Genomic DNA, 57,671 nt, shown 5'->3' with positions numbered 1-57,671 from the left:
GTCGACACCGTCCTTGATGGCCTCGTGCATCTGTTCGATATGCTTTGCCATATAGTCGATGCGATAATCGTCCTCGACATAGCCGTTCGCATCAGGTGTATCAACGGCACCGAGTCCATTCTCGACAACGAACAATGGTTTTTGGTAGCGGTCGTACAATTGGTTCGCTGTGATTCGGAAACCGGTTGGGTCGATTGTCCAGCCCCATTCCGACTTCTCGAGGAACGGGTTTTCAAGCGAGCTGAAAATGTTACCTTCAGTCGATGCGTTCATCTCTGGGTCTGTGCTCGTCGTCCGGCTCGCGTAATAGCTGAAGCCGATGTAGTCGACCGTGTGCTCTTTCAACAGTTCGAGGTCACCGTCTTCCATTTGAAGAGTGATCCCGTGTTCTTCGAGATAACGTTTCGCATATCCCGGATATTCCCCGCGCGATTGAACGTCGATGAAGAAAAACGATTCACGGTCCTTATCCATCGCATCTAACACATCATTCGGGTTACACGAATACGCATACGTTTGACCGGCAGCCAGCATACAGCCGACCTGTAGATTCGGATTGATGGCATGAGCTGCCTTGACGGCTTTTGCACTTGCGACGAGCTGATGATGGGCCGCTTGGTATTTCACTTGTTGCTTATCTTCTCCAGTCTCGAATACGATTCCCGCACCGATAAATGGTAAGTGTAGCAACATATTGATTTCATTGAACGTCATCCAATATTTTACCTTACCGTTGTATCGAGTGAAGAGAGTCGTCGCGTATGTTTCGAAGAAATCGACGACACGGCGATTGCGCCAACTTCCATAGTTTTTGATGAGACTGACGGGTACATCGAAGTGAGCAATCGTCACGACAGGTTCAATCCCGTGCTTCAATAATTCATCGAAGACATCATCGTAGAACTGCAATCCTTCCTCGTTCGGTTCTGCATCATCTCCGTTCGGGAAAATCCGTGACCACGCGATGGAGAGACGAAGGGCCTTGAATCCCATCTCGGCGAATAACGCGATATCTTCTTTATAACGATGATAAAAATCAATCGCTTCGTGCGAAGGATAGAACTCACCGGGCACCGGCTCTAAAGAGGGTAGCTCTCCGAACATGACGTCAAAGCGTTTCTTGCCCGTCGGTAACAAATCGACGGTCGTCAGTCCTTTACCGCCTTCTACATAAGCACCTTCCGCTTGGTTTGCGGCAATCGCGCCGCCCCATAAAAATCCTTTTGGAAAACTCATCAAATCCATCCTTTCTATAATAGGGGAGGAAGCTTCCTCCCATTTGATTGATTAAATGATGAAAATCGGATCGCCCGTCTGGACATGTGATGCATGATTCGGTGAAAGAGCTTTTCGGTTCGTGACAATCACTGGTGTTGTCAATGCACGACCAGATTGTTCGATTGCCTCGATATCGAATTCAATCAACAATTGCCCTTTTTCGACAAATTCACCTTGTGTGACGTGTGCTTTGAAATGCTTGCCTTCTAATTGAACGGTATCCATACCGATGTGGATGAGGATTTCAGCCCCTGACTCCGTCGTGATGCCGATGGCGTGATGGGTCGGGAAGAGAGCGGACACCGTACCGGAAACCGGGGCGATGAGTTCCCCTTCCGTCGGTTCGATGGCAACCCCTTGACCGAGTGAACCAGATGAGAAGGCGACATCCGAGATATCTTTCAAACGAACGACGGTTCCTTTGAGCGGGCTAACGACTTGTTCCTGACCGACAGTTGTCGCAGATACTTCTTTGGCGACCGGTGTGACATCAGGTTGTGGTGTGGAAGCGACTGCTTTATTGACGCCGCCGAAGAGGTAAGTCAAGACAAATCCGACGACGAAGGCGACAGCTGTCCCAATCAATGACCCATAGAAACCGGTTGTGATGCCTTCCGGTGAGATGTTTGATGGGTAACCGAAGACCCCGAGACCCCCGATGATATACACTTGTGTCCCCATGATTCCCATGATTCCACCACCGACCGCACCACCGATACAGCTCATGATGAATGGTTTCTTGAGGGGGAGCGTCACCCCATAGATAGCGGGTTCCGTGACACCGAAGATACCTGAGATAAAGGCCGGGATACTGAGTGTTTTGATTTTCTGATTTTTAATTTTCAAGAAAACGGCGAGTACGGCACCGATCTGAGCGAACGATGCTGCAAAGACGAGTGCGAGTACTGGGTCAGCTCCTAGTGACGTCAAGTTGTTGATGGCAACCGGAACGAGGCCCCAATGAAGACCGAAGATGACAAACACTTGCCAAAACCCACCGAGGAATAAGCCGGCGACGAGTGGACTCAAGTTATATACGGCGACCGTTGCGCTACCGAGTAGCATTCCTGCCCAAGTCGCGATTGGTCCAATCAGGATGAATGTGAGTGGTACGACAATGAGCAATGTAAGAAGTGGGACGATGAACATTTTGACAACGTCCGGAATGACGGTTTTTAAGAAGTTTTCAAGTTTCGCTGCAAAGAAAGCGGCGATGATAATCGGAATAACGGAAGTCGAGTACGTCATCAAGATGACGGGGACGCCGAGGAACGTGATATGAATCGGCGACTCGAACATGGTTCCAGCGAAGACCGTATAGAGAGGGTCTCCAGCCGTGAGCGTCGATAAGGTCGGGTAGACGAGTGACGCTCCAATGGCCATTCCGATAAACGGACTTCCGCCGAACTTCTTAATGGCCGTATAGCCAAGGAAAATCGGGAAGAAATAAAACAGCGAATCTCCGATGGCATTTAACAATTGATACGTACCGGATGTATTATCGAGCCAACCGAGTGCGACGAACAGGGCATTGAACCCTTTGATCATCCCGGTCGCTGCTAATACACCGAGCACAGGAGTGAAGATGCTAGAGATGATATCGATGAAACGGCTGAACAACGATCCCTTTGGAGCGTTTTCGTCTTCAATCGGTGATTGTTGTTGGAATCTACCGACTTCGACGACTGCCTTATAGACTTCCGGTACATGATTGCCGATGACCACTTGATATTGGCCACCACTCTTCATGACGGTGACGACCCCGTCCATGTTTTTGATTGTTTCAGTATCTGCTTTTTGTTCATCTTTTAATTTGAAACGCAAACGGGTGATACAGTGGACGACGCTATTGACGTTCTCTTTCCCGCCAACATGTTGAATAATATCGCGTGCGAGCTGTTCATATTTCATGTCCGTTCCCTTCCTTTTCCATAATTTTGGTTTGCGTCAAATAAAAAACCTGACCCGGGTCAAATGAAGAACGTGAAATCACGTCATTCATCCGACTCGAGCCAGGTTATGCCCACTAAAGGTAACATTCCTGCGCAGGATACCGTTCAGTTGTTATTTGATACTTGAAATGTAGCATGGGTGAAATTGAAATGTCAACGCTTACATTTTTTTATTTTTAAAGAATTATCAACAAAGTTGTGACATGTGATAAAAAAGGATTACGAGACAATAAATCCATTATTATACATATTTAATAATCTGGTGGGCTATAATGACAATTGAAGTGAATAAAATTACGAGGGTGAATCTATGAATCCTACAATCATTGGAACGGTCTTATTATTGATTTGTTTACCTTTGAGTTGTCTGTTAGGAGTGCGCGCCTTTCAATTGTTTAGAATTCATACGCGATTACATGCTGGCTTGTTCTCTGCCCGTCATGCGTTGCGCAGTGCAAAACATCATCCCGGTCGTCAGTTCGATATACTAGACCCCATTTATCGCGGTGTCGTCTTTCAGCTCAATGGACGAAATTTGATGAAACGCCATCAACTTGAACAAGCCGTCAACGATGAGCTGAATCGTATACTGAAATACGGCTGGCTGTCATCGTTTGCTCTATTTGGAAGATGGGCATTGACCGTGATTTTTCTCGTGATTGCCGGTGTGGGTGGAAACATCATCACGCAAGAAGCGAAATCGTTTGATATGGCGAACTGGTTTGATCCGCAGCAAGTCAAAAGTGAGACGACGGTACTTGGGAAGACATTCAAGCTACCGTATGAAATTGATTCACCGGAGACGCTTGGTACGGCTATCGCTTATCACATGACACGATTTGATGAAACATTCTCGCTTCCCTATACAGGGGACACAGGAGATATGCAACAGATGCTGGATGCCGCATGGGACTGGATCGAGCGACATCATATTTACGTGTATCGCTTGTCGCGTGGAGGAGAAACAAAATGGGTTGAACAAAACGGTACTGTAACTCTGGAGATGACACTCAACTATGATATGACCGCTTCTGAAGCGTCGAAAGTACAAGAACGTGTCGCCAATGTGATCCGTGATATGCCACAAAATCTGGACGAGGTCGGGAAGGTTAAATACGTCAATGATTATGTTGTCTCGCATACCGCCTACAATCTAGATAGTGAGGCGAGCCCATATACGCCGTACTCCATCTTGTTCAACGGGGAGGGAGTGTGTGAAGGCTACGCACTGACGACGCTCTTATTGTTAGATGCGGCGGGTATCGAAGCGCGTTACATTTCTGGGGAAGTGCCAAGCGGTCTTCATGCATGGAACCTGGTTCGCGTGAATAACGAATGGTACCATCTCGATACGACGTGGAACGACCCGGTCCCGAATCAACCGGGGAACGGACGGGACGACTATTTTCTCGTTTCTGATGCGACGCTCCGAGCAGATCATACGTGGGAACCTGGTCATCATCCGGTGACGGCGGTCCATGATTTAAAGCGATGAAATGAATCATTCAATCAAATCAAAGTACCAGCAAAGTGAGGGTTTCGTCCCTCACTTTTTTGTTTTGTCTTCATGACTGCAATGAAAAAGAAGAATGCGGAACGGCATCATGACATGATGTTGCGAAAAAATGATAAATCCTTCTTTTCGATTGTCAAGATGAAGGGGGTAAGAAGGTACTACAGTTAACCTGCGCCTGTTCACTCTGTCTATAGGGAGGAAATCAACATGAAGGAACAAACGACGATCGTGGGCGATCTCGTGGAAGTGCTCAAAAAGAGTAGATGGTTGCTGTTCGTGAGTATGGTACTCAGCGGACTCCTCGCATACTATTTGAGCACTTCATTCATTCAGCCTAAATATGAGGCGTCCACACAAGTTCTACTCGTTACGCAACAAAATGACAACCGCGTAGACAGCTCGGAAGTATTATCGTCACTTTCACTCGTCAATACGTATCGCGTCATCATGAGAAGTCCGGCTGTTCTCGAGAAAGTCAAAGAACAGGTACCGAACGCGCCAGACCCCCTCTCGGATGCACTCACGGTAGAAAGTGAAGAAGAGTCACAAGTCATCAACGTGTTCGTTACCGCAAACGATCCGGTCGTGGCAGCGGAAACAGCGAATGTGATCAGTGAAGTGTTCGTCTCTGAAATTCCGGATTTGATGAACATCGACAACGTTCGCGTCTTATCACCTGCCGAAGTGCCAGAAGCTCCGGTTTCACCGAATGTCGTTCTCAATACTGCACTCGGTCTATTCGCTGGTTTTTTGATTGGTGGATTTATTGGCTTGTTGCGACACGTCTTCGATAAACGGATTCGAAATGAACAAGAGGCAGAGCGGTTGCTTGACTTGCCAGTCATCGGATCGATCCCGACGATTGAACGACGCGACTTAAAACATAAAAATGTGAAAGAACCGACACCCCAAGTGAAAGGAGACGTTTCGCATGTTCGGTCGAAAAAAGAACGCCAATCGTCTTGATTATAAAAAGCGTGACCTCGTCACCTTGTCGAATCCAAAATCTCCAATCTCCGAGCAGTATCGCACGATTCGAACCAATTTAGAGTTCACGTCCGTCGGGCATAAGCTCCAGATGATCACCATCACGTCTGCTTCATCTGGGGAAGGGAAGTCGACGACCGCCGCCAATTTAGGAGTCGTCTATGCACAGCTTGGTAAAAACGTCGTCCTCATTGATTGCGACATGCGTAAGCCGACTGCACATCAAACGTTCCAGTTGTCGGCGCATGCGGGTCTATCGACTGTATTGGCAGGGCGCGTCTCGCTCGATCATGCACTGCAAAAAACCGACATTCCACGACTCACGCTGTTGGCAGCTGGTCCGATTCCACCGAATCCGACGGAATTGATCGCATCGTCGCGTATGGCCGACGTCCTCAGTGACTTACGCAATCAATTTGATATTGTGATTGTCGATACACCGCCGATGATGCATGTCGCGGATGCCCGTCTTTTGGCAAATGTATCTGACGGAACGATTCTCGTCATCGGATGTGAGAACTCCGATCGTCAACTCGTCCTGAAGGCGAAAGAACAGTTGGAACGGACAGGGTCTCAACTCCTCGGTCTCGTTCTCAATAAGCGTTCTTCTCGCGACACGCATACGTACTATGCGTACGAGTAGGGTGTCGTCATGAAGATTCTTCATATCAATGCCATCAACGAAGTGAAAAGCACAGGACGAATGTGCAAAGAGATCGCATCCGTCCATGCCTCTCACGGCCATCATGTTCGAATCGCCCATTCGACCGGACCGGTGACCGAGACGAGTGTGGTGATCGGACAGGCATGGGAAACGAAATGGCATGCCCTCCATTCTCGGGTAACCGGGCGGCAAGGTTATACGTTGAAGCGGTCGACCGTCGAGCTGGTCACTTTTCTAGACAGCTTTCAACCGGACGTAGTTCATCTTCATAATCTGCACGCCAATTATCTTCATCTCCAGACCTTGTTTGATTATTTGGCGATGCACGATATCGCAACCGTTGTGACGCTACATGATTGTTGGCCATTCACCGGGAAATGTACGCATTACACCTCGGTCGGTTGCAATCGGTGGAAGGACGGATGTGGGCAATGTCCACTTCTGAAAGACGACATTCCGAGTTGGTTTGTCGATCGTACCGAAGACATGTTGGCGGACAAACGGAAATGGTTCGAAGCCATTCCGCGCTTGGCGGTGATTGGTGTATCGGATTGGATCACGATGGAAGCCCATTTTTCAATCCTTCAACACGCGACAATCATTCGCCGTATCCATAACTGGGTCGACTTAAAAACCTTCACACCTAAAGATGCGGTCCCTCTACGGGCGAAACTCGGATTGACAGGCGAAACGATTTTATTAGGTGTCGCCAGTCATTGGAGTGACGCGAAGGGACTGACGGCGTTTCTAGAGTTGGCCAAAGCGAGACCGACCGACCAAATCGTGTTGGTCGGTCATATGCCGACACAACAAAAGCTTCCGGCGAACGTGCTCCACATTCAGGAGACACATGATTCGCAGGAGTTGGCTTCCTATTATGCCGCAGCAGATGTCCTGTTGAACCTGTCGGAAGAAGAATCGTTCGGCAATGTGACGGCGGAGGCACTCGCATGCGGCACACCAGTCCTTGTACTCGATTCGACAGCGAGTCCAGAACTCGTAACCGAACGAACGGGTGTCGTCGTCGCGACGCGATCTGTTCCTGACCTAATGGATGGGCTCGAACGTCTACGTCATGCCTCGATCTCACGAATCGCCTGTGCCAACGAGGCACGTCAACGGTTTGACCTATACGAACGGGCGGAGGATTATCTCCATGTGTACGAGGAACTGCAAACGGAGAAAGTGAGGAACGTCTTATGACACCACTCGTATCCATTATCATCCCGGTCTATAACGGGAGTGATTATTTACGGACATGTATCGACAGCGCTTTGGCGCAGACCTATCCGGCGATTGAAGTCATCGTCGTCAACGACGGCTCGACCGACGATGAAAAGACCGCGACCATCGCGACAAGTTATGGAGACCAGATTCGTTACGTAGAAAAGGAAAACGGTGGTGTCTCGAGTGCGTTGAATCGCGGAATCGAAGAGATGAGAGGCGAATTCTTTTCATGGCTTAGTCACGACGACGTATACGCACCGACAAAAATCGAACGACAGCTCGACGTGATGCGTCAACAAAAGCTCCCGATGAACCAGACGATTCTCGTTACAGGCACATCATTCATTGACGAGAATGGGGATCCGATTCGGCGGGTGCAACGGAAAGTAGCGGGCTTTTATTCAAGTCAAGACATGTTTCGTCATCTGCTTTTATCCTCGACCTTGAACGGATGCGCCCTCTTGATTCCACGAAAAGCGTTCGACCATCGCCGATTTTCGTTAGAGGACCGGTTCATTCAAGACTGGATCTGTTGGGTCGAACTGGCACTCGACGGATACGACTTTTATGTGATGCGTGAGCCACTCGTCTATTCTCGGATTCACGGTGAACAGCAGACGAAAAAAATTGCGCATCGGGCCACGACGGAATCAAATCGTTATTTGGAACGCTTGCTGCAGGACGTCGAAGTCCGCGAGAACGGAGAGGAACTGACATCCATCATTTTGAAGCATACGTTCAAAGAAAACGCGACGGACGTTCGAGAACGCTACTTAGCGACCCGTGATGTGACTCGTTACTTTGGACCGATAGAATATCATTGGCTCCGATGGAATGGAATCTTGTTTTCAAACTTGCTGTCACTTTATCGAGGGATGACGAACTTGATTTATCGTTAGGGAGGAGGGATGGAGATGACAATCTATTTAATCAATATCGCGATGTTGATCGGTTGGGCACTGCTCTTGATGCGTCATGACATTCCAAGTCGACGCGGTTGGTTCGTCTCATTTGCCACGATTCAATGGATTGTCTTGTCCGGTCTTCGAGATATCTCAGTCGGAGATGATACAGCCCAATATAAGGCGCTCTTCCTTCAATCGCAAGCCCTACCGCTTCATGCGTTCACGGATCGTTTCTTTCAAATTCTATTCACGGAGAGTGAAGATCCAGGTTATTACTTGTTCCAGCGTCTTTTGCAATACATGATCACGGACTATCAAGTGTATCTCGTGATCGTAGCGATGATTTTCATGATTCCGCTCGGATATTTCATTTATAAATATTCAAGCGAGGCACTCATCAGCTTCCTTCTCTTCTCGGTATTGTTTTACGAATTTTTCGCCGTCACGGGGCTACGTCAAACAATGGCGACGGCACTCGTCGTGCTCGTCGGTTATCACTTCGTCCGTGCTCGTAAACTCGGGTGGTTCCTCCTCATCGTATTTGTAGCCATGACGATTCATAAGTCGGCGCTCATCTTCCTCCCGTTCTACTTTTTGGCCAATAAGCAGCTGACCAAGGCGTATTTGATGACGATGTTTGGGGTCATCATCGGCCTGTTCCTGTTTCGGAACACCTTCTTTGACATACTGGTCCAACTATCCGGTTACGACACGTACAGTGCGTTAGACGGTGCCGGTGCCGTCAACTTCAGTATCATGCTGATCACGGTCCTCGTCGTTGCGCTATGGCGACGAGACGTCATCTTACAGCATAATCCAGCCGCCATTCACTTCTTTAATGCCTTATTACTCGCCGCCTGTCTCTTGCCGCTGACATTCATCAATCCGTCGATGATGCGGCTTGTTCAATATTTTTCGCTCTTCTTATTGCTCATGATTCCAGAGATTGTCATCACGTTCGAACAACGAGAACGACTCGTCGTCTATTATTCGGCCGTCATGATTCTCGGTCTGTTATTCATTCAAGATGCTCCGGTGTATTCGTTCTTCTGGTAAATCGAGGAGGTGAGAGAAATGTCAACACGTATGACAGTGGATGAGGCGAGCAGTAACCGGAAAATCAAAATTGGGGCGATGATGTCGTACACGCAAATCTTTTTCGGGATTTTATCCGGACTCATCTATACACCATGGATGATTCACGAAATCGGACAGGCGAGTTACGGGTTGTATATGTTGACGACTTCGTTGATTAGTATGTTCGCGATGGACTTTGGCCTTGATGCGGCCGTCTCACGATTTATGAGCAAATATATGGCCGAAGGAGATCATGAACGAGCAGGTCGCTTCTTAGGAATCGCCTACAAGCTATTCATCGCCATCTCGATTGTCCTGTTCTTCATCCTCACGATCGTATACTTCTTTCTCGACTCCATTTACGCCAGTTTGACAGCGAACGAGCTCGAACAGTTGAAAGTCCTCTACGTCGTGGCGGGGTTGTTCATCGTCGTCTCGTTCCCAACGAAACCGTTCTCCGGTATCCTCGTATCCCATGAACAATTTCTTTTCTCGAGTGCGCTGCATCTTGCTGAAAAGGTCGGGATAGTCGCCTTGATGGTCACGGCCTTGCTCCTCGGATACGGACTCTATGCACTCGTTATCGTCAATGCGCTCGTCGGCACAATCGTCCTTCTCGTCGAATATCTCTTTATCCGGCGAAAGACAGTTGTCCGCGCCAATTTCCGAAATCGGGAGAAAGGGATGTATCAGGACATCTTCAGTTTCACCTCTTGGAGTACGGTCACGCTGGTGGCACAGCGGTTCGTCCTCAATATCACGCCGAGTCTTCTTGGGATTTTAGCGGGAAGTGCTTCGATTGCGCTCTTCTCGGTCGGGATGGTGATTGAAGGGTACGTCTGGACCATCGCCTCGGCGCTCGGCTTTTTGTTCCTACCAAAGGTGAGCCGGATGCTCTCAAGGAATGACCGAGAGGCCATCGGACAGCTGTTCGTTCGCATCGGTCGGATTCAACTGTACATCGTCGGATTGATTCTTACGACATTCTTCGTCCTCGGCCGAGAATTCATGCACCTATGGGTCGGTGACGCATTTAAAGATTCCTACGTCATCGCACTGTTGCTCGTCGCCCCGAGTCTCATCACGTTGACGCAAGACATCGGCAACACGACATTGATTGCCGAAAATAAAGTGAAATATCGGGCGTTCGCCTCGTTGATTGTCGCCGTCATCAGCATGACGTTATCGCCGCTGTTGATTCCGCATTTTGGACCAATCGGCGCAGCGGTCGCCATCTGTATCGGAAACATCGTCGGACTTGTTCTATATATGAATGTCATTTATCACCGGGTCCTCGGTCTTGATATCCTCAACTTCTTTCAGATGTGTCACTTGAAACTGTTGCCCGGCCTACTCCTGTATACGCTCATCGGATGGAGCATCCAGTTCTTCTTCCCAGCATCGAACTGGTTCGGTTTCGGTGTGAAAGGAATTGTGCTAGTCGGTATATATGGGCTCCTCATGTGGGGTCTCGCGTTTGATGAGACGGAGAAATCGATATTCCGTCAGATGTTCGCTCAATTGAAACTACGCATCCTATCCACTCACCATACGTCCTAGGAGGGAACAACATGAAACGACTCAAAGTGATGACGATTGTCGGTACACGGCCGGAAATCATTCGATTGTCCGCGGTGATGGCTCGTCTCGAAGCTTCTGAAGCCATCGACCATGTCCTCGTTCACACGGGACAAAACTATGACTATGAACTGAATGAAATTTTCTTCGAGGACTTCGGGCTGCGTACCCCAGACTACATTTTAGATGCATCCGCAGACGGTCCCATGGCTACAATCGGGAACATCCTCATCGCAATCGATCCGGTTTTAACGGCAGAACGGCCCGATGCGGTGTTATTGCTCGGGGATACGAACAGTTGTCTCGCCGCCATCGCCGCGAAGCGTCACCGAATCCCAATCTTTCACATGGAGGCGGGGAATCGTTGCTTTGATGAGCGCGTCCCTGAAGAGACAAATCGACGCATCGTCGACCATATTGCGGACATCAATCTCACCTACAGCGACATCGCCCGCGAGTATTTACTACGGGAAGGATTGCCGGCTGACCGGATCATCAAGACGGGGAGCCCGATGTATGAAGTCCTGCATCGGCAACGGGACAAAATCGGGCGGTCTGACGTACTCGACCGACTAGACCTTGAACCGGGTAACTACTTCGTCGTCTCAGCCCATCGAGATGAAAACATCAGCGATGACGAGAACTTCTTCGACTTGGTCGACACACTCAATGCGGTCGCAGCCACGTATCAACTGCCTCTCATCGTCAGCACCCATCCACGGACGGCCAAACGTATCCGTGAGAGTGGCGTGACGCTCCATCCGAATATCCGGACCCTTAAACCACTCGGATTCAGTGACTACGTGCACTTACAACTACATGCGAAGGCTGTGCTTTCGGACAGCGGGACGATCAGTGAAGAAAGTTCGATTCTCGGCATGAAAGGATTGAATATCCGACAGGCGCACGAACGACCGGAGGCGATGGAAGAAGGGACGGCGATGATGGTCGGATTAAAACGAGATCGCGTGCTACAGGCGCTCCGGATTTTAGAGGAAACGGAAGGTCCGATGCGACTCGTGAACGATTACGCGATGCCGAACGTTTCGGATAAAGTGTTGCGCATCCTGTTATCCTACACCGACTACGTCATGCGGGAAGTGTGGAAACAGAGTGGCACGCCGACCGAGAAGAAGGAGGTGTGAGTCATGAGATATCCGACGTTCAAACGAATCTTTGACGGGACACTCAGCGGATTGGCACTGCTCCTGCTCGCACCCTTCCTACTCATCATTGCCCTTCTAATCAAACTTGATTCGACCGGACCGGTGTTCTTTAAACAAGAACGGATCGGTCAAAACGAATCCCGATTTTGGATGTATAAATTCCGCACGATGCATCAGGACACACCGAACGACGTCCCGACACATTTATTCAACGACTCGACGAAGCATATCACCCGGGTCGGTGCATTTCTTCGAAAGACAAGTCTCGATGAGTTACCGCAATTGGTGAACATCTTGAAAGGAGAAATGTCGATTGTCGGTCCGAGACCCGCGCTTTGGAATCAAGAGGATTTGATCGCGGCGCGACGGCAGGAAGGGGCGACGGCGGCTATACCTGGATTGACGGGGTGGGCACAAGTGAAAGGACGCGATGAGCTCCCAATCGATGTGAAGGCGAGACTCGACGGAGAGTATGTGCAACATATGGGATTTTGGTTCGATCTGCGCTGTATCGGATTGACGATTCGAAACGTCATCCTCCGTGAAGGCATCGTCGAGGGGGCCCACCCACCGACTCCGACGCCTGAAGAAAAAAAGATGATGCATGTTGCGAAAAAATGATAACCGTTTCCATTAACTTACCAATTCAAGTGATGCGTTACGGGTAAATGATGACATACCACACTCCATACACCTAGGAATTGACAGCATAGAAAGGAGCCTTCTTATGTTTTCGAACAAAACGTTGCTCATCACAGGTGGTACCGGATCGTTCGGGAATGCCGTGATGGAGCGCTTCCTCGATACGGATATCAAAGAGATCCGCATCTTCTCACGCGATGAGAAAAAACAAGAGGACGTCCGCAATCGCTATCATCATGACAAGTTAAAATTTTATATCGGAGATGTGCGAGACCCAAATAGTGTCAAGAACGCCATGTATGGTGTGGACTATGTCTTTCACGCGGCGGCCTTGAAACAAGTTCCGTCCTGCGAATTCTTTCCCATCGAGGCGGTGAAGACAAATATTTTAGGAACAGAGAACGTCCTGAATGCCGCGGTCGAAGCGGGTGTCGAAAAGGTCATCTGTCTATCGACGGATAAAGCGGCCTATCCGATCAATGCGATGGGGATCTCTAAAGCGATGATGGAAAAAGTATTCGTCGCCAAAGCCCGTGCGGTCGGACCGGACCGGACGCTCATCTGTGGGACACGTTACGGGAACGTGATGGCATCCCGTGGGTCGGTCATTCCCTTATTCGTCGAACAGATTAAAAAAGGGGAGCCGCTCACGGTGACCGATCTACTCATGACCCGCTTCCTGATGAGTCTGGCTGATGCGGTCGAACTCGTTGTCTTTGCGTTTCATCACGCGCACGCAGGAGATATCATGGTTCAAAAATCACCAGCATCGACCATCGGCGTACTCGCTGAGGCGTTGAAGCAGTTGTTCGGGGTCGACCTTCCCATCAAGGTCATCGGGACCCGGCACGGCGAAAAGGCGTTTGAAACGTTGATGACGCGAGAAGAGAAAGTCGTTTCTGAAGATATGGGCGGTTTTTTCCGTGTTCCGGCCGATAACCGTGACTTGAATTATGAGAAGTACTTCAGCGAAGGGAGTCAGGAACTGACCGCGCAAGGGGAGTACAATTCGAACAACACACGACAGCTCGGCGTGGAAGAAGTGAAAGAGTTGTTGTTGACGTTACCGTACATTCAAGAAGAACTCTCACACTGGACCGTTCCTACTTCGGTCAAACGGATCGGGTGAATATCATGAACAAGCCAAAGTTAGTATTCATCTCAAACATCGCCTCTCCTTACCAAGTAAAGTTTTGTGACGCTCTCCAAGAACATTTTCATGCTGAATTTTGGTTCTATGAAGCCGTTTCGAGCATGCGACCGGATTGGTGGCGTATTCCACTCGGTGAGCATAGTCGCATTCTTCGAGGGACGTTCTTTTCAAAACGTACGAATTACGTATCGATGGATGCTCTCTTCCAACTCGCCCGGTTTCGCCCCGACGTATTACTACTCGGAGGCTTTACGCCATACCATGCCGTCATCCTTCAAGTCGCTAAACGATTTGGTGTGAAGGTGGTTGTATTGAGCGAACCGATTCGTAACGTTTCAGGTGAGTCATCTGCGGATGACCGACTGCTTCAAAAACAGGATGGCCCTCAAAAAACAGCTCGATTTCATCGTTTGTTCAAACGAGCCGATTTGTTGTTCGGAATGGGAGAGGTCGCGGCCCAGCAGTTTGTAGAAGAATTTGACTTCCCACCAGAGCGTGTCGTCGATGCACCATACCCTATGGACATCGAGGCACACTTTTCCCATCCTTTACGACAAAAACAATCAGGAGATCCGATTCGACTTTTGTTTGCCAACCGTCTCGTTGCGCGATATGGTCCGCTCGTTGCGCTAGGAGCATTCAAGCGATTGAAGCGTGACTATCCGAATTTATCGATGCGGTTGAATCGAGATGGCGAGATGGCGGAGGCATGCCAATCCTATATTGCGCAGGAAGGTTTGACGGATGTCTCATTCTTAGATGAGATCCAGTCATGGGACGAACTGCATCATGTCTATGCAGAATCCGATATTCTCGTCTTGCCCGCAACCTATTCGAATGGGAATTTAACGATTGTGGAAGCTTGTGCATCCGGTATGGGGGTTGTCGTCAGTCACCCGGTCAACAATGTTGATGCCCATCTTCATGATGAAGTGAATTGTTTCAAGTGTGATCCGACAATCGATTCACTAGAAGCGATGATTCGTCGCTATCTAGAAGAACCGGCACTGCTCGAAGTGCACGGGGCTCGTTCGAAACAATATGCCAAACAGTATCGAAATGTGTATACAGCGACTGTGTATGAACGCTTATTGCGTGAATCCAATCTCGTCGCGACTACATCATAAAGGAGACGTCTCGCATGTTAAAACTCATGTTGCTCGGAGGTGCAAAGCACCAAGTACCTGTCATTGAGAAAGCGAAAGAAAAAGGAATTTTTACGATTCTCTGTGACTACTTACCGGATAATCCTGGGCGCCTTGTGGCGGATTGCTATTATGCCATCAGCTCGCTTGATCAACAGGCAGTACTCGATGTGGCTCGACATGAACAAATCGATGGAATCTTGGCCTACGCTTCCGATCCTGCCTCACGAACAGCCGCCTTTGTTAGCGAGGCACTCGGACTTAAGACAAACTCCTATCAAACCGTCGAGACATTGACGAACAAAGGGAAGTTTCGTCAATTTTTGTCCGAGAACGGATTCGCCGTACCAAAAGCATTCACATTCCATGAAATGAGTGAGGCAGAAGAAACGTTATCCACCCTAAATGGGATATATGTTGTAAAGCCAGCGGATGCATCCGGAAGTAAAGGAATTAGTCGCGTCACCCGTACGGAAGATGCAGAGCATGTTCGTCGAAAGTTTAAAGCGGCATTTGATGTCTCATTCACCCACGAAATCGTGTTGGAGGAATGGGTGACACGAGATGGATATCAAGTGGCGGGGGACGGATTTGTGATCGGAGGGGAACTCATTTTCCGTTGTTTTGGCAACAGTCACTTCAATGTCAACGGAGTCAATCCGTTCGCGCCGATTGGGGCAAGCTTCCCGAGTGTACATTCGGATGAGACGCTCGAACGTGTCCATGCGACACTCCAACGAATGATCACACGGGTTGGTATGAATCAAGGACCGCTGAACTTCGATATTTTTGTCAAAGGTGACGATGTTTATTTGATGGACATCGGTCCCCGGAACGGAGGAAACTATATTCCTCAAATCATTGAGCAGGCGACAGGTGTCGACCTCGTCGAAGCGACGATCAATCTGGCGCTTGGTAAAGAGGTATTACTTGAACAACGCCCTGTCACGGTCCCCTCATCGTATTTTATTCTAGGGAGCCAACAGAACGGCAAATTTGAAGGGATTACATTTGCTCCAGGTGATTATACGGTCGTAGCGACACACTTCAATGTTGACATTGGTGCCGACGTCTATCGGTTTGAGGGTGCGAATCGGGCCCTCGGCAGTCTCATTGTCAGTTTTCCGAATGTAGGGGCCATGATTGAGTTGCTTGATCATCCTGAGAACTGGATAAGCATCCATGTCACACCAGATAGAACAGAGGAGGGATCCATATGGACATCGTCGTCACAGGCGCCAACGGTTTTTTAGGGAAACATCTCGTTCTTGCTTTACAACGGCTTGGTCACACAGTGCTTCCCATTACAAGACAGACTAGTCCGGCTCAACGAAGTCGAGCACTTCGGCGAGCAGACTTCGTATACCATCTTGCAGGCGTCAATCGACCGAATAATCCAGATGCCTTCACTTCCGAAAATGTTGGATTCACTGAAGCCATTGCGATGGAATTACTCTCTTACAATCCCGTTCCGGTTGTGTTTGCATCGTCAACACAAGCACAAATGAATAATCCATATGGAGTGAGTAAAAGGGAAGCGGAAGAGACATTACTCATATACGCGGAACGAGCTGAAACGAATGTGTACCTGTATCGGTTACCAAATGTATTTGGGAAGTGGGCACGTCCGTTTTACAATAGCGCCGTCGCAACGTTTTGTCATCAAGTAGCTCATGGACAAACACTCGAAATTTTAAATCCGGAGCGCCTCATGACGTTGGCACACATTGATGATGTCGTGGCATCGTTCGTATCAGTATTAAATGAACCTGCCGAACTATACCCAGTGGTAATCTCACATGACATGACATTATTTGATGTCGCAAGAACGATTGAATCATTTGAGACAGTTCGAAAGGCACGAGGTATTCCTGATTTGTCTAATCGTTTCATCAAGCAACTATATAGTACGTATGTGAGTTACTTACCGATGGAACGAATGACGACATCACTCAAGATGCACCAAGACGCACGAGGATCGTTCACAGAGTTATTTAAAACACCCGACCGTGGGCAAGTATCGGTCAACATTGCTCGACCAGGTGTGACAAAAGGGGAGCATTGGCATGATACGAAGCATGAACAATTTATCGTCGTTAGCGGGGAGGGAATCATTCGGTTGCGCGCCATTGATCATGAGAAAGTGATGGTCTTTCATGTCAGTGGTGAGCAGCTTGAAGTCATTGATATCCCGCCAGGATATGTGCACAACATTGAAAACACAGGAACGGTTGATTTAATCACGGTCATGTGGGTCAATGAACCGTTTGATGTTCTGTCACCAGACACTTATGCGCAAAAAGTTGAGGAGTACGAATCCGAAGTGTCCTGAGAGGAGGGAAGCTCATGTTGATGGTCAGCATCAACTGCATCACTTACAATCATGCAGCATATATCGGTCAAGCAATTGAAAGTTTTTTGAATCAACGAACAGATTTTGATTTTGAAATTTTGATTCACGATGATGCTTCAACGGACGGGACGGCAGAGATTATTCGTTCTTATGAGGCAAAACACCCGGATAAAATCAAAGCGATATATCAAACGGAGAATCAATATTCTAAAGGCGTATTCATGAATCGTTTCAATGAAGAACGGGCACAGGGGAAATACGTTGCCATCTGTGACGGGGATGATTATTGGATTGATCCGTTGAAACTACAAAAACAAGTGGATTATATGGAGGCCCATCCAGCGTGTACACTTTGCTTCCACGATGCGTATGTTGAAACAAATGGTGTATTTCATCATAATTGGCGAGTGATTCCATGGATGCCAGAAAACAGAAAGCTTGCTTCAAAAACGGCTCGAACTTACGATGCAGGGGAATTACAGCTTCTCGGATTTATTCCATCCATGTCGATGCTTTATCCGAACGGACTTGTCGCCTCGGCACCTGAATGGTTAAAGGATACTCCAGCGAGTGATGGATCAACGAGGCTCTATGTGGCAAGCAAAGGCTATGCTTATTATATGCCGGATGTGATGGGGGTTTATCGATATGGTGTCGAAGGATCTGCCACAACGATTTGGAATGAAGGGAATCGACAACGAGACATTCAGCGGCATGAACAATTCATTCATTTCATCGATGTGTTCGATGAGTATACGCAAGGGAAATATCATAAGGACCTAGAACTATCTCGTATTTCCTTTGAAGTAGGTCTTCATCGGTTGAAAGGAGAGTATGATGTTCTTCGCTCATCACGCTATTCCCGCTATCTTGATCGATTTGTTGGCATTGAACGCATTCGACCATACTTGATGTTACATCAGCCACACGTGGTTGAATGGCTTATTCGGTTACGCGATCGAAGATTGGCCTAGGTGGTGAAAAGGATGAAAATCGCCATCATGCAACCATACTTCTTTCCGTATCTCGGATACTTTCAGCTCATGGCCATCGTCGATTTTTTTCTCATATTCGATGACGTCCACTTTATTAAAAAAGGTTGGATTCATCGTAATCAAATCTTATTGAACGGGAGGGCGCATCCCTTCACGTTACCAATTCAAAAAATGAGTCAAAATCGACTCATCTTAGATCATTTGCGAGCGAATCCGGATCAAACGATTGAACGCCAGTTAACGTTATTACACCATGCATATCATAAAGCACCTTATTATTCGGAGTTAATGCCACATCTTGAAAAAATATTGCGACATGACGAAATGAACGTTGCGCGTTATCTTGGATTTCAACTTGAAACCATTAAGGATTATCTCGAACTGGATACGAAGATTTATTACACTTCCTCTTTTGAAAATGAGATGAATTTAAAAAAAGAAGCTCGGCTTCTCGATTTATGTCACCGCTTTGATGCAACGCACTACATTAATCCAATCGGTGGGAAAGTGATTTATGAACGGGAGACGTTTGAAAACGAAGGGGTTTATCTTGAATTTCTCGAAATGCAACCGATCGTGTACCGACAATTTGGAGGAGAATTTGTTCCGAATTTATCCATCATTGACGTACTTATGTTCAACTCAAAGACACGTGTTCGTGAACTACTTGGCACATTTTCATTCAATTAGATGTAGATGAAAGTGAGGGGATTTGGATGAATTCATCAAAACAAGAGATTTCAAACGTTCCTGTGACGCGCCCGAGCATGCCTGAGTTCGATGCATACGTCGACATGATTCGCCCGCTTTGGGAATCCCGTCACTTGAGCAATCGCGGCGAGCATGTGCGTGCGCTTGAAGAAGAGCTGCAACAGCGTCTCCACGTCCCGCACGTCTCTCTTTTGACGAACGGACATTTAGCGCTCGAGACGGCGATTGACGTGCTCGGGTTGACAGGTGAGGTCATCACGACCCCGTTCACATTCGCCTCGACGACACATGCGCTAATTCGAAAACAGATTACGCCGGTCTTTTGTGACATCAATCCGGTCGACTATACGATTGATGTCAACAAGATTGAGGCGTTAATCACGGAACGGACAACGGCAATCCTGCCCGTTCATGTTTACGGAAATGTATGTGACGTGGATGCGATTGAGCAACTTGCCAAACGATATGGACTTCGGGTGTTATATGACGGAGCGCACGCATTCGGTGTACGTCACAAAGGACGTGACGTCGCGACGTTCGGAGACCTCACGATGTTCAGCTTTCATGCGACGAAGGTCTTTCATACGATTGAAGGAGGGGCATTGACGTTTCGAGAGGAACGTTACGTCGAGGCCATCCATCAAGCGGTCAACTTTGGAATCACAGGTCCAGAAACGGTTGAATCGGTCGGGGGAAACGCCAAAATGAATGAGTTTCAAGCAGCGATGGGACGGTGCAACCTTCCGCGAATCGATTCAGATATTGATAAACGGAAACGCTTAGTTGAACGGTATGATGAACGATTGGGGGAGGCGTCGTTTTTACGATTGAACCTTCGGAACGAGCAAACCGACTCCAATTATGCGTATTATCCGATTCTCGTCACGCCGGGTAAAGAGGCACGTGATGGATTGATGGCATACTTAGCCCAACATGGCATCCTCGCACGAAAGTATTTTTATCCACTCGTCACCGACTTTGGCTGTTACGAATTTGATGTATCCGTACCAAACGCAACATATGTCTCGGATCGAGTAATCACGTTACCGCTTTATCCGGACATGACACGAGAGATGGTCGACCGCATTTGTGACGTAATCCTTGAAGGAGGGAACGAACGATGAAAGGAATCATTCTAGCGGGTGGGAACGGCACACGTCTCTACCCGATGACGAAGGCAGTCTCGAAACAACTGTTACCGATTTACGACAAGCCCCTCATCTATTATCCGATGTCAGTCTTGATGCTTGCCGGGATCAAAGAAGTTCTGCTCATCTCGACCCCGAAAGATATCGGGGGCTACGAGCGACTGTTCGGTGACGGACACCAGCTCGGCATCTCCATCACGTATCAGGTACAACAGCGGCCGGTCGGTCTCGCCGACGCCTTCATTCTCGGAGAATCGTTCATCGGGGATGACTCGGTTTGCCTCATTCTCGGCGACAACGTCTTCTACGGACCAAACTTGACGCAATTCTTGCAAGACGCGAAAGAGCGGAAGTCGGGGGCGACGGTATTTGGATATCCGGTCAAAGATCCTCGCGCCTTCGGGGTCGTCGAGTTTGATGCCGACCACCGTGTCTTATCGATTGAAGAAAAACCGGCAGTCCCGAAATCAAACTATGCGGTACCGGGACTTTATTTCTACGACAACCAAGTCGTCAAGTTCGCCAAACAAGTCAAACCATCTCCGCGTGGAGAACTTGAAATCACATCCATCAACCAAATGTACTTGGAACGGGGCGAGTTGAACGTCGTCCTCTTCGGTCGGGGAATGGCTTGGCTCGATACAGGAACGCCGGAAGGAATGATTAAGGCCTCGATTTTCGTTCAAACCGTTCAAGAGCGTCAAGGTTATTACATCGCCTGTCTAGAAGAAATCGCTTGGCGTCGTGGATTCATCACACGTGAACAGTTGGCCGATATCGGTCAGACGCTTAAGATGACAGACTATGGCCAATATTTGATTTCACTGCTAGAGGAAGGAGAACAGACCAATGCATACAATCCTAGTGACTGGCGGAGCCGGGTTCATCGGATCAAATTTCATAAAACACTTGCGGGAAAAACATCCGACGTCGCGAATTCTTAATGTCGATGCTTTGACCTATGCTGGTAATCTAGAGAACGTCAAAGCGTTCGAGACCGATCCGCTCTATGTGTTTCGTAAAGTGGATATCCGAGACCGTCCGGCGATCGATGAACTGTTCTCGCTCTTTGAGATTGACGAAGTCGTGCATTTCGCTGCGGAATCGCATGTCGACCGAAGCATTCTCGAACCTGAGTTGTTCTTATCGACAAATATTCTTGGGACACAAGTCTTGCTTGATGTGGCCCTACGTCATTGGAAACGATACCCGGACGACAAGTATAGTCGGGAATACCGAGCTGATGTTTGTTTCGTCCATGTGTCGACGGATGAAGTGTACGGATCGCTCGGAGAGACGGGCTACTTCACGGAAGACACCCCACTCGCACCGAACAGTCCGTACTCGGCCTCAAAAGCAGGGGCAGACCTACTCGTCCGCTCCTATCATGAGACGTACGGGTTACCGATTAAAATGACCCGCTGCAGCAACAACTATGGCCCATATCAATTTCCTGAAAAATTGATTCCGCTCATGGTTCATCACTGCATGACCGGCAAGCCGCTTCCGGTATATGGAGACGGGGGACACATCCGGGATTGGTTACACGTTCAAGATCATTGTGAGGCCATCGATCTCGTTCGCCAAAACGGGCGAGTCGGAGAAGTGTACAATATTGGTGGGCACAACGAGAAGACGAACCTCGAGCTCGTTCGAACGATTTTACAGGCGTTTGACTTACCCGAAGACCGGATTCAATTTGTAGCCGATCGGCCAGGACACGACCGGCGCTATGCGATTGATGCGACAAAAATGAAAGAAGAGCTAGGATGGACACCGCGATATCGTTTCGAACAAGGCATCGAAGAAACGATTGAATGGTATCGCAATCATCCGGAGTGGGTCGAGGACATCGTGTCGGGAGCATATCGTTCCTATTATGAGAAGATGTATTCATCCATTTGAATGAGTGAAACGGAAATGAGAAGCGCATCATGGCGCTTCTTTTTTCATTAGGCAGGAGCTTTACACCTTGTGTAGAATAGTACAAAAAGAAAAAGCGCCTGACCGAGGTCAAACACTTTTCTTTAGCTCTCGTTTGCGGTCGCGCTGTACTTTCCAAATCACAGCAACAATGACGAGTAGAATGGGTGCGAACACCCACGGTCTCGCTTCAAGAATCGAGACCAATTCGAAGATGGAGAGCCATCCGCTCACCATGATCAAAACGAGTAGAAATGTTTTCAGTCCCCCCCGGACTGGAAGCCAAAAATAAACGAACAATGTAACCAAGAAAAAAGCGATTAAGCCCATGCGGTTTGTCCTTTCACCCATCATTTTGACTCATTATAGCAAAGAATATCGAGAGAGTGTTAGAAGCTTCACTTCTTAGGCGTGTTTCGGTACGCTTATATAAGATGATTGAAGGAGGAACTGATGTGAAATTTGGAATAGTTGGTTTAGGATACGTTGGATTGGCTACACTTTGTGGTTTGGCAAAAGCCGGTCATCACGTGGTCGGGGTTGAAGCGGACGAAGAGAAGTTACGCCTTCTCATGAGTGGGCACCCGCCATTCCATGAACCAGGCATGGCAGAGGTGTTACAAGAACACGCCGATCAAATCCAATTGACGAGCCGAATCGAGGATACGCAACAGGTCGATTATTTGATTCTTGCAGTCGGGACACCAAGCAAGCCGGATGGAAGCTGTGACTTATCCTATATCGAAGCGGTCCTCTCGGAGCTAAACACGAAACATAAAATCGTCATTCGCAGCTCGGTCCCACCTGGCACGACGGATTTACTAAATTTGATGTACCCTTCTCATACGTTTGCGATTGTACCTGAATTCCTACAAGAAGGACGTGCCCTCGCAGATGTCATGAAACCACACCGTGTCGTCATCGGATGTGAAAATTTAGAGGTCGCAGAAGAGTTGGCAGGTATCTACGGACGCCTCGGTGTTCCGCTCATCTGTACGACGCCGATTAACGCAGAACTGATTAAATACGCCTCAAACGCCTTTTTGGCCACGAAAATCAGCTTCATGAACGATTTGTCGCGTTTAGCTGATCAAGCAGGCGCGGACATTTCAACAATTGCGGACGGAATGGGACTTGACCCACGTATCGGACGTTCATTCTTGAACGCAGGGATCGGTTACGGGGGTTCTTGTTTCCCGAAAGACATGAATGCACTCCTTCACGTCGCGAGTGAGAACGAGATTGACCTGCGTGTCATCCGGGCTGCGGCAAAAGTGAATGAGTCGCAAATCGAGTATGTGCTCTCAAAATTGAACGTTGAACCGAACATGCGCGTGGCCATCCTTGGTTTGGCATTCAAACCGGGAACGGACGATATGCGGGATGCCCCATCGATCTTACTTGCCCACCATATGGTGGCCCGTGACGTGGACGTGATCGGGTATGACCCGGTTGCCACATGGGACTATCCACAAGCGACGACGGTCGAAGAGGCCTTGGAGGGAGCCGATTATGCCATTCTCGTCACAGAATGGGATGAGATCGTGAATTTGGCACCAGATGCCTTCAATGGCATGCGCCAGCGCCGATTGATCGATGCACGGAACGCATGGAAGTTCGCCCGTGACCCAGGCGATGTGTCGTACGAAGGAATCGGACGGATGCAACGTCCGTCGAACACACCGACTTCAAACTAAACCTGTTCAGGACCGCGCATATAGGCGGTCCTGTTTTTGCGAGATGTGAATCTTTTGTGAGTATCGAGACGTAAAGAAAGGAGAGGAGGCGAGGCATATGTGGATTCTTATATTAGTTGCAGGAATCGTGATTACGCTCGGATTCGCGGTGGACCGATTCGGTTGGTACCATCTGATTTCCGGCTACAATACGATGTCGAAAGAGAGACAGGAGCGGGTCGACATCAAAAAAGTGGCGCGACTGATTGCCTGGATGTGCTACGGCATTGGTGCGATGTTTCTCATCATTGCGCTCATCGATTTGGCTGGCTGGAACGTCCCGCTCGAACCGTTCTTTCTCGTCCTGATGGTATTCATTGTCGGGATGCTTTGGCGGATGCAGCGCTATGATGGCAACATTTATGATGAAGCGGGACGCTTGAGACCGGACGGCAAAAAGCGACTCATTCCCATCATCATCGTGTCCGTCGTCTTGCTCGTCGGTGTGCCGGCCCTCTTGTTTTGGTTCAGTCAACCGACGGAGGTGACCGTGACGGATGAGGCAATCGTGATCGAAGGCAGTTATGGTCGTGAGGTCCCATTTGATGATGTGGACAATGTGACATGGGCGACGTTGCCGGAGATCGCGCGTCGGACGAACGGAGCAGACACGGGAACCCGTCTGACGGGTCATTTTCGGACGGAGGCAGGGGAGGATGTCCTTCTCTTTATCGATCGTGATGTCGAACCGGTCATTCGACTCGACTGGTCAGAGGAACCGATTTATCTCAATCAGTCTTCGGTCGAAGAGACGAGGCAATTATATGAAGCCATTCGTTCACGCTGAAAAAGGGACACTCAATGCGAGTGTCCCTTTTTGTTGACCCATGATTCGAATGCAGCCGCGTCTAAAGCGGGGGAGAAGTAGTAACCTTGCCCGAGCTCGACACCTTCACGAAGCATTCGCGACAAGTCGTTCTCGGTCTCGATCCCTTCAGCGAGAGCAGTCAGCTGTTGCTCGTTCGCAAAGCGCGAGACGGCACGTAAGAAGGACGTACTTTCTTTCGCCTTCCCACTCACGTACATCCGGTCAATCTTCACTTCTTGAATCGGAAGGTGCCAAATCGCTTCGAATGAAGCGTATCCCGTCCCGAAGTCGTCAATCGAGAGGCAGTAGCCGAGGTCGGCGATATCTTCTAACCGCTCGAGTTCGCTCGCATACGACATGATATCCGACGATTCGGTCAATTCAATCTTCAACCGATCCGGGAGCCATGGATAGACTTCAATCGAATCCCGAAGCTTCGTCACGATGGATGGGTCGACCGAGTGGGCCGACAAGTTGAACGACAAGGAGATGTCTTCAAACGCAGTTCCTTGCCACGCGACGAGCTGTGCAATCGTCTGGTCGAGAATATTATGGGAGAGCCATAGAATTTGATCGGACCGTTCCGCGACGCGAATGAACTCGTTCGGAGGAATGACGCCGATGTCCGGATGGGTCCAACGGGCGAGCACCTCGGCTCCGACGATGCGACCTGTTTTCAATTCAACTTGTGGTTGATAGGCGACCGTCAGTTCACCTTTTCGAATAGCATCCGGGAGCGCTTGTTCAATCAGTGCGGCGAGTTGCATCTGGGCCAAAATCTCGGAGTCATACCAGACCGAGGGGGTGCGTGTCTCTTTGGCGTGTTGCAGTGCCTTCATCGCTTTGAACAGGCAATCATTGTACGTCGCCTCCGTCTCGGTCGCTCCGATTTGAATGTGAACGTTTTGTCGTTTATGATTCACCGTCACTTCTGTTGGGAAGAGTTCCAACAACTCATGCTCGTCTTCGTACGAGAACCCTTTGACATACAGCATGAACGTGTCGTCTCGATATCGTCCGAACAGATGTTGGGCATATTTCGAAAGACGGGACTCGACGGCACGCGCGAACTCAATCATAAGCAGGTCGGCGTACGCCGGGTCATACCAGTCGACGAGGTGATGATAATCGTGAATCCGAATGAGGACGAATACGCCGTCAATCTCTTGTTTTTCCCACTTGCGGATGAAGCCATACTCATTATAGAGATTGGTCGCTAAGTCGAACCGGACGAGGCGGTCGACTTTTCGTTCCCGTTCGACCCGGTCCGTCTCATCCTCGACGATGAGATAATACGTCATCTTTTCTTCTCGTTTGAGCGGCGTCAGTTTCACGTTCAGATAGCGGAGATGTTCTCCCTTTAAATGAATGATGAACTGGGCGCTCGTCCCTTGATCGGTCACACCTTCAAGCGCTTGCTCGAACAGGCGGCGACCCGTCTCGGTGAACAATTGGTTGATCTCATATAAGTTCCGGTCACCGAAAAACTGCCGGAACATCTCGTTTCGTTCAATCAAATTATATGAGTCGTCCATTAACGCGATAGCAAGTCCCGTCTCGGAAAAGAGGGATGACCACCGCTCATGGTAGCGCACGAGGTCGTGTGACTGATTCTCGAGTTCATGAACGGTCGAGTGTACGCTTGCGGCAATCTCACGTAATTCGTCCTCGATTCCGCGGAAGTCGTGCGTTTTCGGGAATGTCGCCTCGACGGGTGCTAGACTCGGGTCGATGGCGAGTGCCCGTGCTTTGAGATGTGCCAAATCGTGATTGTAACGATTGCGCGTATAGTAGAGCAAGAATAGGAGTCCAAGCGATAAGAGTAACGTCATCACAAATGACGCAGTGGCAAGAATTCTGTAATGTTTACTCTCTTCTTGAAGCATCGTCTCGGAAGTCGAACGAACCGAGCGAAGGGCCCCGTAAGCATCTTCGTAGACGTTCGTCGAATTGACATAACGGGCTTCTAAGGAGGCCTCGCGATTCGCCATATTGGAGAATGATTGCCCGCTTTCTGCCACATCTACAATCGCTTTCGTTTGGAGCGTCTCGTTCGATTCGAGGATGGATTGAATGAGCGAAGCTTCACCGACAACCATGTCCACGCTCGTTTCGAGTTGTGTCTCGTCGACCGGTTCGCGGAACAAGGCATCTCCATTTCGCATAAGCATTGATTGCATCCGCATGATGGCATCGGTCAATTCATAAGCCGCATTCGACTGATTCGTCTGTTCGAGCGCTTGATACAGCCAGCGTCGATTGATGGAACTGATGACATCGGTCGGGACTGCGTCGAACTGTTCTTCGTCAAGAATCCGGGTCAAATCCTGAGAAAACGTCTGGAGCGTCTCACGCTCCCGTTCATTCACACCTGCCTCGAAGTCGTTCAATAGTCGTTCGTTGTATTGCAAAGCGCGTTCTTTATACGGTGTGGATAGGAACGACGTCGTCTGATTGGATTGAGCTTCATAACGCGTCGCTGCTTCGAACAACGTCACATACGCCTCAACGCCAGCCAAATCGGCCGCCTGTTTCAAGTTCGCGATTGTCACGTCAATGGCTTCTTGTTTTTCATGCCAATAAAAGCTCATGCCAAGCCCGAACAATAGGACGCCGATGAGACAAGCGACCGCGAGCGCCATCGTGTAGGTACGATATGGAATTTTAGCAAAACGGGGTTGACCCATCCGGCACCTCCTTTTTTCCTTCATCATACTTCCGTTTTCGGGTCGCAGGATGAAAATCCTGCAAAACGAAAGAAAAACCCGACTTTCGTCGGGTTTTTTAGCGTGACCAAAGTCACGGTCGCTTATAACCGAGTAAGCGTGACTGCCAATACGGTTCTTTACTGATTTGGTTGTATCCTAATCCAGATGAACCGGCATGGATGAACGTATCGGAATTGATCATGATGCCCATGTGTGACGGTCCTGCGGTATACGTGTTCTCGAAGAAGACGAGGTCGCCTGCTTGAGGGACGTACGACTTCGGTAATTGTGATCCGAAGTAAGCGCCACTCCAATAATTGGCCACGTTCGTCCGTGGGATGCTGACACCGGATTGATTGAATACATAATAGATGAGTCCGGAACAATCAAATCCACCGTTTGTCGGGCTAGACGACGCCCATACGTACGGTGTGCCGACATATTGCTTGGCCACCTGGATGGTCGAAAGCCGTGTCGACTGGGCGCTTTGTCCTTTGATTTCGGTGACAGCTGATTTTGCGACGAATCCTGACGAGAGGCGATAGTGGGTCGCCGTCTCTCCGATCACATTCAACAGTTCCCCGCGCAGTGTCGAACCGACCGTGTTGCTCGACTCGTTCGCCTGGGACCGAATCGATGTCGGGTAGTACGTATAATACGAGTTGGCGTCATAAGATCCTTCGACCCAAGACGGACCGTCTGCCGAGCCTTTCGGGACGGTTTTCACATAAGCCGAGGCGACAAATCCAACCGTATTGCCGTAATAAATCTGTAGCCAGCCTTTCGAGGACTGGACGACGCGTAACGTCTGTCCCGCTTTGACACTCCCGATGATGGTCGCGTTCGTCGATGAACTCGAACGGACATTCAAGGATGGGGTGTTGACGATGTAATCGACAGCCACATTGCCGGCACCGGCATCTCCTTCGTTCGGAGCCGGGTCACTCGGTGTCGTGGACGTCTGTTTCAAATAGCCGGCACTCACGTATCCGGATTTCCCGTTATACGTGACATAGTACCAACTACCGGACTGTTTCGTCGCCTGAACGACCGTTCCATTCGGAATCGTTGTGACGAGAGCGTAGCCGATTCCGGCACCTTGGCGCACGTTCAAGTTCGCGGTCGTGACGAACGATTGATTGAGAGATGTATCTGTGCTCGGATTCGTCGGTGTCGCCTCTCCTGATGTCGTTAAATATGTATTGGCGACATATCCCGTTTTCGATCCATACTTTATTTTTGACCAAGACCCTTCAACTGATAGGACAGTGACCGTCTTTCCTTTTGGAATGGTGATCAACACGGTCGTCTTCGTCGATTTCGAGGAACGAAGGTTCAAGTTTGCTTTCGTTTGTGCCGTTGTCGTGCTCGGCGTGACCGTTGTCGGTTTGTCAGTGCTACTAGAGGTCGATGCCTTTTGCAAGTAATCGTTATGCACCCAACCGGTTTGTCCGCCGTGACTGACTTTCGTCCATGATCCGTTCGTTTGGATTGGAGTGAGCGTCGTACCTTTAGGAATCGTCAAAAGAACGCGATGCCACGTTCCACCGGCGACTCGCAAGTTCAATGCGTGTGTCGTCGTGACACGATTCGTGCTCGTCGTGGTTAATGAGGAACCACCTGTCCCAGCAGAGGGGCTGCCTGTGAGCTTCAGTTTTTGACCGACGCGAATGTGATCGGAAGAGAGACCGTTCAATGATTTGATGGTTGCAACGGACAAATCGTATGAGCGGCTGATGGACCAGAGCGTGTCACCCGAACGCACGGTGTGAGTGCTCGCCGCAGACACTTCATCCGCCTGAGCAACTAGGCTGATTGCTGCAAGTGCCGCGAATGAATAGGTGAGACCAGACTTTGGATTCATAGCGTCACATCCTTTCAAAAGAGTGAGAACGAAATCATTCAACAAGTGAAACAATACAAGTTCATTGTAAGGCGAGATGAAATGCACAAGCAATGGTTCAAATGGTCAATACACCTCCCTTTCTTTAAAAGCAGGTCAATAATTTATAAATGGGTAAAAATGGATATTTAATCGATTCGAAAAAGAAGGAAGTATTGACTTTCTGTTGAATTTTGGAAAACGTAAGGGGAGATGTTTCGTGCTATCATTAGGTCAAATTAAAATGGGTGAGGTAGCAGAGACATGGTCGAGAAGAACTTTTCAAACCGAACATATCGTAAACATCAAGAGAAACTGTTCGAGCTCGTACGAATGCCGATTGTGACCGAAGAAACGGTACAGGAAGCCATTCGATATATGTGTGAAATCGTCGCCGATATGCTGGCGGTTGATACGGTGTCCATCTGGCACTTCGATCCATCGTATCAATCCATTACATGTCAAGTCGCGTATTCTCACGAGTCAGGGACGCATTATCCAGAGTTGACGGTGTATCGTGAACTTGCGCCGGATTATTTTGACGCACTACAGACGGAGCGGGTTCTTGCATTCGAGGATGTTCGAAATCACCCATGGGTGAAGGAGCTCTATACAGAATATTTTGTGGAAGGCCAACGCATTCATTCGATGCTCGATGCTCCGATTTATGCGAACAATCGTGCCAAAGGTGTCGTTTGTTGCGAGACATTTTTACCGCGAGAGTGGAACTACCTTGAGGAATTAATCGTCAGTACGCTCACAGACTTTATCGCAATTTTGTATTTCCGGCTCGATCGACGGTTAGTGGATGAACGAATTCATCAGTTAGCCTATACGGACGAGCTAACAGGGTTGATGAACAAGTATGCGTTTGTCGATGAAGTCGATGCATTGCGTCAGCAGACGAGAGGATTTTTAGGGTCTATTGTTTATATTCGTGCAGACGACTTCCGATCGATTGAGGATGCGATTGGTACCGAAACGTCTGATCTCATCGTACAAGAGATGGCAAGACGGTTGCGAGAGGTCATCGATGAATCAAGAATTGCGCGCACGTCACAATCGGGATTTGTCATTTGGATTCCTTATGGCGAACGGAGAAAAGTGCGTTCGATTGCGGAACATTTATGTGAGCAAGTCACGCGAGTTCCTTATCGAATTAATGAATTGGATGTCGTCTTGACCACAAGTGCCTTCATTTCGATCGAGAAGGAGAGTCGCTCTACGTTAGATATGATTCATACGACCCGCGTCGTGGCAGGTCAAGCAGATGAGAAACGGGGTGTCATTGCGTTTTTTGAAGAAGAGATGGCACAGGAGGCATCCGAACGCTTATTGTTAGAAATGAATCTTCGGACCGGGGTGCTCGCAGGTCAATTTGAACTCTATTTCCAACCAAAAGTGAATGCGTCCTCGGGAGAACTGAGGGGATTCGAAGGATTGATGCGCTGGAATCATCCAGAACGAGGGCTTGTACCACCGCTTGACTTCATTCCACTCGCTGAATCGACAGGAATCATCATCGATTTAGAAGAATGGGCATTCGTAACGGCTTGCCGGCAGTTGAAACAGTGGCACAATCGGGGAGACCGCTACGAGCTCGCGCTGAACTTATCGGCACGACATTTTCTATCTGAAGGAGTCGTCGAAAAATTTGCCCAAATCGCTCGGGAAGAAGGGGTCTGTACGAGCTATTTGACCTTGGAGATCACGGAGAGTGTGGGGATGGAAAACCAGCAACACGTCATCGATCGTTTCATCGCATTCCGAGAAGAAGGATTTTCAATTTCGATTGACGACTTCGGGACCGGGTTCTCGGCGTTCGTCTATTTAAAGCACTATCCGATCCATGAAATTAAAATCGATCGTCAGTTCATTCAAGTGACTGAAAATGACCCGACCGGAAACGTCATCGTCGAATCAATTGTCGACTTGGCGCGTGGGTTGAATTTGAAGACGGTGTGTGAAGGGGTCGAGACAATCGAACAGTGGAACGCGTTGCGCGAACTCGGTTGTGACGAGATGCAAGGATACTACTTCTCTAGACCGTTACCGCTTGAAGAACTCGAAAGATGGATTGCTGACTATACGACACAGAAAAGGGACGCCTGAGCGTCCCTTTTTCTTATGCCGTGAATGTGATTCGAATCGTGGTACCGTATCCGAGTGTACTGTCGACCTCGACCTTCCCGCCGTGGGCTTCGATGATGTCCCGTGAAATGGCCATGCCGAGGCCGCTTCCGCGTGCGTCGTCCGTATTCGTGCCCCGGTAATAGCGTTCAAAGATATAAGGTAATTCGGATTCGGCAATCCCGTGTCCATCATCTACAACCGTCACGACATCATCGTCGACTCGAACGGTCACGTGCACGGACTCGTCATTATGAATTAACGCGTTATACAAGAAGTTGAGCAAGGCCCGCTTCATAAAGTGCCGATCGAGCAAGACGGTCGCTGCTTGAGTGGCCTCGAACTCGATGTGGTGCTCGCTGAAGCGAGAGTCGTTCAATACGTCGATGACGACTTCACGGACGAACGGCTCGAGGTTTGTCTCTTCGAGGGTAAGTGGGAAGTCACCATGCTGCAGACGCATCGTCAAATTGAAATCGTCGAGCAGTTCCTTCATATACTTAGCTTGACGCTCGATTACATGGGCATATTGTCTGCGCTCGGTGTCGTCGAGCGAATCATCGTCGAGCAGTTCGGCGTACCCTTGGATGGAGGCGAGTGGCGTCTTCAAATCATGAGACACGTTGCTCATCCATTCTTTTCGACGGTCATCGAGTTCTGCGCGCTGACGTTCATAAGTTTGAAGTGTCTGTGAGACGGCATTCAAGTCGTGGAAGACGGGGCGATAGATGCCAACACGTTTCGGTTCAGCGGTCGAGAAGTCGCGGTGTTTCAGTTGCTGAATCCGCTCGGTCAAGCGGTAGACGGGGCGCGTCAATCGTGAACTGAACAATACACCGATCAAGGCGGCGACGAGCAAATCGACGACGAGTATCCAGAGGAGCGCCTTTGTGATATACGAAAGAACCGCCTGTTCGTCTAACATGAAGAGCACCCGACGTTCACTTGCCTCTGGCACACCGATGAGATAACTGTACGATTCATATTCCGCGATGAAATAGAGTCGGAGGTCGTCATCCATATATTTATAGATTTGAATCAGTTCAATCGGAGAATAGGCGTCCGGTAGTCCACTCGGGGCGTCGATCTCGCTGACGACTCGTCCCGTCTCATCTAAAAAGCGGACGAATGCACCAGACTGGCGAAGGGCCTCGCGCCCCGCTTCTGATACGACAGGTTCACCATCTTTGAGCGAAAGATACGTACTGAAGTTTCGGGTAAATGTCTCTCCGGAGTTGCTTTCCACATCGTCAAGTCCCGTCCGGTCATTGACGAGGAGACCGAACAAGATTGAAATGTTCAAGAAGACGACGAGCGCGACAATGAGGAGGATCGACAACAAATAGCGACCGGTCAGTTTCCATTTCATCATGACCGCTCCTTACACCGTCAACCGATAGCCAAGTCCCTTGACCGTCTTGATATACGTCGGTTCGGATGGATTCGGTTCGATTTTTTCACGCAGACGTCGGATATGGACCATGACGGTGTTGTCCGATCCGAAGAATGACTCACCCCACACTTGCGTGAAGAGCGTCTCCTTGCTGAGAATCCGGTTCGGGTTGCGTAAAAAGCAGGCGAGGAGACCGACTTCCTTCGCCGTCAATTCCAGTCGTTCCCCGTTCACGTACACTTCCGTCTCGTCTTCATTCATGTGAAAGGGGCCGACGGTCGTCTTTTCCATCGGCGCTTCCATCATCGACACTCGTCGAAGCTGTGCCTTTACGCGGAATGCGACTTCTTTTGGGCTAAACGGCTTCGTGATGTAGTCATCTCCACCGATGGCGAGGCCGAGCAGTTTGTCGACTTCTTCCGATTTGGCAGATAGGAAGAGGATCGGAATAGTGGACTGCGCCCGCATCTGTTGGCAGAGCTGATAGCCTTCCCCGTCCGGCAACATGACGTCCAAAATCGCCAAGTGAGGGCGAAACGTCTCGAAGACGTCCAACCCGTCCTTCAACGTGTGGGCGGTCCGAATCTCATGAAATCCTTCCTTTTCAAGCGCGCGTTGAATCAACGTACATAAGTCTTGTTCATCATCCACGATGAGAATCCGTGGCTGTTCCATCGTCATCACCTCGTTCTAAGCATATCACGTAAGGATTTTGTAAGGTACGCGTGAGTTGGGGTTAAGACAGGGGGCGTAATGTAAGGGACAGAAAGAGGTGCTGAACATGGAAACATTATTACAAGTAAAAGCGATTCAAAAGACATATGGGAAAGGGGACGCGACGTTCCGAGCGCTCGATGACGTCTCCTTCACCATTGAGCATGGGGAGTTCGTCGGAATCATGGGACCGTCCGGGGCTGGGAAGTCGACGTTACTCAACGTCCTCGCGACAATCGATACACCGACGTCAGGTGAGATTTTAGTCGAGGGTGACGACATTGCATCGATGAACGAGGAGGCGCTCGCCGATTTCCGGCGTGATCATCTCGGGTTCATCTTTCAAGACTATAACCTGCTCGATTCATTGACGGTCCGGGAAAACATGTTGCTCCCGCTCGCCGTCTCGAAGACGCCGGTTCACGAGACACGCGCAAAGGTCGAGCGATTGGCGAAACGGTTCGGGCTCGAAGGGATTCTCGAGCAATATCCGTACCAAATTTCAGGTGGACAGAAACAACGAACGGCCGTTTGTCGGGCGCTCATCTCGGACCCGAAACTCATCTTTGCCGATGAACCGACGGGTGCGCTCGACTCGAAGTCGGCGACCGATCTCTTAGATACCCTTGCTCGATTGAATGAAGCGGAGACGACCATCATGATGGTGACGCATGACGCCTTCGCCGCAAGTTTTTGTCGCCGAGTCCTCTATATTCAGGACGGACAGTTGAAGAAAGAACTCATTCGCGGCAACGCCTCACGGGACGCATTCTACCAATCGATTCTCGAGGAGCTCGCGAAAGGCGGTGCGGTCGATGACGCTATTTGAGCTCGCGAAGAAGAACGTCGTACGGAATCTGTCGCGATATGCACTCTATGTCGGGACGACCATCTTTTCCATCGTCATCTACTTCACGTTCGCGACACTGAAGCATAGCCATGAGATCAGTGCGCTTGCGGAAACGTCGAAGAAGATCAGTGGGTTGATGAGCACGTCGACGTTCATCTTGATGTTGTTCGTCGCCCTGTTCATCGCCTACTCGAATGCCTTCTTTTTGAGAGGGCGTAAGCGTGAGGTCGGGCTCTACTCATTACTCGGGGTCCGGAAGAAACAGATTGGGCTCTTGCTCTTGTTCGAGAACATCGTCATCGGAGCGGTGTCCTTGGTCATCGGGATCATTCTCGGAATTTTCGGGGCGAACGCGCTCCTCCAACTATTGATGCGTCTGATGGACAGTGACTTGAAGATTGGATTCGCTTTCTCGGCGTCGGCATTCATTGAGACGTTCCTCGTCTTTCTTGCGATTTTTCTCTTCACATCATTCCAAGGCTACCGGGTCATCTATCGCTTCAAGTTGATTGATTTGTTCCATGCGGATAAGAGTGGGGAAGGGGTGCCGACGGCAAAAGGTTGGGTCGCGCTCACGGGCGTCCTCACGATTGGAGTGGCGTACTGGCTCGCCCTTCAGGATCTGATGACGTCCTCTCTGTGGAAAACGCTCGGACTCGCGATGCCGCTGCTCATCATCGGATTGAGTGTCATCGGGTCGGCGCTTCTCTTCCATAGTGTCTTGATTTTCGTTTTGACATGGTTGAAAGGGAAGGAGCATTGGTCGTGGAAACGGCTCAACTTGTTGACGACATCACAGCTCCTCTATCGCATTCGTGGGAACGCGAAGACGCTCACGTTGATCAGCATCATCAGCGCGACGGCGATCACGGCAGGTGGTGCCATCTTCAGCGTCTACTATTACGCGGAAGAGAATGTCGCCTCGTATACACCTTATACGTATGCCTGGAAAGGGGAGGCGGTTGAGGTGGACGGAGCGACATTCGAATCAAGCGTCGAGCAAAAGACGATTCGGACGGAAGCGCAGTACGGAGAGCGTGAACTCGGGGTCATCGATGAGTCGACATACCGTCATCTCCTGCAAGGTCTCGGTGTGGCAGAACCGGCACCGTTCAAACAGGATGAGGTCGTATGGGTCGACCCGTTCTATGACGAACGTTACTCGGAAGAACTCGAATCAGTCGAACTGTCAGGACAGACGGTTGACGTGTCGACGCGTCTTGAAGAGTCGCCGCTCAACGTGATGACGTTCGGCGGGTCGTTCCTCGTTGTGGCCGACGACATGTTCAAGACGATGACGGAACCGAGCGAGACGTATCATGTCGCTCTCACGGAGTCGTTCAAAGATCAGCGTGACCAGTCCGAGCGTCTAGCGGGACTCGGGCTCGAATCGTTCTCGAGTGCGCCGGACGTGTACGCCGAGACGATGGCGATGAACGGGGCGCTTCTCTTTGTCGGGACATTCCTTGGGCTCGTCTTCCTCGTCGCGACCGGTAGCGTCATCTACTTCAAAACGATGACGGAGGCAGAGGATGATCGGGCGAAGTATACGATATTACAGAAAATCGGCATATCCGACCGGGACGTGCGCCGGACGGTGCGCCAACAAATCCTCGTCGTGTTTCTTGCCCCGTTCGCGCTCGGGATTCTACATGCGACCGTGGCGCTCGTCGCGTTCTCAAACTTGTTGAGCATGAATTTCACGATACCAGTTTTCGTCTGGATGGGCGTCTATACGACCATCTATGCGGTCTATTATGGCATCACGGTTCGTCGCTTCATGACGGCGGTTCGGTAAGGAGAGAAAAATATGAAAAAATGGATTGGAATTGCAATAGTTTCGATTGTATTGATCGGAGGGCTAACGCAGGTGGATTGGAATCGAATTGGGAAAGACACCCTGTTCGTCAAAGTAGAAGCGGTGTCTGATGTGGAAGAGACGACACTCGAGAACGGTGACGTGATGAAGCGATACGTATACACGCAACCTGCTTTCACGTCTGATGGGAAGGCGAGGGAAATCACCTTCACGGCCGCGAACAAACTTCGGGAAGGGGCGTACTTACGCCTCTATGTGAAAGATGGAGACACGGTTACCTCATACGAGGAAGTGTCCCGTTCGGACGTGCCGCAGTCGATCACTGAAAAGTGAGTAAAAAAGCCATTCGTCATGACCTTCATGGCGGATGGCTTTTGTCTGTTCAGACGACAGGCGCCTCATAGGCGTTTAGTTCGAGTTTTAATATGTACGTTAATTCATGATGCGCCAATTCAGAGAAGTTCGTCTTTTTGACATGTGTTCGTGGGCGCAATCCGCATTCCAATGCGATGTCGACAATGGTACGAATCTGATTTTCCGTATAGAATCGCTTCCGGCCGAACGTGAATGGGGTCGGTGGCAAGACGTTATCTGTCTCCCATTTGATTAACTGCTGTTGGCTACGCGGGATGCCGGCCACACTGAAAGCGCGGCTCAATTCCTTGAGCGGATAAACAATCAAATGTTGTTCTTTATACGAAATTGGTTTTCCTTGCTCCGGTCGGTATGTGTCCCATTCGGTCGCTGAAAACGTCAGGTCGGCTTGGTCGAAGTCGTGTTGAGCGGAAGGAATAGAAATGATACTTGAGATGTCTAGGCTGTTCATATGATAAATCTCCTTCTTCAAGACTGACTGGTTGTTTCAAAAATGCCCTCCTACGTATCGTACCCCATTTACAAGAATTTAACTGACAGTTTTTTCAAAGAGGGGGAATGATTCGTGGGACTTTTGACGTATTTTTGAACGTTGTCTGCCGAACATTAAGATACCCTAATTGGTATGAAAACTCAAGAGAAGCAGTCAAAATTTGAAAAATGAATAAAAATTCAGACAATTTAGGACTATCGTCACTTATTGTTATAGAAAAATAGAATGAGCACTTTCATCGTGAAAGCGGTTAATAAGGGCGAAGGAGGTGAGACAGATGGCAGCTTATCGAGAAGCAGCGACGATGTTTTATTTGGACACCCGGCGACAAGTCGACGGAAAAGAGAAAAAACAACTCGTTCGCTACGGACCGCTCGGAAGTCAAATGGATGAGGCGCGGATGAAACAGTTCGGTGACTTGATCAAGGCACTGATTGATGTGGAATCCGCTACCTACATCGTGGCCCAGGAATTTCTAGTGTATTAACAGGGAGGACTTATGAACAACCTCACTCGTCTAACAGCCGGTCCCCGGCACGATGAGCAGGTGGTTACATGAGTTGGCCCGAGCTCATCTCAAATCTCGGGTTCCCCATCGTCGTCTCGCTCTACTTACTGCATCGGATTGAGACGAAGCTCGATCGCATGATCCAACTGCTCGAGCGAATGGATACCTCGACCGTATCAGAAACCTAATCCCCTATCGAAAGGAGCCATCCCCCTATGGCTGTCTTAACTGAAAAGAAAGCAACACTCGTCTTGACGACACACCATGACCTACAAACGGCAAAACCGACGAAAAAAGCACAACGATTCGGTCCGATTCGTGCGGATCTCACAGCAGAAACGGTCGATGCGTTCGGCCGCCTCATGATCGACCTCGTCATTCAAGAGGACGCGGACCTTGGCATCATCCGTGAATACGATTTAGTCTAACCCACACCCTAAGGAGGAGAATCATCCATGACTGACACAAAACTTGAAATCTCATTTTTAGATACATTCCATAAGGTCGTACGCTTCCGCTTGAACAACGTGAAACAACCGGTCGATGCTCAGAAAGTAGAAGCGCTCGCCGACTTCATCGTCGCCAACGACCCACTCGCGAAGAACGTGATGGAATGGACCGAAATCAAGATGATTGAAGGTACGCAGACGGTATTGAGTGAGAAATAAGGTCGAGAAGCATCGCCATCGCGATGCTTCTTTTTATTTACATAATTATCTTTCAAAAATCAAAATTAACAATTATATTTAAAGTAGCAAAAAATAAATAAATTAAGGAAGGGTTTGTAAAAAGTTGAAACGATTTTTATATGCCATCATGCTATTGATGATATTGCTTGTGGTGCCAAGGCAGGAGGCATGGGCTGCTTCTGTCATCGAGGCAGGTACGCAACTTGAAGAAACGATAAAAGTGATCCCGCAATCACCATTTTATCTAGATTATCAGGACGGGAAGACGCGACTGCATAACCCGAGAATTCAGTCCACTGTCGTTATCGACTTTCCCGGGAACTTAACGACGCATTCATCTGGTGACGAGGGGAGCTACGGAGGCGTCCGCTCGTGGATCGCCAGTCTAGACAGACAGGAATGGATTGCCGTTCCCCAATATGATCAACCCCTCATCCGTGTCCAACGAGACGGAACGACATCTCGAATCGACTCTTTGGAATCACCACATCGGGCGGAACTCGTCTCGTATGATGCCAGCCGAGACGTGATGCTCTGGCGTGATTCGTACAAAAACGAGTGGGCGTTGACAGATCTGAATGGAACGGTCAAAAAAACGTACCCACTCATTTCAGGACAACGTTTCCTATTAGGGACGAACCTTGATGAATTGATTGCATTCAATACCTCTGACAAGTCGATCACACACCTATCACTTGAGACGGGAGAGGAGCTAGGAAAAACGACATATCCGAATGAATCATTGTCTATCAATTTTGAGTCGAAGACCGATCGACTCTTCATGAAAGGCTCCAATCATTTATACGTTTACGATTTCGCAACCCGAACGATTCAAACGCTCAACTTGAACAGGCAGATCCGTTATGATCTCACATCACTGGTTTATCACGATGGACTCTACTATGGTGTAACGTTTGATGATTCGATGGTCACAATTGATTTAGCGGAAGGTCGCATCACAGAGACGAGCTTGCGCACGCGCAACACGAATAGCGAGTTCGATTTAATCGAGAATGGATACTTCGTACAAGACGACCAGTGGTTGTTGCCAATCGAACGTTTCGGGCAAAAGCCGAAAGAAATGTACACGTGGTTAAAAGCTACTGGCAACTCGGAAGAAGGACATACGTGGCTGAATCATGCCTATCAACTCATGGTGACCATCACAACCGTTGATGGGACCGAACATAAGGTGCCTGTTGCTGAATTGCCGACGGATGTGACACGAATCGAGTCGGCGCAACCGTTCGAAGAAGACTATACGATTCCATCATTTGATCAATCGTTCTCCACTAAGGTCAGCTTCGCCATGCTGGACCATTGGAACTCCTACAAACCGGTCAAACAGCTTCCGCTTCAATTGGACACTACTTTCAAATATGGGGCGGTCGGAGACATCACAGGAACAACGGCGCCGAATGCCACCGTGTATCTCTTCTGTGAAAAAGAGCTGTACAGCACATGTTCAGGCTCTGTCCAGGCGGATGAAACCGGACGCTTCACGCTCTCGAGGGGCATCATCACGGGAGGGCAGACAATAGAGTTGTTTGCTTCCGACTCGCGAGATTACCGTCAAGCAACAGAGGCATCGGTCAAACAGAAAGTCGTTCTTAAACAACCGGTTGTCACGGACCCGACGAAGGTTTTGACATCTACACGAATGGAAGGGATATCCGTACAGACGGTTCCTCACGCGAAAATGGAAGTCCGCCAAATCAACTCGAAGACAGAATATAAAGTGAAAGAAGTGCAGGCAGATGAACAGGGTGTGGCGCAATTGACGACATTTGATCAAAGCCAGCCGTTGTATTATCCGGTCTTCTTCAGAATTCTAGGAACGGAACGTCCCTACGAGATGGCCTATGTGACTGACATCTATCCAATCCCATCTTTCACGTGGACAAAACCACCGAAAACAGGTGACACGACGATTACCGTATATAATGACAAGTTAGACCCGGTTCTCGCTGTTTCTCGTAATGGTAGAGCCGAATCGGCGAAACGCTTGACGAAAGGTCTCAACGTCATCAACTTGAAAGAACCGCTACGCGAAGGCCAGACAATCAAACTCGTTGCGAGCTTCCTTCCAGAGTACACGAAGACGCTCGAGCAAAAAGTAACGAGTGACACACCGAAAGTGTTAGCGGTGAAGGATGTACTCCTTACGTCATCATCTGCGACGTTTACGCTGGCACAAGATCCAAATACCGATACCTATATCCACTACAAGACGCCGAGCGGCACTTCATTCTATTCACGTATGGTCGGGACGAACCGATATCATATTTCGGCAAAACCGGGAACGACGGTCGTCATCTATTCTGCATACGGGTCGAAGAAAAGGACGCTCACATATAAGTTACCGAGTGCGACGATTCCATCGGTGACGTTGACGGACGAACAGACGAAACGGGTCGGCAAGACGTTGCCGAATGCGACCGTGACGCTAAAGAACGGTTCGAAAGTCATTGCAACGACGAAATCGAATGCGAGTGGGTCGTATACGCTCACGTTCAGCCGTCCACGTGCCGGGACGAAGCTCTATTTCGAGGCGAAGTCGGGAATTCATCGCGATGCGAAATCAGTCATCGTCAAGTCGGGTATCCGTCCAACCATCAGCACGGGGACCATCCGTTCGACGACTAAATCGGTAGCAGTGCGTACGAACGTTCCGTATGGCACGCTGTATGTCTACAACGGCAGTAAGTTGGTCGCCAAAAAGTCCATCGGCTCGACAACGACCAACGTCTATATCGGAACGCAGCGACGTGGCACAAAACTGACATTCAAAGTCGTGACACCTGCGAATCGAACGAATCAAACAACTAAATCTGTGTATTGAATAATTTGAAGGCGACTCTTGCAGTTTGAGTCGCCTTTTTTAAGTTTGGTCAATCCCCTTCATTATTTTCTGAAAATTGTCGATAGTATAGGAAACACTGCATGATTGAGAGGGGAATACATAGATGGCATGGAAATCAACATGGTCTAAGGCACTGAGCCGGATCAAACGAAAACCGACATGGACGTGGAAACCGACACTCAAGTGGAAGCGCGGAGAGAAGCGTGAACGCACGGCATCTTTCGGAACGAATGTCGGGAAGAATTTGACGATTCGTCAAAAATTGTGGGGACTCGTCCTCATCTCACTCGTCATGGTCATTGGCGTCGGCGGTTACGCGCTATTTTCAATGAGTGACGCGAACCGTCAAGCGGACGACATCGTCAATAACTGGAACAAAGGGCTCGATTACGCCCACGAACTCAATACGCTCGCTGCGAACTATCGCACGCTCGAGCTCGATCATATCGTCTCAGAGGATGCGGCGAAGAAGGAAGAGCTCATGGCGCAGATGAAAGAGATTCGGGATGAAATCAATACCATCGCGCCGAAGTACGAAGCGCGGGCCGTAAACGCAGAAGATAAGGAACTCTTTACAAACTTCTCGCGGCAATGGGAAATGTATCAACGCGTCTCGGACAATATGTTGACGTTCAGTTCGACAGGCAACACGGGTATGGCACGCTCATACTATGATGCGCAGTCGAAATCGACGTATGATAACTTTACACAAAAATTAAGCAACCTCGTCGATTACAACTCAGAAGGGTCACAACGCGTCGGGAAAGACATGGAACGTGAATTTATGCAGTCCCTCATGGCATTGATTGCCGTGACGGTCGGGGCTGTGGCGATTCTCTTATTCCTAGGTCTCAGTTTGTTACGTTCAATCATCCGACCGATGCAAACGCTCCAGACACGCTTCGATGAACTTGCGACGCAAGGTGGGGATTTGACGATGACGATTCCCGTCACGTCGAATGACGAAATCGCGCAAGTCAGTCGTTCGTTCAACACGTTCCTCGGTACACTTCGCGAGATCATGATCGATGTCGATGAGACGGCAAAAGTCGTTCTCTCGTCTTCTAAAGATGTATCAGCCGAAGTGACACGACTCAGTCACTATATGGAAGAAACGTCGGGAACGGTCGAAGAATTGACGGCTGGTATGGAAGAAACGGCAGCTTCATCGCAAGAAATGAGTGCCTCGACGACAGAAATGGGTAGTTCGATCGATTCAATCGTCGACTTATCTAATGAAAGTGCCGAAACAGCGAACCGTGTCGAGACGCGGGCTCACCAAATGCGTGAACAAGCCGTCGTCTCGAAGACGGAAGCAGTGACAATTATCGAGAAGAAACAAGTCGAATTGGCGGAAGCAATCAAAGGAGCACAGTCAGTCGAAGAGATTCGCGTCTTGACGACGGCGATTCTAGCGATTGCCGACCAGACGAACTTGCTCGCCTTGAATGCATCGATTGAAGCGGCACGGGCAGGGGAAGCGGGTCGTGGATTCGCGGTCGTCGCATCCGAAATTCGCAAGCTGGCAGAAAACTCACGTCAGACGGTCAACGAGATTCGCGACGTGTCGAACACGGTCATTGATTCGGTCGAACGACTCAATGCGAGTTCGGAAGACATGTTGACGTTCCTCAACACGAAAGTCATGGCCGACTATGATCGACTTGAAGAATCTGCGACGCAATATGAACAGGATGCGACGGTGTTCGGTGAGACGGCGAAGACGTTCGAAGGGAATGCGCTCCAGCTTCGCCATATGACGGACAACATTCTTGGGGTCATCCAGGAAGTAGCGACGACCGTGACAGAAGGCGCGGACGGAACGCAGTCCATCTCAGAGAAAGTCCAACTTTCAGTCGAACGCTTCAACGATGTTCAGGCGAAGATGGGCGAAACGGAGAAACGGGCGACCGAACTCTCGAATCGTGTGGCACAATTCAAACTATAAGCACGTATCAGAACCGGACAGCTGTCTGGTTCTTTTTTATATGTGCCCTAAAAAAATAAAAAGATAGGTCAATACACAAATGAATTTCAAATTGTTGGTACAAATTAGGCTGTTGCGTCCGATATAAAAATGGCAGTACTTAAAATAGAAAGAAAAAGAGGTGGAAGAGGAGAGGACTCCTCGTAGTACGTGAAAAAGATGTGGAACACATGGACGTTATCAAAAAAAATCATGGCAAGTGTCGGCTTGATCCTGGTTCTGACATTGGTCGGGATGGCCTATAATCTGTGGACGCTCGATCGAATGACAAGTCAGTATGAACACATGATTTCAAACGATGTCATGAAAATGAAAGCAGCGGACGATTTGGCACTCGGGATGGTCCGCCAGGCATATGGGGTACGTGGGTATCTCCTTATACAAGACGATGAACGAAAACAACAAATTAACCGGGGTGGCGAAGAAAAGAAAGTTGCCATCGAATCGTTGATCGAACTCGCGGACAACGAGTCCGAACGAAAAGAATTTGAATCATTACTTGAATATGCGAATGGGTATGACGATATGGCCGTTCAAGCCATCACGGCAATCGACTCAAAAGACCAAGAAGCAATCGATCGTTTAGTGTTCCGTCTCATGCCGGACGTGACGAAATCGATCGCATCGACCGGTGAAGCATTGCAGGCCGAAACGGAAGAGAAGATGCTTACGATGCAAACGGAACTCCAAGAAGCGAGTCAGCGTGCCTTTTGGTACTCAGTCATCATCGCCGTTATCAGTTTCGTCCTGACGATGGGCGCCGGATATGCTATCAGCCATATGGTGACGGCACCGCTCCGTTTCTTAGCAAAAGAAGTGGACGTGGTGGCAGAAGGGGATTTGACACGTGAGGACCTTCAGGCACTCACGCAAGATGAAATCGGACAATTGATGACCGGCTTCAACCGCATGAAAGGCAATTTGCGTGAACTGATTGACCGTGTCACCCAAAACGCACAGGAGATCACGGCACAATCGGAAGAACTGTATGCGAGCACGGAAGAGATGGCGTCGCAGACGGAGGAAACGACCCGTCTCATCGACCGAATCGTGGACGAAACGATTGCGCAGGCGAAAGAAGCGACGGGGACGTCGCAAGCGGTCGCAGCAGCAGATGAAGGCATCGGTCAAATTGCCGGATCCATCGGCTCGATTGACGATGACGTGTCACAGAGTTTGAAGCTCGCCGAAGAAGGTGGTGCGACGATGGCTCAGGCGAAAGACGAGGTGCTCGCACTCGAGCGGGAGACACGTCGGACGGGAGAATCGATTTCGGCACTAAAGCAACAGTCTGACGAGATTGCCCTCATCACCGAGGTCATCCAATCCATCACCGACCAGACGAACTTATTGGCATTGAACGCGGCCATCGAAGCAGCACGTGCCGGTGAACAAGGGAAAGGGTTCGCCGTCGTCGCAGAAGAAGTACGTAAACTTGCCGAGCAGTCGAAACAGTCGGCGACACAAATCGCTGGGTTGATCGAGTCGATTCAGGCACAATCGAACGCCGTTCTCGACCAACACGTCGTCAGTGCGAAACGCGTCGAGACGAACACGTTGTTGCTTGAACGAGCGACACGCGCATTCGAACAGATTGTCAGTCAGCTCGAGACATCGGTCGACAACACGTCACATATCCGGATCGCCTCGCATGAGATTGCAGAAACGACGAAACAAGTCGCGACGTCCTCTCTTCAAATGTCACAAGACAGTGAAGGGATGGCCGACACGATGCGTACGGTCGGTGAGACAGCTGACGCCCAACTTGCGATGATTCAAGAGTTGAACGGGATCGCCGAGTCGCTCGGGAACATGACGAGTGATCTGCAGACGTTGATTGGTCGATTCACGACATAAGATGAAAGTCCTGTCTCTTCGGAGTCAGGGCTTTTCGTTCACATCGAAACGATTCATCATCTAAAAAGTAGGGAATGAACAACAAGGTAAACGACAAAAAGGAGTGGATGAATATGAAGTATACCGTCATTACAGGAGCCAGTTCAGGAATCGGTTATGAGACAGCGAAGTTGCTCGCCGAAAAGGGAAAATCGCTCGTGCTCGTCGCAAGACGAAAAGAAGAGCTCGAGTCGTTACGTGATGAGATCAAATCCATCTCGTCGGATAGTGACGTCATCATCAAATCGACCGACCTGTCATATAGCGAGAACGTGTACGGTTTATATGAATCGCTCGCGGATCTCGACATCGAGACGTGGATCAACAACGCCGGATTCGGGGATGCGGATCTCATCAAAGACGTCGACCTCGGTAAAATCGAGAATATGATTCGTCTGAATATCGAAGCGCTCACCGTCTTGTCGAGTCTATATGTCCGCGATTATCATGACGTCGAAGGGGCGCAACTATTGAACGTGTCGTCTGTCGGGGGATATCGGATCGTCCCAAACTCGGTCACGTATTGTGCGACGAAGTTCTTCGTCAGTGCGTATACGGAAGGGCTTGCGCAAGAGTTGAAGCAGGGTGGAGCCAAACTTCGGGCGAAAGTACTCGCGCCGGCCGCGACGGAGACGAGCTTCGCGGACCGGGCTCGCGATACGGAAGGGTTCGACTATAGCGAGAACGTCGCGAAGTATCATACGGCGCGCGAGATGGCAGAGTTCCTATATGACTTGCTTGAAGGGGATGAAGTCGTTGGGATTGTCGACCCGGAAGATTACTCGTTCAGCTTACGCGGACCGATTAAACCATATGCCGGATAAACAAAAACATCACGCCGTGCTGGCGTGATGTTTTTTCATGACATCGGTACAGAGTAACCACCCGTGAAGCGGTGTGTCAGGCGACGTGTCAAATATCGCAACCGTAGGCGCCACACATAGAGTTGTGACGTGTTTGGCAGGATGACGTTGTCGACGTATTCCGCGAACATATGGCGGAACATCCGTTCTTCACTACGATCATAAGTCGCACTCCACATCCCGTGATTCTCGACTTCAAGGAGCATCCAAATCATCTCGTCGGTCAGCGGGTCATCGTCCTTTAACTCGGCCGTCAGTGCAGCGAAACGATGGCTACACATGGACGCGTATAGGGAATGGGCATGCGGGTCATGCGGATTTAATGTTAAGTAACCGCTCGCCGTCTTCATCAGTTCATCGACCATATCGAGCGGAATGTCGTCAAACACTTGGAAAAATTCGAGCAACATCGGGACGGTGTCCGGGCCGAATCCGGCAAGCCGGACATAGTTCATGATATGAAGACCGGCCTCGCCATGGAACTTGCGGTCGAAGTAGTGGACGGCAAGGGCGCGATGCACGATTGGGACGTCGGGATAGCGTTCGACGCCACGGAGAAAGTGTTGTTCCGCTTCGAACGTGAATCCGGTGTCTTCACTGACGTACCCTTTCAACATATGAAGGATGTAGTGATCGCCGAGCGCGCTCGCTTTATCGAGCCAAGGTTTTGCTGACTCGGTGTCACCTTCTCGAATGTATGGATAAGCGCGCATGGCCGGGAAGAATGGGTCATCCGGGAACGCAGTCTCGCCCCGTGTCGCCATTTCATTGATGGCTTCAGCGTTATAAGCTTCTGTTAATTCTGCGAGGAGCATCATCTCAAGGAACGTGCGCTGGAACTCTGGGGTGTGTAAATCGATGGTCTGTGTCATAGGGTGTCCTCCTCACAAGTACTGGTGTGGCTCTATTATACTTGTTCTCGAAACGAGGGAGTAGCATCTTTTGCAAAAACGGGAAATGGAAAGTATGGGATGGAAAGGAGGGGGACGGCATGGCGACGTTCTCGGGATATGTAGCAGAAGTGATGGAGGAGAAAATCCGGGTCACGCCGACACGGGAGGCGGAACCGTTTGATGGCATCGTGTTTCATGTGACGAGACTTCTTTTGGACGAGACACCGCTTCTTGTCGGGCAACGAGTTCGAATCGAGCATGACGAACGTTTGACGCGTTCCTTGCCGCCACAAACAACGGCATATCGAATCGTTGTGTTATGATGAGGACGAGGTGAAGGACATGGGACAACGGAATTTTTTATGGCTCGGAGCCGTGATTGGCTTCAGTGCCCTCGTCGTCTGGTTATTGCAAGATGCGCTCCCGTTTTGGGCGTTGTCGATTCTGCTTCTTGCGCTAGGAGCGGTGCTCGGCAATCTCCAACGGCGTTTCACACGTGACGAATAACAAGCACTCCATCATTCGGATGGAGTGCTTGTGTCGTTTTCCTCTTCAACCGGTTCTTCCGGATTGTCTTCGACGATCGAGTCATCCTCTCCATTTGGTTCGAGCGTCGTCGGTTCTTCTGGTTCCGTTGGCTCTTCCGGTTCGGTCGGTTCCTCAGGCTCGGTTACCGGTGGATCGTCTTCAATCGGTTCTTCTGTTTCCGGTGGATCCGTCGGTTCCTCTGGTTCACTCGGTGGTTCTGCAGGTTCTTCCGGCGTCACTTCCGGTGTCGTCGGCTCCGTTTCTTCCACGACCTCTTCTTCGACTTCTTCCTCGACCGGTGCTTCCGGTTCAGTGACAGGTGGGATGACAGGTTGCGCCTCGGGAATAGGGGGTGCTTCCGGAACGACGACCGGTTCTTCGGTCAAATCCGGTTTGATCGGTTCGACCGGTGCGAGTTCGATAGGCGGCGGTGCCGGTGCATCTTTTGCGATGAACGTCCGGATGTCCTGTTCAAATAATGCGGTCGGCAAGGCGATCCCACGCAAATGGATGGCGACGACTCGCCCGGATGCCGAAAGGAGCGGACTGCCATACGCATGACGTGGCAATTCAAAGTTTCGGCTATAGCCGTTCTCGGCGAATGTGACTGTGCCATTGATACGTTCTTTCATGGTTAAGGTCGTCAATGTCTCGTTCTCTGCGGCAATGGCTTGTGTAAGGGTGAACGGGGTGTTCTCCGTCTCTTCGATTCGAATGACAGCGATCAGATTCGTGCGACCGACGACGGTGCCGGACACGGCCTCCCCGTCATGATGCATGATGATATTCGTCAATCCGGCCACATTTGAGGCGGCTGTGACGACATCACGTGAGCTCACCAAAAATCCCGTCCCGTAACTGACGGTGAAGAGGCTCTCTTGCAACAGCTCGAAGTCGACTGGTGTCGCTTCGTCAGCGGACACCGTTTCTTCCCCGATCGGCAAGTTGACCTGATCGGCGAGCGAGTCGGTCGAACGCAACATGTCCGTGAAATAGGCATTTCCAATGAAGGTGACAAAGGCAATAAGTGCGATAGCGAATGGGACGGCAAATAACCAAATCGTGCGACGTGAGCGGCGGCCACACGTCGGACAGATCGTTTTCGATCGTGTCTTCTTTCCGCAGTGGGGACAAGTCACGGGGGCACCTTCTTTCCATAAAGTTCGATGCTATGCTTATTCCTTCATTTGGAAAGAGGTAAACAAATATTTTGGAGGGGTCACACATTATACGTCACATGATAAAATCTTCAAAAGATATAGGGGGAAATCCAATGAAATTCATCATCTTATTTGGTCCACAAGCCGTCGGCAAAATGACGGTCGGGCAGGCGCTCGCCGACAAAACCGGACTGAAATTATTCCATAACCATATGACGATCGACCTTGTCGGACCGTTCTTCAATTACGGGACGCCGGAAGGGAAGCGACTCGTCCAACACTTTCGTCAAGAACTGTTCGAATCGGTCGCCAAGAGTGATTTACCTGGCATGATTTTCACGTTCGTCTGGGCGTTTGACATGCAGGAGGACTGGGATTACGTGAAGAAGGTGACGGATTTGTTCGAGTCACATGGGGCGGACATCTATTACGTCGAGCTCGAGGCCGAGATGGAAGAGCGGCTCGCGCGCAATACGACGGAGAACCGTCTTGCCCATAAACCGTCGAAGCGCGACATCGCCTGGTCCGAGGCGGAACTGAAGCAGACGGCGACGATGTATCGATTGAACTCACGTCCGGGGGAATTAGACGTCGAGCACTATCTCCGGATCGATAACACGAACTTAAGTCCGGAAGAGACGGCGGCCCAGATTCAACAAGCGTTCGACCTATGACAAAAGCGGGTCCCCGTGAAAGGGAACCCGCTTTTGTCATGCCCACCAGTCGGGGCGTTCATAATCGACCAACACCTGTTTTTCGAGGAGGCGTGGCTCGAGGTAAGACGTGACGCTTGGAAGACGATCATCGAGGTCGGCCGGATGGACCATCACTTCGATGGATTCACCTGGTTCGATGGCGTCGAGGGTCGCATGGGAGACGCCGTCCGCATAGAACTGATCACTGAACCGTTCGGTCACCCACAAGTCCCGGCGTGTCCCAAGAGTCGTTAAGGCCCGAAACGTCGTGTCATATTCTTTTGCGAGACGGACAATCACCTCTTGCAGTGCCCACCATCCGTGAATGTGATGGTGGCTGTCAAGATGGTCGAGCGGAAGTCCGGTCGCAAGGAACGCCTCGATCTGGGCTTTCCACTCGAGATAGACGAGCTCCGGGTCAGGTGGTGTCTCGGTCAAGAAACGGCTCGTGTAGCGGAACGTGCCGTCTTCTTTCGTGAGGGGAGCACTCGTATCGGCGAGCGGTTTGCCCCAAGACAAGACGAGATGGACCCCGACGCGGAGCGACGGATGTTGTTTCGCGAGCCGGACCGCTTCCTCGACGGCATACCCGTTCATGATCATCGTCGCCGAATTGACAATTCCATTTAGATGACTCTCCAAGGTGCCGGCGTTCACACCTGTCGTCAATCCGAAATCATCAGCGTTGACCAGGACGAACGTTTTAGGCATTGACGAGACCGAGTGCCTGGTCGAGGACCAGGTCACCTTTCATCATCCCGTACGCCATGTTGTCGATGACCGCGACGGGTACGTCGACAGACGACTTGATTTTACCTTCGAGATAGCGGACTTGAGGTCCGATCAAAATGACGTCGACGTTCGACTGTTCTTTCAAGCGCGACTCTGGAATCGCGTCAATGGATGCGTCGAGTCCACGTGAGGCAGCTTCTTTCCGCATTTTTTCCACTAAGATTGATGTCGACATTCCTGCCGAGCAGACGAGTAAGATGTTCATGTCGTTTCCTCCAATCGATTCAAACGGGTGATCATGTCAATCATTTCGACGGCGAGCTCTTTCACGGTCATCGCCGTCATGAGATGGTCTTGCGCGTGGACGAGGAGGACGCTCATGTCGCTCGTCGTCCCCCGTGCCTCTTCTTGTAACAGCTCCGTTTGTAGTTTGTGTGCGTCCAAGAAGGCCGCATCGGCTTCTTTCAACTTTGCCGCCGCTTCGTCCGCTTCACCGCGTTTCGCGGCAGCGATGGCCTCAAATGCAGATGAGCGTGCATTTCCGGCATGTAAGATAATCATAAATGAGAGTTCTTGAATGGTTTCGGTTTTCACGAAATCTTTTCTCCTTCCTCAGTCGCAGCTTTATTTTTATTGATTTCGGCTGTCATCGCCTTCGCTCCTGCCATGACGAATGGAATATACATCGCTGTCGCAATCGACAAGTTCACGATTTGAAGCAAGACACCGCGGACGCTACCGCCTGTGACCAAATAGCCACTGATGATCGGTGGGGTTGTCCAAGGGACGATGGCGACCGTCTTCGGAACCATGCCTGTCGAGAGCGCGACGTACGAGATGATCGTGAGCGTGACCGGCACTAAGATGAACGGTACGAGCATGATCGGGTTCAGTACGATCGGAAGACCGAAGATGACCGGTTCGTTGATGTTGAAGAGTCCAGCTGGTGTCGATAGTTTGGCGACTTGATGATACGGGTGATTCCGTTGTTTGCGGACGACGATGAAGATGGCGAGCAAGAGTGCGAACGTCGTACCCGATCCACCCATGAAGACGAATGCATCCAAGAATGGTTTTGTGACTGTGTACGGTACATCAAACGCTGACGTTCCGGCTTGGAAGGCAGCCAAGTTTTGCTCGATGAGCGGGAGATAGACCGGTTCGATGACCGAGCCGATGATGTTCGTCCCGTGAAGCCCGAAGAACCAAAGGATGTGGTTCAAGAAGGCGATGAGCAAGGCAGCGGGGAGTGAGTCGCCGAATCCTTGGAGCGGTTGTTGAATTGCTTTAAAGATGACTTCAAATACACTGAGTTCTACGACAAGCGTCATGAAGAGCTGGAATCCTGCGACGACCGTCAAGATGATCATCGATGGGATGAGCGCTTGGAATGAACGGGTGACCCCACCTGGTACACCTTCCGGCATCTTGATCGTCAGTTTCGTATTGATGAGGTAGCGGAACATTTCTGTGACGACAATCGATACGATGATGGCGACGAAGAGTCCTTGTGCGCCGAGCCATGCGAAGTTGAGACCCCAGTCTTCAGTGACCGGTACGAGCATGATATACGAAGCGAGCGACAAGATCCCCGCCGCGAGCCCGTCAATCCCGTATGAACGGGCCAAGTTATACCCGATTGAGAAGGCGATCAGGAGCCCGAGTATCGCGAAGGACGCGTTCCAAATACTACCACCGAGTCCTTGCCAGTTGCCTTCGCCAAACATACTGTTCATCGATCCGACGAAGTCGAGTGAGAGACCACCGATGTTGACGGCTGGGAAGTTGTTGATGAGGACCGCGAGCGACCCAACGATGATGAGTGGCATGACGGAAACGAATCCGTCACGGATGGCGACTAAGTGCCTTTGGGACCCGATGCGTCCCGCGATTTCAATAAACTTGTTCATGAATAAACCTCCTTCTTAAATTGGGGTAAGTACGCCTCGTGCGCTGTGAACAGCTCTTTAAGAAGCGGATCAATCCGTTTCTCGTCCTGGATGAGCGGGTTCATGAGGCAGGCAAGGTAGGCGTCCTCGTAAGAACCGGATACAGCCGCCTGGATAGCGAGCTGTTCAAACGTTTTTAAGTTGGTGATGAGCCCACGGATCGGTAGTGGCAACGCGCCGATGGAGACGGGGCGAGGACCTGACTTTGTGATGACGGCGTTCACTTCGATGACCGCGTCATCTGGTAAATCCCGAATCGTGCCGTTATTGAGCGTGTTGACCGTCTGGATGTCACCGCGGTCGTTGTAAATCGAGTCCATCAAATTGCAGGCAGCGTCTGAATAGTAGGCGCCTCCACGTTTTTCAAGCTCTTCCGGTTTGACGGCGAGATCGACGTCTTTGTATTTCTCGAACAACTGCGCCTCGACTTCTTGCACGACTTCGGCACGGGTGCCGTTTTGTTCGTACGCTTCGAGGTCTTTCTTCAACACATCTTTCGTCTGGAAGTAGTACTGATGATACGGGTTCGGTAACATACCGAGTGACGATAGGAACGATTCGCTCCAACCGAGCCCGACGATGTTCGCCGGCGAATAGTCGTTGCCTGCGTTGAGCGAGGCGAGGACGTCACTCGTCCGGTCCACGCCGTCGACCCATACGTGACGGCCGAAGACGAAGTGGTTCAATCCAATAAATTCAATCGCGACTCGTTCGACAGGCGTCTCGAGGATCTCAGCGACCGAGTTTCGCATGTTGAACGGGATGTTGCAGACACCGATGACCTTCTTATGAGATGAGTGCTTGAGTACGGCCTCGGTGACGATGCCCGCCGGATTGGTGAAGTTGACGAGCCAGGCGTCCGGACAAATCTCGGCGACTTCGTTTGCCAAGTCGATCAAGACGGGGATAGTACGGAACGCTTTGAATAATCCGCCTGCGCCATTCGTCTCTTGCCCGATGAAGCCATGCTTGAGCGGGATGCGTTCATCGAGCGCGCGTGCCTTGAGTCCACCGACCCGAATCTGTGTGGATACAAAATCTGCGCCGACGAGTGCGGCTCTTCGATCGAGCGTCCAACTGAGTGTGATCTCGGCGTTTGCCTTTTCAATCATCCGCTGAGCGAGACGACCGACAATCTCTAGTTTTTCCCTCCCTTCTTCGATATCGACGAGCACGATCTCCCGAACGGGGAACGTTGCCTGTCGATCAATCAATCCTTCGATGATTTCTGGGGTGTAACTGGACCCACCGCCGATGATGACGACCTTGACTGCCATAGTGCCAACTCCTCCTTTTGAAAGCGATTTCTTTTTGTCGTAACAAATATAACAAATGATACAACTTACCGCAATATAAAAAATACAAATAATACAAATAAGTTTTTGTATTTGCATTTGTATGCTTGCTGTATCACAATAAAGGAACCAACCCAACGTAAAGGAGATGGAGGTATGTCGCAATCGACGCTCCAAACCGCAATCAAGGATGAACTGTTGTCCCGCATCAAGAGTGGGCACTATAAAGAAGGGGAAAAATTTCCGACCGAGTACGCGCTTTGTGAAGAGTTCGATGTGAGCCGCACGACGGTACGGGGTGCCCTCAATCAGTTGACGACGGAAGGGTATCTGGTCCGTCAACAAGGTCGCGGGACGTTCGTCGCCGGGAAGAAAGTACAACAAACGTTGTCGTATACGCCGAACAACTATGCGGCCCAACTTGCCGTTCAAGGGAAACGTGGGCAAGTCGCCTTGATCGACATCTCGGTCATCTCGGCATCTGGTCAAATCGCTTCGGTATTTGAAGCGGAAGACAATGCGCCGATTCAAAAGATTGAGCGGATCCGTCATGCGGACGGGGAACCGACGCAGTATGAGGTCTCGTTCATCCCATGGCAGATTGCACCGGGGATCACGAAGGAACAGGCTGAGCATTCGCTCTTCCGCACACTGGCCGAGGTCCACGACGTCCATGTCGCCAAGACGACGGAAGCACTGGAGATTGCCTTAGCTGACGAGAAGGTGAGTGCACTCCTCGATTGTCCACTCGGGTCGCCGTGCTTCCATATCGAGACGGTGACAGAGGATGAGTCGGGACGAGCGATTGAATACTCACGCTCCTACTTCCGCGGGGACAAGACGAGCTTCGTCATCGAACGGGATTATAATTAACAAAAGCGCCCGACTGTTTCGTATGGAAACGGTCGAGCGCTTTGTTCGTTTAACCTGTAACAAAAAGAAATATGGTCATTTTGAGTGGAAATGACTATGTTTAAGGATAAATGAACATGTTTAAACGCGATAAACATGTTCATTTTGTTCTGAGATGACTATGTTTATCAAGGAAATGAGTAGGAAATGAACACATTAGACGGACAAGGGATTTCAAAATATAACTCGAATGTTGTAACAGATGACATGATTCGAAAGGTGACGAAATATGACCGTAACTACATTTGTTGGTGTGTTAATTTTAGGTCTCTTACTGTTAGGGTTGGGAATTCTCTCAAAAGATCGAAGAGAATAAATTCAAGTGAATGAATGACGAGTGGGGGAAGCTAGATGAATGAATGGGAAAAATGGATTCCGTTAGAGTCTATGCCGGCACGTCTGTACAAAGAGTCACTATTGGACGATGGAGATTCTTTGCGAATTATCTTAAGGGGCGAAACCGAAGGGCAGAAATATTCATTTCTGTTTGATGGTCTTGTACTTTCTTATCGAAACTCGGATGAGGGTTCACGATTGAGGATGTTAGAGCATCTGCATCAGCATTATGCACATCTTGAGTACGGGAATTGGACGTTATTCAAAATGAAAAATTCTAGTTATCTGGAATGGTTTGCCCAAGAATCTTTGGAGCGGTATGAGGGCATAGTTGAAGTGGAACACTATGTTTTTCTTACATCAAATGATGTGATTGAAGTGCTATCCGCTGATCCTCCAGCAATAACAAAGATGATCTAGCATAGATTTTATTTGCAAAGAAGGTGTAAGGAATGGCGATTGTAGAGCGTGCTGGATTGTTTTTTGAACTCTTTCCTCGAAAATATGAAGAAAAGGAAGACGATCCATTTATTTTTTCAACGTTAGCGTTATCGGTCGAATCGAGAGGGAGTTTTCATTTTTTTGGTGCTTTACTCATGAAATCGGAGTATGAATATCTGATTTCACAAATTGCGCTCATGTTAGATGGAGAACTGAACAAATTCATTCTCAATCCTGTTGAACCGATTTTTAGTATGACAATTGAACGTGAAGAGGTAATTCTTTATAGGTTCATGCTCCGTTTCCAGACAGGTAAACCACGTGAATTAATCTTTTATATGAATAATTGTGAAATAAATAGATTCAAAGAGGAATTGAAAGAAGAAATGACTCAAATCCTTCCTCCACCATTTCTGCCTTAGAAATGTACATACCGAAACAGTAAACTGCTAATGATTGATTTTCTTGGACAGCCGATTCCAGACTGCATTCTGGACCACCTTATCCTCTCTTTTTTGTACACTAGAACCAGGAGGCGAGAGAAGCATGTCAATCATTGAATTCAAAGATGTGAGTCATCAAGACATCCTGCACCATGTGTCCGGGACGTTCCGGGAAGGACGGATCACGACGTTCGTCGGACCGAGCGGCGCCGGCAAGACGACGTGTCTGAAGCATATCAACGGATTGCTGTCACCGGACACGGGCACGATTTTATTTAAAGGGGAAGACATCGCGGAGATGGACATCCTCGAGCTACGAAAGAAAATTGGGATGGCGTTCCAAAGCGCGCCGATGATTCAAGGGACGGTGTACGACAACTTGAATCTCCCGAAAGCCATCTTCGACGAGACACTTGACCGCGACCGGGCTGCCGAATTGCTCCATCGCGTCGACTTGAGTGAGGCGCTCCTCGACCAACCCATCAAATCACTGTCGGGTGGGGAACGGAGCCGGGTCGCCATCGCGCGGACACTCGTCAATAAACCGGACGTGCTCTTGCTCGATGAGATCACGGCGAGCCTTGATTACCGGACGGTGAAAGAGATCGAGCGACTCATTCGAAAACTGCAACAATCGTACGGCGTGACCGTCATTTGGATTACCCATGATCTCGACCAGGCACGGCGGGTGAGTGACGACATGTGGTTCTTGAAGAACGGGGAACTACTTGCATTTGGGGACGCATCGTTCATCGATGAGTCGGACGATCCGGTCATCCAACGATTCGTCAGGGGGGAAGATTGATGTCATATATTGAACTCGCGACGGCGCTCATCTTCGTCGTCATCCCGCTCGCCTTGACACTCGTCCTACGACTTGGACTCGAGCGTGATATTATCATTGCGACCGTCCGCTCCATCATTCAACTGTTGATCATCGGCTATATCCTGACGTTCGTCTTTGAGAGCGACAGTCCGATCTTCATGCTGTTGATGATTTTACTCATGATTGTCGCAGCGACACAAAATATCCGACGGAAAGGGGACGGGATTCCGGGCATCATGTGGATCATCGTCTTGACGCTCGTGACGATCGAAGCGCTGACGATGGGACTCATGCTCGGGCTCGGTATCATCCCATTTGAGCCGGAAAAGGTCATTCCGATTAGTGGGATGGTCATCGGGAACAGCATGGTGTTGTCGCTCCTATTCTTGAACAAGTTCAAAGACGAGGTCGAGCGGAGCGACGACGTCATCGAACTCATTCTTTCACTCGGCGGCACACCGAAAGTGGCCATCGACCGCAGCTTGAAGAATGCGATTCGCACGAGCATGATTCCGACTGTCGAGGCGCAAAAGACGATGGGGCTCGTCCAACTACCGGGAATGATGAGCGGTCTCATCATCGGGGGAGCAGACCCGATGGAAGCGGTCCTGTACCAACTCTTGATCCTGTTCTTGATTTTGACGACCGCCTCAATCTCGGCGACGCTCGTCGGTTATCTCGCATACCCACGTCTGTTCAACGAGAAGATGCAGTATATCGGACTGACCTATCGGAAATAGAAATAGGAGAGATATAGAAATGGCTGGATGAAGGTTTATTTTCTTCATCCAGCCATTTCTTGTGTATTAAAAGTTAGTAAGACAAGTGAGAACCGAATAAGACTTTCGGCAAAACAAAATATCTTGTTTGAGGGGATAAGTGGATTACATCTTGATAAGTGCCACTAGAGTCTTTCCAAGTTACTTGAACGACATATTCATCCTGTTTATCAGAAAATGTTTTGGTTGTAGACAGATACTCAATTTCTTGGTTCTTCGTTACGGTTTCATTGACATCTAAATCGTGAATGAGTTTACCATTTTTACTCAAAGCAATCGTTTGGACCTCAACTCGGTGGTCCTGTTCAGAATAGATTCTTCCGCTCCAATACCCTTTTGGAGAAGTCACTTCACTGTTGAAGTCCGCTTCCCATTTACCATCCGTTGATTGTCCGAACCATTTTGGGGGCTGATTGATTGAATATGTTATCCAAAGTACAAGAAAAGCGAAGGGGACAATAATGTATATGACTTTTTTGTTTTTCCACATGATCTTTTCCTCAGTTCTTTTAAAATATTTTATGTTAGATATTTTAATTTTATCGCAT

Annotated in this window: 57 protein-coding genes (2 of these 57 cut by a window edge); 40 read left to right on the top strand and 17 right to left on the bottom strand. The window is 49.7% G+C overall.

Features of this window, described 5'->3' with window-relative positions; genetic code table 11:
* Both KNO66_RS08400 and KNO66_RS08395 read right to left on the bottom strand, forming a co-directional pair.
* A protein-coding gene (locus KNO66_RS08400) for a 6-phospho-beta-glucosidase (RefSeq protein WP_214741993.1) crosses the window boundary here: on the bottom strand, positions 1-1,245 show its 5' portion. The gene continues 207 nt to the left of window position 1, outside the view; 1,245 of the gene's 1,452 nt are visible here — the first part of the coding sequence; it begins with the start codon at positions 1,243-1,245; its stop codon lies beyond the left edge, outside the window.
* A 42-nt stretch (positions 1,246-1,287) separates the two neighbouring features.
* Positions 1,288-3,189, bottom strand: coding sequence for a beta-glucoside-specific PTS transporter subunit IIABC (locus KNO66_RS08395; RefSeq protein WP_214741992.1), 1,902 nt, complete (start codon positions 3,187-3,189; stop codon positions 1,288-1,290).
* Positions 3,190-3,540: 351 nt separating this feature from the next.
* Here KNO66_RS08395 and KNO66_RS08390 point away from each other — a divergent pair, with 351 nt between their 5' ends.
* The 18 genes from KNO66_RS08390 to rfbB all read left to right on the top strand — a co-directional run bounded on the left by KNO66_RS08390 (position 3,541) and on the right by rfbB (position 22,402).
* Positions 3,541-4,725, top strand: a complete 1,185-nt coding sequence (locus tag KNO66_RS08390; RefSeq protein ID WP_214741991.1) for a transglutaminase domain-containing protein — start codon at positions 3,541-3,543, stop codon at positions 4,723-4,725.
* Between the two features lie 228 nt (positions 4,726-4,953).
* Positions 4,954-5,712 carry a YveK family protein gene (locus KNO66_RS08385; protein WP_214741990.1) on the top strand — a complete coding sequence of 253 codons (759 nt, stop codon included), beginning with the start codon at positions 4,954-4,956 and terminating at the stop codon, positions 5,710-5,712.
* On the top strand, positions 5,678-6,376 hold the full coding sequence (locus KNO66_RS08380; RefSeq protein WP_214741989.1) for a CpsD/CapB family tyrosine-protein kinase: 699 nt from the start codon (positions 5,678-5,680) through the stop codon (positions 6,374-6,376). Before KNO66_RS08385 ends, KNO66_RS08380 begins: the two co-directional genes overlap by 35 nt.
* Positions 6,377-6,385: 9 nt before the next feature.
* Complete coding sequence (locus KNO66_RS08375; RefSeq protein ID WP_214741988.1) at positions 6,386-7,600, top strand: glycosyltransferase; 1,215 nt, start codon at positions 6,386-6,388, stop codon at positions 7,598-7,600.
* Entirely contained in the window at positions 7,597-8,523 is a 927-nt protein-coding gene (locus KNO66_RS08370; protein ID WP_214741987.1) for a glycosyltransferase family 2 protein, read from the top strand. The genes KNO66_RS08375 and KNO66_RS08370 overlap by 4 nt, the downstream gene beginning before the upstream one ends.
* 15 nt (positions 8,524-8,538) lie before the next feature.
* Entirely contained in the window at positions 8,539-9,585 is a 1,047-nt protein-coding gene (locus KNO66_RS08365) for an EpsG family protein (protein WP_214741986.1), read from the top strand.
* An 18-nt stretch (positions 9,586-9,603) separates the two neighbouring features.
* Positions 9,604-11,166: an oligosaccharide flippase family protein gene (locus KNO66_RS08360; protein WP_214741985.1), complete on the top strand. Its 1,563-nt coding sequence runs from the start codon at positions 9,604-9,606 to the stop codon at positions 11,164-11,166.
* Positions 11,167-11,177: 11 nt separating this feature from the next.
* On the top strand, positions 11,178-12,329 hold the full coding sequence (gene wecB, locus KNO66_RS08355) for a non-hydrolyzing UDP-N-acetylglucosamine 2-epimerase (RefSeq protein WP_214741984.1): 1,152 nt from the start codon (positions 11,178-11,180) through the stop codon (positions 12,327-12,329).
* 3 nt (positions 12,330-12,332) lie between these two features.
* Positions 12,333-12,971, top strand: coding sequence for a sugar transferase (locus KNO66_RS08350; RefSeq protein ID WP_214741983.1), 639 nt, complete (start codon positions 12,333-12,335; stop codon positions 12,969-12,971).
* Positions 12,972-13,077: 106 nt separating this feature from the next.
* Entirely contained in the window at positions 13,078-14,121 is a 1,044-nt protein-coding gene (locus tag KNO66_RS08345) for a polysaccharide biosynthesis protein (protein ID WP_214741982.1), read from the top strand.
* A gap of 5 nt (positions 14,122-14,126) precedes the next feature.
* Positions 14,127-15,272, top strand: coding sequence for a glycosyltransferase family 4 protein (locus KNO66_RS08340; RefSeq protein WP_214741981.1), 1,146 nt, complete (start codon positions 14,127-14,129; stop codon positions 15,270-15,272).
* 14 nt (positions 15,273-15,286) lie between these two features.
* On the top strand, positions 15,287-16,543 hold the full coding sequence (locus tag KNO66_RS08335) for an ATP-grasp domain-containing protein (RefSeq protein WP_214741980.1): 1,257 nt from the start codon (positions 15,287-15,289) through the stop codon (positions 16,541-16,543).
* Positions 16,507-17,622, top strand: coding sequence for a polysaccharide biosynthesis C-terminal domain-containing protein (locus KNO66_RS08330; protein ID WP_214741979.1), 1,116 nt, complete (start codon positions 16,507-16,509; stop codon positions 17,620-17,622). The genes KNO66_RS08335 and KNO66_RS08330 overlap by 37 nt, the downstream gene beginning before the upstream one ends.
* Before the next feature lie 14 nt (positions 17,623-17,636).
* On the top strand, positions 17,637-18,617 hold the full coding sequence (locus KNO66_RS08325) for a glycosyltransferase family 2 protein (RefSeq protein ID WP_214741978.1): 981 nt from the start codon (positions 17,637-17,639) through the stop codon (positions 18,615-18,617).
* Between the two features lie 12 nt (positions 18,618-18,629).
* Positions 18,630-19,328 carry a WbqC family protein gene (locus tag KNO66_RS08320; RefSeq protein WP_251127322.1) on the top strand — a complete coding sequence of 233 codons (699 nt, stop codon included), beginning with the start codon at positions 18,630-18,632 and terminating at the stop codon, positions 19,326-19,328.
* Positions 19,329-19,354: 26 nt separating this feature from the next.
* Positions 19,355-20,473: a DegT/DnrJ/EryC1/StrS family aminotransferase gene (locus tag KNO66_RS08315; RefSeq protein ID WP_214741977.1), complete on the top strand. Its 1,119-nt coding sequence runs from the start codon at positions 19,355-19,357 to the stop codon at positions 20,471-20,473.
* Entirely contained in the window at positions 20,470-21,441 is a 972-nt protein-coding gene (rfbA, locus tag KNO66_RS08310; RefSeq protein ID WP_214741976.1) for a glucose-1-phosphate thymidylyltransferase RfbA, read from the top strand. The genes KNO66_RS08315 and rfbA overlap by 4 nt, the downstream gene beginning before the upstream one ends.
* Positions 21,347-22,402: a dTDP-glucose 4,6-dehydratase gene (gene rfbB / locus KNO66_RS08305; RefSeq protein ID WP_214741975.1), complete on the top strand. Its 1,056-nt coding sequence runs from the start codon at positions 21,347-21,349 to the stop codon at positions 22,400-22,402. The genes rfbA and rfbB overlap by 95 nt, the downstream gene beginning before the upstream one ends.
* 108 nt (positions 22,403-22,510) lie before the next feature.
* Here the strand turns inward: rfbB and KNO66_RS08300 are convergent, their stop codons facing one another.
* Positions 22,511-22,771, bottom strand: a complete 261-nt coding sequence (locus KNO66_RS08300; protein ID WP_214741974.1) for a hypothetical protein — start codon at positions 22,769-22,771, stop codon at positions 22,511-22,513.
* A 104-nt stretch (positions 22,772-22,875) separates the two neighbouring features.
* Here KNO66_RS08300 and KNO66_RS08295 point away from each other — a divergent pair, with 104 nt between their 5' ends.
* Together KNO66_RS08295 and KNO66_RS08290 are read left to right on the top strand one after the other, a co-directional pair.
* A complete protein-coding gene (locus KNO66_RS08295; RefSeq protein WP_214741973.1) occupies positions 22,876-24,117 on the top strand; it encodes a UDP-glucose dehydrogenase family protein in 1,242 nt (413 codons plus the stop codon).
* A 97-nt stretch (positions 24,118-24,214) separates the two neighbouring features.
* Positions 24,215-24,943 (top strand): DUF3784 domain-containing protein, encoded by a 729-nt coding sequence (locus KNO66_RS08290; RefSeq protein WP_214741972.1) that lies wholly within the window; start codon positions 24,215-24,217, stop codon positions 24,941-24,943.
* A gap of 11 nt (positions 24,944-24,954) precedes the next feature.
* Here KNO66_RS08290 and KNO66_RS08285 read toward each other — a convergent pair whose 3' ends face one another.
* Both KNO66_RS08285 and KNO66_RS08280 read right to left on the bottom strand, forming a co-directional pair.
* Positions 24,955-27,651, bottom strand: a complete 2,697-nt coding sequence (locus tag KNO66_RS08285; RefSeq protein WP_214741971.1) for an EAL domain-containing protein — start codon at positions 27,649-27,651, stop codon at positions 24,955-24,957.
* A gap of 112 nt (positions 27,652-27,763) precedes the next feature.
* Positions 27,764-29,536: a C40 family peptidase gene (locus tag KNO66_RS08280; protein ID WP_214741970.1), complete on the bottom strand. Its 1,773-nt coding sequence runs from the start codon at positions 29,534-29,536 to the stop codon at positions 27,764-27,766.
* Positions 29,537-29,818: 282 nt separating this feature from the next.
* Here KNO66_RS08280 and KNO66_RS08275 point away from each other — a divergent pair, with 282 nt between their 5' ends.
* Positions 29,819-31,666, top strand: coding sequence for a sensor domain-containing phosphodiesterase (locus KNO66_RS08275; RefSeq protein WP_214741969.1), 1,848 nt, complete (start codon positions 29,819-29,821; stop codon positions 31,664-31,666).
* Positions 31,667-31,679: 13 nt separating this feature from the next.
* Here KNO66_RS08275 and KNO66_RS08270 read toward each other — a convergent pair whose 3' ends face one another.
* Together KNO66_RS08270 and KNO66_RS08265 are read right to left on the bottom strand one after the other, a co-directional pair.
* The gene (locus KNO66_RS08270; RefSeq protein ID WP_353048549.1) at positions 31,680-33,053 is read right to left on the bottom strand and encodes a sensor histidine kinase; all 1,374 of its coding nucleotides are present in this window, start codon (positions 33,051-33,053) and stop codon (positions 31,680-31,682) included.
* A gap of 12 nt (positions 33,054-33,065) precedes the next feature.
* Positions 33,066-33,752, bottom strand: a complete 687-nt coding sequence (locus KNO66_RS08265; protein ID WP_214741967.1) for a response regulator transcription factor — start codon at positions 33,750-33,752, stop codon at positions 33,066-33,068.
* A 106-nt stretch (positions 33,753-33,858) separates the two neighbouring features.
* Between KNO66_RS08265 and KNO66_RS08260 the strand changes: the two genes are divergently transcribed.
* Genes KNO66_RS08260 through KNO66_RS08250 form a run of 3 tightly spaced genes read left to right on the top strand, consistent with a single transcriptional unit; the run spans position 33,859 to position 36,793 of the window.
* The gene (locus KNO66_RS08260) at positions 33,859-34,620 is read left to right on the top strand and encodes an ABC transporter ATP-binding protein (RefSeq protein ID WP_031422457.1); all 762 of its coding nucleotides are present in this window, start codon (positions 33,859-33,861) and stop codon (positions 34,618-34,620) included.
* Complete coding sequence (locus KNO66_RS08255; RefSeq protein WP_214741966.1) at positions 34,607-36,439, top strand: FtsX-like permease family protein; 1,833 nt, start codon at positions 34,607-34,609, stop codon at positions 36,437-36,439. Before KNO66_RS08260 ends, KNO66_RS08255 begins: the two co-directional genes overlap by 14 nt.
* 12 nt (positions 36,440-36,451) lie before the next feature.
* Positions 36,452-36,793: a YxeA family protein gene (locus KNO66_RS08250; RefSeq protein ID WP_214741965.1), complete on the top strand. Its 342-nt coding sequence runs from the start codon at positions 36,452-36,454 to the stop codon at positions 36,791-36,793.
* A gap of 49 nt (positions 36,794-36,842) precedes the next feature.
* Here KNO66_RS08250 and KNO66_RS08245 read toward each other — a convergent pair whose 3' ends face one another.
* Positions 36,843-37,286: a MerR family transcriptional regulator gene (locus KNO66_RS08245; RefSeq protein ID WP_214741964.1), complete on the bottom strand. Its 444-nt coding sequence runs from the start codon at positions 37,284-37,286 to the stop codon at positions 36,843-36,845.
* 319 nt (positions 37,287-37,605) lie between these two features.
* On the opposite strand from KNO66_RS08245, the gene KNO66_RS08240 reads away from it, so the two are divergent.
* From KNO66_RS08240 to KNO66_RS08205, 8 genes are all read left to right on the top strand, one after another.
* Positions 37,606-37,815 (top strand): hypothetical protein, encoded by a 210-nt coding sequence (locus KNO66_RS08240; protein WP_214741963.1) that lies wholly within the window; start codon positions 37,606-37,608, stop codon positions 37,813-37,815.
* A gap of 68 nt (positions 37,816-37,883) precedes the next feature.
* On the top strand, positions 37,884-38,024 hold the full coding sequence (locus KNO66_RS08235) for a YvrJ family protein (protein WP_012727209.1): 141 nt from the start codon (positions 37,884-37,886) through the stop codon (positions 38,022-38,024).
* A 27-nt stretch (positions 38,025-38,051) separates the two neighbouring features.
* Positions 38,052-38,264 (top strand): hypothetical protein, encoded by a 213-nt coding sequence (locus tag KNO66_RS08230; RefSeq protein ID WP_214741962.1) that lies wholly within the window; start codon positions 38,052-38,054, stop codon positions 38,262-38,264.
* A 27-nt stretch (positions 38,265-38,291) separates the two neighbouring features.
* Positions 38,292-38,504, top strand: a complete 213-nt coding sequence (locus tag KNO66_RS08225) for a DUF2922 domain-containing protein (protein ID WP_214741961.1) — start codon at positions 38,292-38,294, stop codon at positions 38,502-38,504.
* A 124-nt stretch (positions 38,505-38,628) separates the two neighbouring features.
* Complete coding sequence (locus KNO66_RS08220; RefSeq protein ID WP_214741960.1) at positions 38,629-41,367, top strand: hypothetical protein; 2,739 nt, start codon at positions 38,629-38,631, stop codon at positions 41,365-41,367.
* Positions 41,368-41,491: 124 nt separating this feature from the next.
* Positions 41,492-43,336 (top strand): methyl-accepting chemotaxis protein, encoded by a 1,845-nt coding sequence (locus tag KNO66_RS08215; protein WP_214741959.1) that lies wholly within the window; start codon positions 41,492-41,494, stop codon positions 43,334-43,336.
* Between the two features lie 198 nt (positions 43,337-43,534).
* Positions 43,535-45,232, top strand: coding sequence for a methyl-accepting chemotaxis protein (locus tag KNO66_RS08210; protein WP_214741958.1), 1,698 nt, complete (start codon positions 43,535-43,537; stop codon positions 45,230-45,232).
* 113 nt (positions 45,233-45,345) lie between these two features.
* A complete protein-coding gene (locus KNO66_RS08205; RefSeq protein WP_214741957.1) occupies positions 45,346-46,095 on the top strand; it encodes an SDR family NAD(P)-dependent oxidoreductase in 750 nt (249 codons plus the stop codon).
* A 35-nt stretch (positions 46,096-46,130) separates the two neighbouring features.
* On the opposite strand, the gene KNO66_RS08200 is transcribed toward KNO66_RS08205, so the two are convergent.
* A complete protein-coding gene (locus KNO66_RS08200) occupies positions 46,131-47,006 on the bottom strand; it encodes a hypothetical protein (protein WP_214741956.1) in 876 nt (291 codons plus the stop codon).
* Positions 47,007-47,125: 119 nt separating this feature from the next.
* Here KNO66_RS08200 and KNO66_RS08195 point away from each other — a divergent pair, with 119 nt between their 5' ends.
* Positions 47,126-47,350, top strand: a complete 225-nt coding sequence (locus KNO66_RS08195) for a YobA family protein (RefSeq protein ID WP_214741955.1) — start codon at positions 47,126-47,128, stop codon at positions 47,348-47,350.
* 19 nt (positions 47,351-47,369) lie between these two features.
* Entirely contained in the window at positions 47,370-47,534 is a 165-nt protein-coding gene (locus tag KNO66_RS08190; RefSeq protein WP_214741954.1) for a hypothetical protein, read from the top strand.
* An 11-nt stretch (positions 47,535-47,545) separates the two neighbouring features.
* On the opposite strand, the gene KNO66_RS08185 is transcribed toward KNO66_RS08190, so the two are convergent.
* The gene (locus tag KNO66_RS08185) at positions 47,546-48,694 is read right to left on the bottom strand and encodes a hypothetical protein (protein ID WP_214741953.1); all 1,149 of its coding nucleotides are present in this window, start codon (positions 48,692-48,694) and stop codon (positions 47,546-47,548) included.
* A 134-nt stretch (positions 48,695-48,828) separates the two neighbouring features.
* Here KNO66_RS08185 and KNO66_RS08180 point away from each other — a divergent pair, with 134 nt between their 5' ends.
* Positions 48,829-49,389 (top strand): AAA family ATPase, encoded by a 561-nt coding sequence (locus tag KNO66_RS08180; RefSeq protein ID WP_078147530.1) that lies wholly within the window; start codon positions 48,829-48,831, stop codon positions 49,387-49,389.
* A 36-nt stretch (positions 49,390-49,425) separates the two neighbouring features.
* Here the strand turns inward: KNO66_RS08180 and KNO66_RS08175 are convergent, their stop codons facing one another.
* Genes KNO66_RS08175 through KNO66_RS08155 form a run of 5 tightly spaced genes read right to left on the bottom strand, consistent with a single transcriptional unit; the run spans position 49,426 to position 53,368 of the window.
* Positions 49,426-50,121, bottom strand: a complete 696-nt coding sequence (locus KNO66_RS08175; RefSeq protein WP_214741952.1) for a carbohydrate deacetylase — start codon at positions 50,119-50,121, stop codon at positions 49,426-49,428.
* A complete protein-coding gene (locus KNO66_RS08170) occupies positions 50,114-50,407 on the bottom strand; it encodes a PTS sugar transporter subunit IIB (RefSeq protein ID WP_214741951.1) in 294 nt (97 codons plus the stop codon). The genes KNO66_RS08175 and KNO66_RS08170 overlap by 8 nt, the downstream gene beginning before the upstream one ends.
* Positions 50,404-50,736 carry a PTS sugar transporter subunit IIA gene (locus KNO66_RS08165; RefSeq protein ID WP_084156011.1) on the bottom strand — a complete coding sequence of 111 codons (333 nt, stop codon included), beginning with the start codon at positions 50,734-50,736 and terminating at the stop codon, positions 50,404-50,406. Before KNO66_RS08165 ends, KNO66_RS08170 begins: the two co-directional genes overlap by 4 nt.
* Positions 50,733-52,052, bottom strand: coding sequence for a PTS sugar transporter subunit IIC (locus tag KNO66_RS08160; RefSeq protein WP_214741950.1), 1,320 nt, complete (start codon positions 52,050-52,052; stop codon positions 50,733-50,735). The genes KNO66_RS08165 and KNO66_RS08160 overlap by 4 nt, the downstream gene beginning before the upstream one ends.
* The gene (locus KNO66_RS08155; RefSeq protein WP_214741949.1) at positions 52,049-53,368 is read right to left on the bottom strand and encodes a 6-phospho-beta-glucosidase; all 1,320 of its coding nucleotides are present in this window, start codon (positions 53,366-53,368) and stop codon (positions 52,049-52,051) included. The genes KNO66_RS08160 and KNO66_RS08155 overlap by 4 nt, the downstream gene beginning before the upstream one ends.
* Positions 53,369-53,542: 174 nt before the next feature.
* Between KNO66_RS08155 and KNO66_RS08150 the strand changes: the two genes are divergently transcribed.
* From KNO66_RS08150 to KNO66_RS08130, 5 genes are all read left to right on the top strand, one after another.
* Positions 53,543-54,259, top strand: a complete 717-nt coding sequence (locus KNO66_RS08150) for a GntR family transcriptional regulator (protein ID WP_012727186.1) — start codon at positions 53,543-53,545, stop codon at positions 54,257-54,259.
* 390 nt (positions 54,260-54,649) lie between these two features.
* On the top strand, positions 54,650-55,054 hold the full coding sequence (locus KNO66_RS08145; protein ID WP_214741948.1) for a hypothetical protein: 405 nt from the start codon (positions 54,650-54,652) through the stop codon (positions 55,052-55,054).
* Between the two features lie 32 nt (positions 55,055-55,086).
* Positions 55,087-55,497, top strand: coding sequence for a WapI family immunity protein (locus KNO66_RS08140; protein ID WP_214741947.1), 411 nt, complete (start codon positions 55,087-55,089; stop codon positions 55,495-55,497).
* Positions 55,498-55,621: 124 nt separating this feature from the next.
* Positions 55,622-56,323 (top strand): ABC transporter ATP-binding protein, encoded by a 702-nt coding sequence (locus KNO66_RS08135; protein ID WP_214741946.1) that lies wholly within the window; start codon positions 55,622-55,624, stop codon positions 56,321-56,323.
* A complete protein-coding gene (locus tag KNO66_RS08130) occupies positions 56,323-57,084 on the top strand; it encodes an ABC transporter permease (RefSeq protein WP_078147521.1) in 762 nt (253 codons plus the stop codon). The genes KNO66_RS08135 and KNO66_RS08130 overlap by 1 nt, the downstream gene beginning before the upstream one ends.
* A gap of 73 nt (positions 57,085-57,157) precedes the next feature.
* Here KNO66_RS08130 and KNO66_RS08125 read toward each other — a convergent pair whose 3' ends face one another.
* Positions 57,158-57,613, bottom strand: a complete 456-nt coding sequence (locus KNO66_RS08125; RefSeq protein WP_214741945.1) for a hypothetical protein — start codon at positions 57,611-57,613, stop codon at positions 57,158-57,160.
* Between the two features lie 49 nt (positions 57,614-57,662).
* A protein-coding gene (locus KNO66_RS08120) for an amidase domain-containing protein (RefSeq protein ID WP_214741944.1) crosses the window boundary here: on the bottom strand, positions 57,663-57,671 show its final stretch. It continues 963 nt past the right edge of the window; 9 of the gene's 972 nt are visible here — the last part of the coding sequence; its start codon lies off the right edge, out of view; it ends in the stop codon at positions 57,663-57,665.

This window comes from Exiguobacterium sp. s48 (assembly GCF_018617395.1).
Lineage (GTDB): Bacteria > Bacillota > Bacilli > Exiguobacteriales > Exiguobacteriaceae > Exiguobacterium.
The sequence above is the reverse complement of the archived record's forward strand: the minus strand, read 5'-3'. Positions and strand labels throughout refer to the sequence as shown.

Bases quoted from the DNA above. Each gene is read 5' to 3' on its own strand.
- KNO66_RS08300 (WP_214741974.1), bottom strand. From the start codon at position 22,771: ATGGGTGAAAGGACAAACCGCATGGGCTTAATCGCTTTTTTCTTGGTT.
- KNO66_RS08380 (WP_214741989.1), top strand. From the start codon at position 5,678: ATGTTCGGTCGAAAAAAGAACGCCAATCGTCTTGATTATAAAAAGCGT.
- KNO66_RS08150 (WP_012727186.1), top strand. From the start codon at position 53,543: ATGTCGCAATCGACGCTCCAAACCGCAATCAAGGATGAACTGTTGTCC.
- KNO66_RS08350 (WP_214741983.1), top strand. From the start codon at position 12,333: ATGAGATATCCGACGTTCAAACGAATCTTTGACGGGACACTCAGCGGA.
- KNO66_RS08290 (WP_214741972.1), top strand. From the start codon at position 24,215: ATGTGGATTCTTATATTAGTTGCAGGAATCGTGATTACGCTCGGATTC.
- KNO66_RS08260 (WP_031422457.1), top strand. From the start codon at position 33,859: ATGGAAACATTATTACAAGTAAAAGCGATTCAAAAGACATATGGGAAA.
- KNO66_RS08190 (WP_214741954.1), top strand. From the start codon at position 47,370: ATGGGACAACGGAATTTTTTATGGCTCGGAGCCGTGATTGGCTTCAGT.
- KNO66_RS08225 (WP_214741961.1), top strand. From the start codon at position 38,292: ATGACTGACACAAAACTTGAAATCTCATTTTTAGATACATTCCATAAG.
- KNO66_RS08255 (WP_214741966.1), top strand. From the start codon at position 34,607: ATGACGCTATTTGAGCTCGCGAAGAAGAACGTCGTACGGAATCTGTCG.
- KNO66_RS08385 (WP_214741990.1), top strand. From the start codon at position 4,954: ATGAAGGAACAAACGACGATCGTGGGCGATCTCGTGGAAGTGCTCAAA.
- KNO66_RS08275 (WP_214741969.1), top strand. From the start codon at position 29,819: ATGGTCGAGAAGAACTTTTCAAACCGAACATATCGTAAACATCAAGAG.
- rfbB (WP_214741975.1), top strand. From the start codon at position 21,347: ATGCATACAATCCTAGTGACTGGCGGAGCCGGGTTCATCGGATCAAAT.
- KNO66_RS08345 (WP_214741982.1), top strand. From the start codon at position 13,078: ATGTTTTCGAACAAAACGTTGCTCATCACAGGTGGTACCGGATCGTTC.
- KNO66_RS08125 (WP_214741945.1), bottom strand. From the start codon at position 57,613: ATGTGGAAAAACAAAAAAGTCATATACATTATTGTCCCCTTCGCTTTT.
- wecB (WP_214741984.1), top strand. From the start codon at position 11,178: ATGAAACGACTCAAAGTGATGACGATTGTCGGTACACGGCCGGAAATC.
- KNO66_RS08180 (WP_078147530.1), top strand. From the start codon at position 48,829: ATGAAATTCATCATCTTATTTGGTCCACAAGCCGTCGGCAAAATGACG.
- KNO66_RS08155 (WP_214741949.1), bottom strand. From the start codon at position 53,368: ATGGCAGTCAAGGTCGTCATCATCGGCGGTGGGTCCAGTTACACCCCA.
- KNO66_RS08205 (WP_214741957.1), top strand. From the start codon at position 45,346: ATGAAGTATACCGTCATTACAGGAGCCAGTTCAGGAATCGGTTATGAG.
- KNO66_RS08140 (WP_214741947.1), top strand. From the start codon at position 55,087: ATGGCGATTGTAGAGCGTGCTGGATTGTTTTTTGAACTCTTTCCTCGA.
- KNO66_RS08360 (WP_214741985.1), top strand. From the start codon at position 9,604: ATGTCAACACGTATGACAGTGGATGAGGCGAGCAGTAACCGGAAAATC.
- KNO66_RS08325 (WP_214741978.1), top strand. From the start codon at position 17,637: ATGTTGATGGTCAGCATCAACTGCATCACTTACAATCATGCAGCATAT.
- KNO66_RS08200 (WP_214741956.1), bottom strand. From the start codon at position 47,006: ATGACACAGACCATCGATTTACACACCCCAGAGTTCCAGCGCACGTTC.
- KNO66_RS08135 (WP_214741946.1), top strand. From the start codon at position 55,622: ATGTCAATCATTGAATTCAAAGATGTGAGTCATCAAGACATCCTGCAC.
- KNO66_RS08395 (WP_214741992.1), bottom strand. From the start codon at position 3,189: ATGAAATATGAACAGCTCGCACGCGATATTATTCAACATGTTGGCGGG.
- KNO66_RS08330 (WP_214741979.1), top strand. From the start codon at position 16,507: ATGGACATCGTCGTCACAGGCGCCAACGGTTTTTTAGGGAAACATCTC.
- KNO66_RS08195 (WP_214741955.1), top strand. From the start codon at position 47,126: ATGGCGACGTTCTCGGGATATGTAGCAGAAGTGATGGAGGAGAAAATC.
- KNO66_RS08265 (WP_214741967.1), bottom strand. From the start codon at position 33,752: ATGGAACAGCCACGGATTCTCATCGTGGATGATGAACAAGACTTATGT.
- KNO66_RS08175 (WP_214741952.1), bottom strand. From the start codon at position 50,121: ATGCCTAAAACGTTCGTCCTGGTCAACGCTGATGATTTCGGATTGACG.
- KNO66_RS08130 (WP_078147521.1), top strand. From the start codon at position 56,323: ATGTCATATATTGAACTCGCGACGGCGCTCATCTTCGTCGTCATCCCG.
- KNO66_RS08230 (WP_214741962.1), top strand. From the start codon at position 38,052: ATGGCTGTCTTAACTGAAAAGAAAGCAACACTCGTCTTGACGACACAC.
- KNO66_RS08245 (WP_214741964.1), bottom strand. From the start codon at position 37,286: ATGAACAGCCTAGACATCTCAAGTATCATTTCTATTCCTTCCGCTCAA.
- KNO66_RS08240 (WP_214741963.1), top strand. From the start codon at position 37,606: ATGGCAGCTTATCGAGAAGCAGCGACGATGTTTTATTTGGACACCCGG.
- KNO66_RS08285 (WP_214741971.1), bottom strand. From the start codon at position 27,651: ATGGGTCAACCCCGTTTTGCTAAAATTCCATATCGTACCTACACGATG.
- KNO66_RS08170 (WP_214741951.1), bottom strand. From the start codon at position 50,407: ATGAACATCTTACTCGTCTGCTCGGCAGGAATGTCGACATCAATCTTA.
- KNO66_RS08365 (WP_214741986.1), top strand. From the start codon at position 8,539: ATGACAATCTATTTAATCAATATCGCGATGTTGATCGGTTGGGCACTG.
- KNO66_RS08370 (WP_214741987.1), top strand. From the start codon at position 7,597: ATGACACCACTCGTATCCATTATCATCCCGGTCTATAACGGGAGTGAT.
- KNO66_RS08320 (WP_251127322.1), top strand. From the start codon at position 18,630: ATGAAAATCGCCATCATGCAACCATACTTCTTTCCGTATCTCGGATAC.
- KNO66_RS08280 (WP_214741970.1), bottom strand. From the start codon at position 29,536: ATGAATCCAAAGTCTGGTCTCACCTATTCATTCGCGGCACTTGCAGCA.
- KNO66_RS08215 (WP_214741959.1), top strand. From the start codon at position 41,492: ATGGCATGGAAATCAACATGGTCTAAGGCACTGAGCCGGATCAAACGA.
- KNO66_RS08250 (WP_214741965.1), top strand. From the start codon at position 36,452: ATGAAAAAATGGATTGGAATTGCAATAGTTTCGATTGTATTGATCGGA.
- KNO66_RS08390 (WP_214741991.1), top strand. From the start codon at position 3,541: ATGAATCCTACAATCATTGGAACGGTCTTATTATTGATTTGTTTACCT.
- KNO66_RS08315 (WP_214741977.1), top strand. From the start codon at position 19,355: ATGAATTCATCAAAACAAGAGATTTCAAACGTTCCTGTGACGCGCCCG.
- KNO66_RS08375 (WP_214741988.1), top strand. From the start codon at position 6,386: ATGAAGATTCTTCATATCAATGCCATCAACGAAGTGAAAAGCACAGGA.
- KNO66_RS08340 (WP_214741981.1), top strand. From the start codon at position 14,127: ATGAACAAGCCAAAGTTAGTATTCATCTCAAACATCGCCTCTCCTTAC.
- KNO66_RS08210 (WP_214741958.1), top strand. From the start codon at position 43,535: ATGTGGAACACATGGACGTTATCAAAAAAAATCATGGCAAGTGTCGGC.
- KNO66_RS08335 (WP_214741980.1), top strand. From the start codon at position 15,287: ATGTTAAAACTCATGTTGCTCGGAGGTGCAAAGCACCAAGTACCTGTC.
- KNO66_RS08235 (WP_012727209.1), top strand. From the start codon at position 37,884: ATGAGTTGGCCCGAGCTCATCTCAAATCTCGGGTTCCCCATCGTCGTC.
- KNO66_RS08270 (WP_353048549.1), bottom strand. From the start codon at position 33,053: ATGAAATGGAAACTGACCGGTCGCTATTTGTTGTCGATCCTCCTCATT.
- KNO66_RS08160 (WP_214741950.1), bottom strand. From the start codon at position 52,052: ATGAACAAGTTTATTGAAATCGCGGGACGCATCGGGTCCCAAAGGCAC.
- rfbA (WP_214741976.1), top strand. From the start codon at position 20,470: ATGAAAGGAATCATTCTAGCGGGTGGGAACGGCACACGTCTCTACCCG.
- KNO66_RS08145 (WP_214741948.1), top strand. From the start codon at position 54,650: ATGAATGAATGGGAAAAATGGATTCCGTTAGAGTCTATGCCGGCACGT.